43 protein-coding genes and 2 pseudogenes (1 of these 45 cut by a window edge) are annotated in these 49725 nt (G+C 64.9%); 19 read left to right on the top strand and 26 right to left on the bottom strand.

What is annotated here, in order from left to right; translation table 11 throughout:
• Positions 1-250: 250 nt before the first annotated feature.
• The 10 genes from PUN71_RS11190 to PUN71_RS11145 all read right to left on the bottom strand — a co-directional run bounded on the left by PUN71_RS11190 (position 251) and on the right by PUN71_RS11145 (position 10325).
• Positions 251-1093, bottom strand: a complete 843-nt coding sequence (locus PUN71_RS11190; RefSeq protein ID WP_277798464.1) for an esterase/lipase family protein — start codon at positions 1091-1093, stop codon at positions 251-253.
• A gap of 295 nt (positions 1094-1388) precedes the next feature.
• The gene (locus tag PUN71_RS11185) at positions 1389-2063 is read right to left on the bottom strand and encodes an SDR family NAD(P)-dependent oxidoreductase (RefSeq protein WP_277798463.1); all 675 of its coding nucleotides are present in this window, start codon (positions 2061-2063) and stop codon (positions 1389-1391) included.
• Positions 2060-3295: a sialidase family protein gene (locus PUN71_RS11180; protein ID WP_277798462.1), complete on the bottom strand. Its 1236-nt coding sequence runs from the start codon at positions 3293-3295 to the stop codon at positions 2060-2062. The genes PUN71_RS11185 and PUN71_RS11180 overlap by 4 nt, the downstream gene beginning before the upstream one ends.
• A gap of 2 nt (positions 3296-3297) precedes the next feature.
• Entirely contained in the window at positions 3298-4092 is a 795-nt protein-coding gene (locus PUN71_RS11175; protein ID WP_277798461.1) for an HpcH/HpaI aldolase family protein, read from the bottom strand.
• 41 nt (positions 4093-4133) lie between these two features.
• Positions 4134-5123 carry an aldo/keto reductase gene (locus PUN71_RS11170; RefSeq protein ID WP_277798460.1) on the bottom strand — a complete coding sequence of 330 codons (990 nt, stop codon included), beginning with the start codon at positions 5121-5123 and terminating at the stop codon, positions 4134-4136.
• A 43-nt stretch (positions 5124-5166) separates the two neighbouring features.
• Positions 5167-5994, bottom strand: a complete 828-nt coding sequence (locus PUN71_RS11165; RefSeq protein ID WP_277798459.1) for an ATP-binding cassette domain-containing protein — start codon at positions 5992-5994, stop codon at positions 5167-5169.
• Entirely contained in the window at positions 5991-6884 is an 894-nt protein-coding gene (locus PUN71_RS11160; RefSeq protein ID WP_277798458.1) for an ABC transporter ATP-binding protein, read from the bottom strand. Before PUN71_RS11160 ends, PUN71_RS11165 begins: the two co-directional genes overlap by 4 nt.
• A gap of 1 nt (position 6885) precedes the next feature.
• The gene (locus tag PUN71_RS11155) at positions 6886-7815 is read right to left on the bottom strand and encodes an ABC transporter permease (protein ID WP_277798457.1); all 930 of its coding nucleotides are present in this window, start codon (positions 7813-7815) and stop codon (positions 6886-6888) included.
• Entirely contained in the window at positions 7812-8747 is a 936-nt protein-coding gene (locus PUN71_RS11150; RefSeq protein WP_043454155.1) for an ABC transporter permease, read from the bottom strand. Before PUN71_RS11150 ends, PUN71_RS11155 begins: the two co-directional genes overlap by 4 nt.
• Before the next feature lie 3 nt (positions 8748-8750).
• Positions 8751-10325 carry an ABC transporter substrate-binding protein gene (locus PUN71_RS11145; protein ID WP_277798456.1) on the bottom strand — a complete coding sequence of 525 codons (1575 nt, stop codon included), beginning with the start codon at positions 10323-10325 and terminating at the stop codon, positions 8751-8753.
• A 212-nt stretch (positions 10326-10537) separates the two neighbouring features.
• Between PUN71_RS11145 and pdxA the strand changes: the two genes are divergently transcribed.
• The 4 genes from pdxA to PUN71_RS11125 all read left to right on the top strand — a co-directional run bounded on the left by pdxA (position 10538) and on the right by PUN71_RS11125 (position 16087).
• Positions 10538-12907: a 4-hydroxythreonine-4-phosphate dehydrogenase PdxA gene (gene pdxA, locus PUN71_RS11140; RefSeq protein WP_277798455.1), complete on the top strand. Its 2370-nt coding sequence runs from the start codon at positions 10538-10540 to the stop codon at positions 12905-12907.
• Positions 12908-12983: 76 nt separating this feature from the next.
• Positions 12984-13757 (top strand): DeoR/GlpR family DNA-binding transcription regulator, encoded by a 774-nt coding sequence (locus tag PUN71_RS11135; protein ID WP_043454159.1) that lies wholly within the window; start codon positions 12984-12986, stop codon positions 13755-13757.
• A gap of 107 nt (positions 13758-13864) precedes the next feature.
• A complete protein-coding gene (locus PUN71_RS11130; protein ID WP_277798469.1) occupies positions 13865-14647 on the top strand; it encodes a GntR family transcriptional regulator in 783 nt (260 codons plus the stop codon).
• Between the two features lie 219 nt (positions 14648-14866).
• The gene (locus PUN71_RS11125; RefSeq protein WP_277798454.1) at positions 14867-16087 is read left to right on the top strand and encodes an MFS transporter; all 1221 of its coding nucleotides are present in this window, start codon (positions 14867-14869) and stop codon (positions 16085-16087) included.
• Positions 16088-16154: 67 nt separating this feature from the next.
• Here the strand turns inward: PUN71_RS11125 and PUN71_RS11120 are convergent, their stop codons facing one another.
• Together PUN71_RS11120 and PUN71_RS11115 are read right to left on the bottom strand one after the other, a co-directional pair.
• Complete coding sequence (locus PUN71_RS11120; RefSeq protein ID WP_277798453.1) at positions 16155-17165, bottom strand: nucleoside hydrolase; 1011 nt, start codon at positions 17163-17165, stop codon at positions 16155-16157.
• A gap of 30 nt (positions 17166-17195) precedes the next feature.
• Positions 17196-18638: an MFS transporter gene (locus tag PUN71_RS11115; protein ID WP_277798452.1), complete on the bottom strand. Its 1443-nt coding sequence runs from the start codon at positions 18636-18638 to the stop codon at positions 17196-17198.
• A 160-nt stretch (positions 18639-18798) separates the two neighbouring features.
• On the opposite strand from PUN71_RS11115, the gene PUN71_RS11110 reads away from it, so the two are divergent.
• Together PUN71_RS11110 and PUN71_RS11105 are read left to right on the top strand one after the other, a co-directional pair.
• Positions 18799-19665 (top strand): ribokinase, encoded by an 867-nt coding sequence (locus PUN71_RS11110; protein ID WP_277798451.1) that lies wholly within the window; start codon positions 18799-18801, stop codon positions 19663-19665.
• Positions 19662-20156, top strand: a complete 495-nt coding sequence (locus PUN71_RS11105; RefSeq protein ID WP_277798450.1) for a GNAT family N-acetyltransferase — start codon at positions 19662-19664, stop codon at positions 20154-20156. Before PUN71_RS11110 ends, PUN71_RS11105 begins: the two co-directional genes overlap by 4 nt.
• A 40-nt stretch (positions 20157-20196) precedes the next feature.
• On the opposite strand, the gene PUN71_RS11100 is transcribed toward PUN71_RS11105, so the two are convergent.
• Both PUN71_RS11100 and PUN71_RS11095 read right to left on the bottom strand, forming a co-directional pair.
• Positions 20197-21087, bottom strand: coding sequence for an SDR family oxidoreductase (locus PUN71_RS11100; RefSeq protein WP_277798449.1), 891 nt, complete (start codon positions 21085-21087; stop codon positions 20197-20199).
• Positions 21084-21533 carry a nuclear transport factor 2 family protein gene (locus tag PUN71_RS11095; protein WP_277798448.1) on the bottom strand — a complete coding sequence of 150 codons (450 nt, stop codon included), beginning with the start codon at positions 21531-21533 and terminating at the stop codon, positions 21084-21086. The genes PUN71_RS11100 and PUN71_RS11095 overlap by 4 nt, the downstream gene beginning before the upstream one ends.
• 98 nt (positions 21534-21631) lie before the next feature.
• Between PUN71_RS11095 and PUN71_RS11090 the strand changes: the two genes are divergently transcribed.
• Positions 21632-22294, top strand: a complete 663-nt coding sequence (locus PUN71_RS11090) for a TetR/AcrR family transcriptional regulator (protein ID WP_277798447.1) — start codon at positions 21632-21634, stop codon at positions 22292-22294.
• 82 nt (positions 22295-22376) lie between these two features.
• A complete protein-coding gene (locus PUN71_RS11085) occupies positions 22377-22679 on the top strand; it encodes a YciI-like protein (protein ID WP_043454182.1) in 303 nt (100 codons plus the stop codon).
• A 12-nt stretch (positions 22680-22691) separates the two neighbouring features.
• Here the strand turns inward: PUN71_RS11085 and PUN71_RS11080 are convergent, their stop codons facing one another.
• From PUN71_RS11080 to PUN71_RS11060, 5 genes are all read right to left on the bottom strand, one after another.
• The gene (locus PUN71_RS11080; RefSeq protein ID WP_277798446.1) at positions 22692-23456 is read right to left on the bottom strand and encodes an ABC transporter permease; all 765 of its coding nucleotides are present in this window, start codon (positions 23454-23456) and stop codon (positions 22692-22694) included.
• Entirely contained in the window at positions 23453-24226 is a 774-nt protein-coding gene (locus PUN71_RS11075) for an ABC transporter ATP-binding protein (protein ID WP_277798445.1), read from the bottom strand. Before PUN71_RS11075 ends, PUN71_RS11080 begins: the two co-directional genes overlap by 4 nt.
• Positions 24227-24229: 3 nt before the next feature.
• Positions 24230-24604 (bottom strand): DUF1048 domain-containing protein, encoded by a 375-nt coding sequence (locus tag PUN71_RS11070; RefSeq protein ID WP_277798444.1) that lies wholly within the window; start codon positions 24602-24604, stop codon positions 24230-24232.
• A 2-nt stretch (positions 24605-24606) separates the two neighbouring features.
• Positions 24607-24957: a PadR family transcriptional regulator gene (locus PUN71_RS11065; protein WP_277798443.1), complete on the bottom strand. Its 351-nt coding sequence runs from the start codon at positions 24955-24957 to the stop codon at positions 24607-24609.
• Between the two features lie 150 nt (positions 24958-25107).
• A complete protein-coding gene (locus PUN71_RS11060) occupies positions 25108-25398 on the bottom strand; it encodes an antibiotic biosynthesis monooxygenase family protein (RefSeq protein ID WP_277798442.1) in 291 nt (96 codons plus the stop codon).
• Positions 25399-25659: 261 nt separating this feature from the next.
• Between PUN71_RS11060 and PUN71_RS11055 the strand changes: the two genes are divergently transcribed.
• Positions 25660-26235 (top strand): HNH endonuclease, encoded by a 576-nt coding sequence (locus PUN71_RS11055; RefSeq protein ID WP_277798441.1) that lies wholly within the window; start codon positions 25660-25662, stop codon positions 26233-26235.
• A gap of 35 nt (positions 26236-26270) precedes the next feature.
• Here the strand turns inward: PUN71_RS11055 and PUN71_RS11050 are convergent, their stop codons facing one another.
• The 4 genes from PUN71_RS11050 to PUN71_RS11035 all read right to left on the bottom strand — a co-directional run bounded on the left by PUN71_RS11050 (position 26271) and on the right by PUN71_RS11035 (position 32179).
• Positions 26271-27524, bottom strand: a complete 1254-nt coding sequence (locus PUN71_RS11050) for a S8 family serine peptidase (RefSeq protein ID WP_277798440.1) — start codon at positions 27522-27524, stop codon at positions 26271-26273.
• 167 nt (positions 27525-27691) lie between these two features.
• Positions 27692-28852: a beta-propeller fold lactonase family protein gene (locus PUN71_RS11045; RefSeq protein WP_277798439.1), complete on the bottom strand. Its 1161-nt coding sequence runs from the start codon at positions 28850-28852 to the stop codon at positions 27692-27694.
• Between the two features lie 457 nt (positions 28853-29309).
• Positions 29310-30365 carry a 2,3-butanediol dehydrogenase gene (locus PUN71_RS11040; protein WP_277798438.1) on the bottom strand — a complete coding sequence of 352 codons (1056 nt, stop codon included), beginning with the start codon at positions 30363-30365 and terminating at the stop codon, positions 29310-29312.
• Between the two features lie 14 nt (positions 30366-30379).
• Complete coding sequence (locus tag PUN71_RS11035; RefSeq protein ID WP_277798437.1) at positions 30380-32179, bottom strand: NAD(P)/FAD-dependent oxidoreductase; 1800 nt, start codon at positions 32177-32179, stop codon at positions 30380-30382.
• Between the two features lie 171 nt (positions 32180-32350).
• On the opposite strand from PUN71_RS11035, the gene PUN71_RS11030 reads away from it, so the two are divergent.
• Positions 32351-33631 (top strand): GAF domain-containing protein, encoded by a 1281-nt coding sequence (locus PUN71_RS11030; RefSeq protein ID WP_277798436.1) that lies wholly within the window; start codon positions 32351-32353, stop codon positions 33629-33631.
• Positions 33632-33973: 342 nt separating this feature from the next.
• Here PUN71_RS11030 and PUN71_RS11025 read toward each other — a convergent pair.
• Positions 33974-34648 (bottom strand): annotated as a pseudogene (locus PUN71_RS11025) (MFS transporter); the annotation flags it as partial.
• Positions 34649-34804: 156 nt separating this feature from the next.
• On the opposite strand from PUN71_RS11025, the pseudogene PUN71_RS11020 reads away from it, so the two are divergent.
• From PUN71_RS11020 to PUN71_RS11010, 3 genes and pseudogenes are all read left to right on the top strand, one after another.
• A pseudogene (locus PUN71_RS11020) lies at positions 34805-35660 on the top strand (ribokinase); the annotation flags it as partial.
• 5 nt (positions 35661-35665) lie between these two features.
• Complete coding sequence (locus PUN71_RS11015; protein ID WP_349361809.1) at positions 35666-36232, top strand: GNAT family N-acetyltransferase; 567 nt, start codon at positions 35666-35668, stop codon at positions 36230-36232.
• Between the two features lie 233 nt (positions 36233-36465).
• Positions 36466-37182, top strand: a complete 717-nt coding sequence (locus PUN71_RS11010; RefSeq protein ID WP_277798435.1) for a hypothetical protein — start codon at positions 36466-36468, stop codon at positions 37180-37182.
• A gap of 435 nt (positions 37183-37617) precedes the next feature.
• Here the strand turns inward: PUN71_RS11010 and PUN71_RS11005 are convergent, their stop codons facing one another.
• Both PUN71_RS11005 and PUN71_RS11000 read right to left on the bottom strand, forming a co-directional pair.
• Positions 37618-38235: a DUF4230 domain-containing protein gene (locus tag PUN71_RS11005; RefSeq protein WP_277798434.1), complete on the bottom strand. Its 618-nt coding sequence runs from the start codon at positions 38233-38235 to the stop codon at positions 37618-37620.
• 173 nt (positions 38236-38408) lie between these two features.
• The gene (locus PUN71_RS11000; RefSeq protein ID WP_277798433.1) at positions 38409-39191 is read right to left on the bottom strand and encodes an EcsC family protein; all 783 of its coding nucleotides are present in this window, start codon (positions 39189-39191) and stop codon (positions 38409-38411) included.
• A 197-nt stretch (positions 39192-39388) separates the two neighbouring features.
• Here PUN71_RS11000 and PUN71_RS10995 point away from each other — a divergent pair, with 197 nt between their 5' ends.
• The 6 genes from PUN71_RS10995 to PUN71_RS10970 form a co-directional block, all read left to right on the top strand.
• The gene (locus PUN71_RS10995; RefSeq protein WP_277798432.1) at positions 39389-39736 is read left to right on the top strand and encodes a DUF6221 family protein; all 348 of its coding nucleotides are present in this window, start codon (positions 39389-39391) and stop codon (positions 39734-39736) included.
• A gap of 36 nt (positions 39737-39772) precedes the next feature.
• Positions 39773-40288 carry a hypothetical protein gene (locus tag PUN71_RS10990; protein ID WP_277798431.1) on the top strand — a complete coding sequence of 172 codons (516 nt, stop codon included), beginning with the start codon at positions 39773-39775 and terminating at the stop codon, positions 40286-40288.
• 345 nt (positions 40289-40633) lie between these two features.
• The gene (locus PUN71_RS10985) at positions 40634-41734 is read left to right on the top strand and encodes a DNA cytosine methyltransferase (protein WP_277798430.1); all 1101 of its coding nucleotides are present in this window, start codon (positions 40634-40636) and stop codon (positions 41732-41734) included.
• A gap of 111 nt (positions 41735-41845) precedes the next feature.
• Entirely contained in the window at positions 41846-46495 is a 4650-nt protein-coding gene (locus PUN71_RS10980) for a sacsin N-terminal ATP-binding-like domain-containing protein (RefSeq protein WP_277798429.1), read from the top strand.
• On the top strand, positions 46485-48290 hold the full coding sequence (locus tag PUN71_RS10975) for a UvrD-helicase domain-containing protein (protein ID WP_277798428.1): 1806 nt from the start codon (positions 46485-46487) through the stop codon (positions 48288-48290). The genes PUN71_RS10980 and PUN71_RS10975 overlap by 11 nt, the downstream gene beginning before the upstream one ends.
• A 9-nt stretch (positions 48291-48299) precedes the next feature.
• Positions 48300-49725, top strand: the beginning of a protein-coding gene (locus PUN71_RS10970; protein WP_277798427.1) for a helicase-related protein. The gene runs 1775 nt beyond the window's last position; only the first 1426 of its 3201 coding nucleotides appear in the window; it begins with the start codon at positions 48300-48302; its stop codon lies beyond the right edge, outside the window.

Genomic DNA, 49725 nt, shown 5'->3' with positions numbered 1-49725 from the left:
CAAAGTGCCAGCTGGGCCCTATTCTGACGCAAATCTCACCCCAAGATGACGTCAGGTTGGGGTGTGCCTGGGGTGGCTCGCGGTCCATGGTTTTTCATGGTTGCGAAGTTAGAAGTTGAACTCTTCGTGATGGAGTTGTCGGCGCGGCAGCCCGGCGTGTGCAAGGGCCGTTGGGGCGGTGGGCGGGGAACGGGGGGGGGGGGGCGGAGGAGAGCGCGGGCCGCCCGCCGTCGGACCTCCGAGGGCGCCGCTAGAGGCAGACGGGCTGGAAGGCGGGGTCCGCGGGGCCCGAGGCCTGGCCCAGGGCGTTCGCCACGAATTGGTGCACCACCGGGTCATTCGGCGTCTGGTCGTGTTCGAAGACGTCCGCAGGGCACTTGTCCTGGATGGTGATGTTGGTGACCTGCCGTGCGGATCCGTTCAGAAACTGGCTGTTGTACGGGATGACCACCTCGTCATGGATGGTGGAGATGACGGTGTAGGAGGGTCCTGCGACGGTGTCGCCGATCGAATTCAGTTCCTGCATGAACGGCGAGCCGGCCTGCTGGTCGGCGCAGGCGGCACAGCCGGCGGCGGTGTAGTCGGGCGTGGGCACCAGGTCCGGCGGCGGGAGGATCACGCCTTCGGTGCCATGGTTGGACGGGGCGATGCCGACGAGCTGATGGACGTACTTGGCGCCGCCCAGGAAGCCCATGTAGTACCGGGGCATCATGCCGCCCTGGCTGTGGCCCACCAGGTCCACCTGCTTGGCGCCGGTGGCGGAACGGACGGCGTCAACGAACGGGGCGAGTTCCTTGGCGGAATCCTTGACCGGCGCCGTTGCGTAGACGCCGTTGGTCTGGCCGTAGTTGAGGGCGTAGACGCAGTACCCGGCGCTCTTGAGGTAGGGCGAGAGGGTGGACCAGTTCTTCTCCATACTCTCGAACGTGCCCGGCACCAGGACCACGGGGTAGGGATGTTCTGCCGACGGTTTGCAGGACCAGTCATTGGCCCCCGGCGGGGCGATATCTACGGCCTGGGCGGGAGCCGAGACCAGGGATGAGGCAAGGACGGCGGCTGCCGCAACGGACAGGGCCCGGGAAAGGAAGGACATGGAAACCTCTTTGTTCGTCTGTCAGCGGGGCGGCCGGCCCCGATGGTTTTGGGGGATCCATCGGGGCGGCCCGGGGTTTCCATGCTTGCAGCGCCGCCGCTTCACCGCAGCAGAACTGCACAGACGTGCGGCCAAAAACCAGGTTCAGCAGGACCGCCTTCGCCGCGGCATGTGATCCGCAACACACATATTGTTACTGGTGAGTAGCCTTTTTGGGCCTGTCCGCCGCCTGGACGCACGCCCATCCGGTTCTGCACAAACGTGCATTCCTCCGGTGCGCGACCACCGCAGGGCGTCAGAGGGAGGCGCCGCCGCAGATGACGTAGTTCTGCCCGGTGATCGACTTGCCGTGCGGGCCCAGCAGGAACGCGACCAGGGCGGCCACGTCTTCCGGGTCCACCAGCGCTCCGAGGGCCGGCAGCTTCACCGGGGTGGCGGCGCGGCCGGGGTCGTTCAGCATCGGGGTGTCGGTGGGCCCGGGTGAGAGCACGTTCACGGTGATGCCCCGGGGCGCGAGCTCCTGCGCCCATGTGCGTCCCAGCCCCATCAGGGCGGCCTTGGTGGCGGCGTAGTGGCTTTTTCCCGGCATCCCCGTGGAGGTGCGGCTGCCCAGCAGGACGATCCGGCCGCCGTCGGGCATGGTGGGCACCAGCGCGTTGGCCAGCACGGACGCCGCCGCCACGTGGACCGTGAACATGCCCGCCAGCGCCTCCGGGTCCAGGGAGCCCAGGTGCGCGGTCCGCTGGAACCCGGCGGCGTGCACCAGGGCATCGGCGGGCTCCAGCGAAGAGACCAGGGCAGCCAGGGACTCCGGCTGGGCGAGATCAGCCTGCAGCCACTCGAACTTTCCATCCAGAGCGGACGCGGTCCGGCTCAGCCCGGTGACCTTCCACCCGTCGGCCAGCAGTCGCTGAGCGATGGCCCTGCCGATCCCCGAGCTGGTACCGGTGACCACCGCGTGCTGTGTCATGCGTCCCCGCCGGGAGTGGTGCTGCCCTCGTACGCCCACTGCGGGTCCACCCGGACGTACTTGATGGCCTGCCGGAAGTACGTGTACGCGATGTTCAGCGCCCCGTCCGGGCCCTGGTGGATGGACGGGTAGGAGTATTCGCGGTTCAGCCCGTCGCGGGAGTTGTTGGACAGGCAGTACCCGTCCCCCACGTCCAGGTTCCGGCGGATGGGCCACGTCCGGCCCGAGTCCTCGGAGATGGCCAGCGTCATCGGCGAGCGCGGCGTGCCCCAGAAGGCCCGCTTCACGCCGTCATCGTGGGCAGCAGCATCGGGTTCGGTGACCTGCCCCTGTTCCTCGGCCAGGCCGTCGTCGTCAATCTCGTCGTACAGCGAGAGGCGGCGTTCGGTGGACGCCTCCGCCCGGCTGTGGTTGTAGACCAGGGCCAGGCGGCCGTCGGTCAGAGCAACAAACTGGATGGAGGAGTTGTTGTTGGGCAGTTCGGTGGGGACGGGTTCGCTCCAGGTGGAGCCGTCGTCGGTGGAGCGGGATGCGTAGATGGAGTCGGCCCAGCGGCTGCGGAACAGGGCCAGCAGCGAGCCGTCCGCCACGCGCTGGATGTTCATGTGGACGCAGCCCAGGCTGCCGGGCAGGACGTGCTGCGTCCAGGTGGCGCCGGCGTCGTCGGAGATCATCACGGCGCTGTCGTCGCTGTTGCCCACCCACTTCTCCCCCGGCGTGGTGATGCAGCGGAAGATCGGGATGATGAGCCGGCCGGAGGGCAGCACCACGGGCAGTTGGCGGACGAACACGCCGCCGGTTTCGTTGGCGGGGAAGAGGGTTTCGACGTCGCCCCAGGTGCGGCCGCTGTCCAGGGAAATACGACGGCGGACCTCGGCCGTGTCCTGGTTGCCCGCCTTCTGCGCGGTGTACAGCAGCCAGAGCGCCTTGTCCGGGGCCACGAACAGGATGGGGTTCTGCTCAGAGCGGGTGGAATCGTCGGAGAGCTGCGCGGGCTCGGACCACTGGGAACTGCCGGGCTCGAGGGTGGAGAACCAGATGGAGATGTCCGGCACGCCTTCCTGGGTGCCGCCGAACCAGACGCAGCCCAGCCGGCCGTCCGGGAGGGTGAGCAGGTTGGCGGCGTGGCTCTGCACGGTGGGGGCCGGCAGGTAGGCGAAGTCGGCGCCGTCGGCCCGCTTCACCCGGCCGTCCGGGGTGATGGTGCTGTATGCGTCGGTGGTGGTGGTCATGGTTACTGGCCTTCCTTGGTTCCGGCAGCGGAGCGGGCGGCGTCGAGGTGGGACTTGGCGATCTGTTCCAGGTGCGTCAGGTCCGAGGCGATGGTAGTGAAGGTGTAACCCTGCCGCAGCCGCTGGTTGGCCACCGTGCCGGCGGGGGTGTGGATGCCGGCGGCGATGCCAGCGGATGCGGCGGCCTCGGCAATGGTTTCCAGCGCAGCATTGAATTCGGCGTCGACGGCGGGATCCCCGGGGAACGCGCCGCCCACCGCGATGGCGAGGTCGGACGGTCCCACATAGATTCCGTCCAGGCCTGGGGTGGCGCAGATTTCCTTGACGTTGGCCAGGCCCTCGGGCGTCTCGATCATGGCGAACACCAGCGTGGCGGCGTTGGCGTCGGCAGGCTTCGGGCCGATCCGCAGGGCCGAGCGCATGGGTCCGTAGGAGCGTCCGCCCAGCGGCGGGTACTTGGCGGCGGCAACGGCCGCGGCGGCGTCCTGCGCATTGTTGATGAGCGGGACGATGACGCCCACGGCGCCGGCATCCAGTGCCTTGCCGATCGCGGTGAAGTCATTGGCTTCCACGCGGACCATGCCGGCGGCGGTGTGCCCGGCGTCGATGGCCATCAGCCCGTTGAGCACGCCCGAGTAGCCGAGCAGGCCGTGCTGCGCGTCCAGGGCCACGTAGTCGTAGCCCAGCCGGCCGATGCGTTCGGTGGCCACGGGCGCGTCCAGCACCGCCCAGTAGCCCACCGCCTGCTCACGGGCGCGGATCTTGCGGGCGAATTCGAGGGCCAGTTCGGAAGTCATCAGGGTCCTTCAGTGTCGTAAGCGGTTCGGTCGGTACAGGGTCAGCGGTTGTAGGCGGGCATCGGGCCGCGCAGCGCGGTGCCCACGGCGTCGCAGGCGTCCACGACGTCGGCCGGCAGCGGACCATTCGCGACGGCGGCGATGTTGGCGCGCAGCTGTTCCACCTTGGATCCGCCCAGCAGCATGGAGCCGACGCCGGAGCGGTAGGCGAGCCAGCGCAGGGACAGCTCCGCGAGGGTCACCCCGGCATCGGCGGCGATCCGGGACAGCTCGCCGATGGCGTCGAACAGCTGCCTGTCCCAGTACCGCTGGGTGTACATGGCGGCGAGCTTGGAGTCGCCGTAGCGGCCTTCCGTGGGCTTGGCGTCGAAGCTGTGCTTGCCGGTAAGCAGGCCGCCGCCCAGCGGGTTGTAGACCATGGTGTGCACGTTGTGGATGGCGGCGAACTCGAGGTATTCCTCCTCCAGCCGGCGGGCCACCAGGTTGTAGAGCTGCTGCGCGACGACGGGCCGCGGCGCCCCCACTTCCCGCGCGGTGTGGATGACGTCGGCGATCTGCCAGGCGGCGAAGTTGGACACGCCCAGCGCCCCGATCTTCCCTTCATCAACCAGCGAGGCCACGGTGGACAGGGTCTCCGTCAGCGGCGTGGCCCGGTCCGGCTGGTGCAGGTAGAACAGGTCGATGCTGTCCACGCCGAGCCGCCGCAGGCTGCCCTCGACGCTGGCGCGCAGGCCGGCGGCGGAGAGCGGTGCGTTGGAGCCGTGGTCCGCGTGGGGCATGCCGGCCTTGGACGCCAGGATGACGCCGTCGCGCTTTCCCTTCAACAGCCGGGAGAGCATCTCCTCGGTGACTCCCCCGACGTAGGCGTTGGCGGTGTCGATGGTGGTGATGCCGGCGGCGAGCGCCTCCTCCACCATCCGGCCAGCGGTGGCCTCGTCCGCGGTGTCGCCGAAGGTCATGGTTCCCAGGACCAGCCGGGAGATGGGGAGTTTCAGGCCGTCCACCTGGGTGCCTTGGGTCTGGGTGCTCATGCGTTGATTCCTCGTGGTTGCGTTCGTCAGTGCTTCGAAAGTGTCAGGAGTTGGCCAGTGCCAGGGAGCGGACCACGTGCCGGGGCTTGAGGCCGGTCATGGTGGTGGGGTCAAGGGCGGCGCGGCGGAGTTTGCGGGTGTAGTCCTCCTTGGGTGAGGTCAGGACGGACTCGGTGGTGCCGAGTTCCACCAGCTTGCCGCGCTGCATCACCATGACGGTATCGCTGATCTCCTGCACCACGCCAAGGTTGTGCGAAATGAACACGTAGGTGATGCCGGTTTCGTCCTGGATGGACTTCAGCAGCCGAAGCACCTGGGCCTGCACGGAGACGTCCAGGGCGCTGGTGGCCTCGTCGCAGACCAGGAGTTCCGGCTTGGACGCGAGGGCCCGGGCTATGCCGATGCGCTGGCGTTGTCCGCCGGAGAACTCGGAGGGCCGCTTCTCCAGGGAGCGGACCGGCAGGCCCACCTGGTCGATCAGTGTGGCGGCCGCCTTGTGCCGTTCGGCCTTGGAGCGGATGCCCTGCAGCTTCAGCGGCTCGGCCACGATCTCCTGGGCAGTCATGTGCGGGTCAAGGGAGCCGTAGGGGTCCTGGAACACCATCTGGAACTTGGACCGCAGCGGCCGCAGTTTGGCTTCGCTCATGGCGGCGATGTCCGTGCCGTCCAGGGTGATGCTGCCGCTCGTGGGGGTGATGAGCCGCATGAGCGCTTTGGCCACCGTGGACTTGCCGCAGCCCGATTCACCCACGACGGCGATCGTCCTGCCTTTGTCCACGGAGAAGGAGACGTCGTCCACGGCACGGAAGGTGCCGCCGGGGACGTGGTAGTCCACCACCAGGTTGTCGACGGCGAGGAACGGCTTCGTCATGGCTTTGCTCCGGTCTGGGTGAGGGCTGGGTCGGTGGTGGCAGCGTGCGTTCCGCGGGCGGGCGTTTCGTCCCACGGCCCGAGCACCGGCACGGCGGCCAGCAGGGCCCGGGTGTACTCGGTGGCGGGGTGGTCCACGATCTGCTGGACTTCGCCGGATTCCACGAAGGAGCCGTCCTTCATCACATGGATCCTGTCCGAGATGAGCCTGGCCACGCCGAGGTCGTGGGTGATCATCAGGATGCCGATGCCGCGCTGTTCCTGCAGTTCCAGCAGCAGGTCCAGGATGCCGCCCTGCACGGTGACGTCCAGGGCCGACGTCGGCTCATCCGCCACCAGCAGCTGCGGCTCGGACGCCAGCGCAATGGCGATCAGCACGCGCTGGAGCATGCCGCCGGAGAGCTGGTGCGGGTACTTCTTCAGCTGCTTCTCCGGCGTCGGAATGTGCACCTGTTCCAGCAGGCGCACGGCCCGGGCCTGCAGCGCACCCTTGTCCCTTGCGGAGGCGGCGCCGGCGATCCGGATGGCCTCGAACAGCTGGCTGCCGATCGAATGCACCGGGCTCAGGGCGGTCATGGGGTCCTGCGGGATGAGCGCCAGGGTCTTGCCGCGCACCTTGTTGATGGCCTTGGGGTCGGCGGAAATGTCGACGCCGTCAATCACCACGGTGCCGGACAGGACGGCCAGGTCTTCAGGCAGCAGGCGCAGGATGCCCATCGCCGTCGTCGATTTTCCGGAACCGGACTCGCCGATGATGGTGACCGTCTCGCCGCGGTGGATGCTGAAGCTGACGGAGTCCACTGCCCGGATGATGCCGGCGTCGGTGATCAGCTCCACCTGGAAGTCACGGACCTCCAGCAGCGGCTGCTCGGTGAAGGTTGAAGCGTTCATGTCAGGCACCCTTCTTCTTGCGGCGGGGACGGTCGCGGAGGCCGTCGCCCAGCAGGTTGACGCCCACCACCATGAGCACGATCACCAGGCCGGGCAGGGTGACCATCCACCAGGAGGTGGTGATGTAGGCCTGGCCGTCGGAGATGATGCGGCCCCAGGTGGCGAAGGGCCGCTGCGGGCCGGCGCCCAGGAAGGACAGCGCCGATTCGAGCAGCACGGCCTGGGCCAGCAGGAGCAGCACCACCAGGGTTGCCTGCTTGATGACGTTGGGGATGATGTGCTGGACCAGGATCTGGATGCGGTGCAGGCCCAGGATCCGGGCGGCGGAGACGTACGGCTTTTCACGTTCCACCAGCACCATGGAGCGGGTCAGGCGGGCCACTTCGGGCCACTGCGCGATGGCGATGACGAAAGTGATCACCGGGATGGAGGGGCCGAAGAGGGCCACCACCAGCAGCAGCATCATCAGCAGCGGCAGGGACATCTGCGCTTCGAGGAGCCGGGAGACGATGGTGTCCACCCAGCCGCCGAAGTAGCCGGCGGCGGACCCGAGGATCACGCCGATGGCGCCGGAGACCAGGACGGCCAGCAGGCCGATGGTCAGCGAGACCTGGCCGCCGTGCAGTACCCGGGAGAGCAGGTCGCGGCCCAGCTGGTCGGTGCCGAACAGGTGCCCGTCGGTCAGCGGCGGCAGGCGCCGGGCGGCGAGGTCCTGGAAGTTGGCGTCCGGCAGCGGGAGCACGTTGGCCAGGATGATCGGGATGATCACCAGCAGGGTGCAGACGGTGCCGACGATGAGCTTCCACTGGGCGGCTTTGCGCCGGCGGGTGGCGCCGGCCCGGGCCAGGTCCGCCTTGGTGACGGCGCTGGGGCTTGGCTGCCGGGCGGGGGTCCCGGGAGACGTGGCGGGGGTTGCGGTGTCGAGGCTCATGCTGTGGCCGCCTTTCCAAGACGAACGCGGGGATCAAGGAGCGGGTAGGCGAGGTCGATCAGGAGCTGGACGGCCACGGCCAGCAGGGCCGTGATGAGGACCGTCGCCTGGATCAGGGGGTAGTCGCGGGTTTCGAGTGCCCGGACGATCAGTGAGCCTACGCCGGGCCAGGCGAACACCACTTCCACCACCACCACGCCGTTGAGCATGGCGGCGAACCGGGTGCCCAGCGCGGTGAAGACCGGGATGGCGGAGTTGCCCATGGCGTAGCGCCAGGTGAGCACGGAGTTCTTCACGCCGCGCGACCGGGCCACCGTGAGGTACGGGGCGGCGAAGTTCGCGGTCATCTCGCGGCGGACCATGCGGGAAATCAGGGCGATCTGCAGGATGGCGATGGTGACCGTGGGCAGCACCAGCCCGCCCCAGGTGGCGAAGCCGGACGCCGGGAAGATCGGAATCAGCACGGCGAAGACGGTGAGGAGCATGATGCCGGTCCAGAAGTCGGGCATGGACTGCCCGGCGATGGTGAGGACGTTGACGCCGAACTCGCGGCCGGTGTCCGGGCGGCGGGCCATCCACACGCCGAGCGGGATGGCGACGACGGCGGTCAGCAGGATTGCCGACGTCGCCAGGGTCAGGGTGTAGGGCAGCCGTTCGAAGACCACCTGCATGGCCGGGGCCTGGAAGGAGTAGGACTGGCCCAGGTTGCCGGTGAACAGCTGCTGGAGGAAGATCCAGTACTGCTCCAGCACCGGCTTGTCCAGGCCGAACTGTTCGCGCACCTTGGCGAGCTGTTCGGTGGTGGCCAGGGGCCCGGCGTAGGAGACGGCCGGGTCGCCGGGCGCCAGGCGGATCAGGACAAAGACGGTGGACACCGTGAGGAACACGGTCAGCAATCCCTGTCCCAGGCGTTTGAGGACGTAGTTCGTCATGGCTTAGGCCTCCAGCCGGACATCAACGAGGGGGTAGGAGTTGGTGGGGGCCAGGTTGATGCCGGACACCCGCTCCCGGTGGGCGAGGACGGACTTGGGGACGAAGGCCCAGGCGCAGGGCCAGGTGTCCCAGACGGCCTGCTGGGCGTCGTTGAGCAGCTGCGTCCTGCGGGCCGGGTCCGCTTCGGCGGAGGCTGCCTGGATTTTGGCGGCGACTTCGGGGATCACGTAGCCCTGGTAGGTGTCGCGGGTGGCTTCCTTTTCGGGGGTGCCCGCGTACATGCCCTGCAGCATGGTGATGGCCAGGCCGGTGGGGCTTGGGTAGCCGTTTGCCAGCAGGTCCCAGTCGCCCTGCTTGCCCTGGCGCCAGGCCATGATGTTGCCGCCGGGTTCGAACTGCTGCAGCTCGGCCTTGACGCCGATCTTGCCGAACATCTCCACCAGGGCTTCCATCACTGAGGTATCGGAGGCGAACTCGCCGGTTTCCCAGATGATCTTGATGGTGAGGTCCTTGACGCCGAGCTCGGCCAGCATGGCTTTGGCCCTGTCGGGGTCGTACACGTATTCGCCGGTCTTGTGGTAGCCGGTGAGGCTGGAGGGGGTGACCCCTTCGGCCTGCGTGACGGAGTCCACCAGGACGTCCTTCACCAGCGACTTGCCGTCGATGGCCATGCTGAGGGCCTGGCGGACGCGGGGGTCGGCGATCGGGTGGCCGGCGGGCTTGCGGAAGTTGAAGAAGATCTGGTTCAGGCGCAGGCTTGAGGATTCCTGGAGCGTGACGCCTGGGAGGCCGGCGAGCTGCTGGCGGGAATCCGGGGTGATGGTGTCGATGACGTCCACCTCGCCGCTACGCAGGGCGATGACTCGGCTGGATTCCTCGGGGAGGAAGCGGACCTCCACGTTGTCGATATGCGGTGCCGGTCCCCAATAGTTCTTGTTGCGTTCCAGGCTGTAGGTGCCGGCGCCGCGGTTGAACTTGGTGACCACGTAGGGGCCGGTGCCAAGGCCTTCCTGCAGTTCCTCCGGCTTGTTCTGCGCAGCCGGGGTAATCAGGATCATGCTCATGAGCGAGTCCAGGATGGGGACGGGCTTCTTGGTGACCATTGTGAAAGTGCGCTCGTCCACGGGGACAACCTCGGGGAATTCGGGGAAGAAGCCGGCCACGAACGAGCCCTGCACCTGCTTGTACATCTTCAGGGCGGTGGCCACGTCCTCGATCTTCACGGGGCTGTTGTCCGAGTAGCGGACGCCCTCGCGGAGGCGGACCGTCCATTCGGTGGGGCCGGTCATCTCGAAGCGTTCGGCCAGGACCAGGACGGGCTTGGTTTCGGGCCCGATGGCGGTGAGGCCCTGGCGGACCGAGCGCTGCACGGTGACGGCGGCGTCGAACTGGTTGAGCTTGTTGTCCAGGCTGACCAGGGAACGGTTGAGGGCCAGGGTCAGGGTGCTGGGGCCCGGGAGGCCGGTGGGACCGGCGCAGCCGGCCAGGCTGCCGGTGCCCAGCAGAAACCCTGCGGCCGCGCCGAACTGCAGCAGGCGGCGGCGGGAAATCTCACTTCCTTGAGGAAGAACGGTCATCGTTGACCTCTCGGTAGGTTCGGGGGTGGCGGGCTGCCGGAGTGGCTGCGCCGGAATGTTGTGTCCATCACTTTGCCACTCCTGCGCAATTCGCGCAACCCCCCTAGCGTGATTCGCGCAGCCGTGTCATGATGATGGGGAACTTCCTGTTCTATACGGGCCAGAAAACCCTGTATGGAACTCCAGCCGACAATCCGACCGAGAGGAGCACCGTGGCTTCCGTATTTGTCCAGGCGGACGATTTCTCCGGCGCCGCCGAGGTTGGCTGCTGGTTTGTGGAGCATGGCCTGTCCGCGCAGCTCCTGCTGGGTGCGGGTACTTTATTGGCACCGCACGACGCCGGCACCTCCTTGGTCCCGGCCCCCACCGACGTGGTGGTCGCCGATACACATTCCCGCGGACTGTCCGCTGCCGAAGCCGGGGTGCGGGTGTTGGAGGCCTTCTCCACCCCCGGGGCCTCCGCCGCGCAGGTGCTGTTCAAGAAGATCGACTCCTTGTGGCGCGGCAACATCAGCGCCGAGACCGCCGCACTGGAAGGGCTCGGCCACCACGTTGTGGTTGTGGGGGCACTCCCCCAGCTGCAGCGCACGGTGCGCGCCGGCCGCCCCTTTGTTGCCGGCTCCCCCCTGGCAAAGACGGACCTGTGGCAGGCGGAGCTTTCGGCCCCGCCGGCGGACATCCCGTCGCTGCTCCGCCCAGAGGAGCCGTACTCGGTGCAGTCCCTGGACCTGGAAACGGTGCGGTCAAGCACAGTGCCGTCCCGCCTGGCCGGACTGCTGGACGGCCGGCCCGCGCTGGTGGTGGCCGATGGTGAAACCACAGCTGACCTGGAACACGTGGTGGACGCCCTGCTGGAGCTGGGTTTCCGTGCGGGCGGACGCCGCATCGTGCTGGTGGGAACCGGCGGCGCGGCAGCTGTCCTCGCGCAGCGGCTTGGCGCACAAACTGCGCGGAATGCGCAAACTGTGCCCACAACGGACCCCGCCGCCGCGGAACCGCAGGCGGCCGCGCTGCCGGTGCTCGCCGTCGTCGGCTCCGCTTCCGGGACCGCGCAGGCGCAGCTGGCCCGGCTCGAAGAGCACGGCTTCACGGTTATCCGGCTGCACCCGCTCTATGCGGGGGCAGCCGGCGCCTATGCAACGCAGCTTGGGGAAGCCCGGCAGGCGCTCCGGGACGGCAGGAACCTGGCCGTCACCCTGGCCGCCGGCAAGGTGGACCCGGCAAGAGCCCAAGCCATTGTCCAGGCCCTCTCGAAGTTTGCCGCCGAAGCTGCGAAGGCTGCCCCTGCCGACCTGATCCTCACGGGCGGCGAGACGGCGCGGGAAGTGCTGGACGCCGTCGGGCATTCCAGCCTGGTGCCGCTCGCGGCGGTGCAGCACGGAGCCGTGCTGAGCCGCGCTGCCGACGGGACGCTGGTGGGCACCAAGCCCGGCAGCTTCGGTGATGATCTGGCCCTCCTGCAGCTGTATGACGACATCCGGGAGCGCCGCGGCCGGCCCGCGCAGGCTCCCGCCCACATCCTTCCCCGCACGACTTCCGAACAATCTGGAGCAACAATGACTGACGAATCAAAGAACCAGCCACTCCCCTACGTGGCCGTGACCATGGGCGACGGTGCCGGCATCGGCCCGGAGGTGGTCGTCCCGGCGGTGCTGGATGCCGGCATCCTGGCCGAGTGCCGGCCCGTGGTGGTGGGCGATGCGCTGCGGCTGCGCCAGGCCGCGGAGATCGTGGGCGTCCAGGCAGACATCGCCGTGATCGAGAACGTCGAGGACGCGGTGTTCACGCCGGGCCGGGTGAACGTGATCGACCTGAACCTGCTGCCCGAGGACCTGCCGTGGGGCCAGCTCTCCCCAGTGGCGGGACATGCCGCCTACGAGTACATCCGGGTGGCCAGCGAACTGGCGATGGCCGGGAAGGTGCAGGCCATCTGCACCGCGCCGCTGAACAAGGAGGCGCTGCACGCAGCCGGGCACATCTTCCCCGGGCACACCGAGCTGCTGGCGTCGCTGACGGGCACCGAGGAAGTGTCCATGATGCTCTCCACGCCCAAGATCAAGGTGATCCACGTGACCACCCACATCGGGCTGATGGACGCGATCCGGAAGATCAACCCGGACCTGGTGGAGCGCACCATCCGCCGCGGCCATGAGGCCCTGGTGCGGGCGGGCATCCCCAACCCGAAGATCGGCGTCTGCGCCATTAACCCGCACGCCGGCGAGAACGGCCTGTTCGGCCAGGGCGAGGAAGCGGAGAAGATCGAGCCGGGCGTGAAGGCGGCGCAGGCGGACGGGATCAACGCGGTGGGCCCGCTGCCCGCTGACACGCTGTTCTTCCTGGCCGGCCGCGGCGACTACGACCTGGTGGTGGCCATGTACCACGACCAGGGGCACGGGCCGGTGAAGGTGCTGGGCATCGAGGCCGGCGTGAACATCACGGTGGGCCTGCCGGTGATCCGCACGTCCGTGGACCACGGCACCGCGTTCGACATCGCCGGGAAGAACATCGCCGATTCCCGGTCCATGGTGGAGGCGCTGCACCAGGCCGCCGAGATGGCCACCCGGCCCGCCGTCGCCGTGTAGTTCTCCGGTTTGATTGGGGGCCGGAACTAGCATGGGAACCACTGCCACCGCCATGCCCACGGGAAGGAGACCGGGAATGCTCAGCGCAAACGCGCGGCGCGAGGAGATCTACCACCTTGCCGTGACCACCGGCCTCGCCTCCGTGGAGGAACTCTCGGCCAAGTTCGAGGTGACGGCGTCCACCATCCGCCGCGACCTGGCGCTGCTGCATTCGCAGGGCCGGCTGGCCCGCACCTACGGCGGGGCGATGGCCATGGGGGCGCACCCGGAGGCGTCGCTGCGGCAGCGCACCGGGGAGGCGTACGAACAAAAGCATGCCATTGCCCGGTGGGCGGCGGCCGTGATCCAGCCCGGGGAGAACATCCTGCTCGACGCCGGCTCCACCGCGGGTGCCCTGGCGCACGAACTGCGCGGGTTCGAGAAGCTGTCCGTCACCACGCCGGGCATCAACACGTTGCAGGAGCTGGCGGATTCGGACGGCGTCGTGGTGGACTGCCTGGGCGGCCGGCTGCGCAGTGTGTCCCAGAGTTTCGTGGGGCCGCTGGCCGAGGCGGCGCTGGAGCGGATGAGTTTTGACCGGGTATTCCTGGGCGCCGACGCCGTCACCGCCGAGGACGGCATCTGCGAAGCCGACCACGCCCAGACCCGGCTCAAGGAGCTCATGGCCCGGCGCGGCCGTTCCGTGTATGTCCTGGCCGACTCGTCCAAGTTGGGGCTGCGGCCGTTCCACGCGTGGGCCCGGCTGGCGCTGCCCTGGACCTTGGTGACGGACGACGGCGCCGACCCCGCCCAGGTGCAGAAGTTCCGCGACGCGGGGGTACAGGTCGAGGTGGCGCAGGTGACTGCGTAGGAGCCGGTGCTGCGGACGCCATGACAGCCTCAGCTTGTCCAACAAACACGTGCAACCTGTTCTAGGCTGGGATTCCACCAAGAAACCACCAAGTGAGCGAGGCAAACGTGCACCAGGATGCCGCCCGGTTCCTGTCCCAGCCAGTGACGGCGCAGCCCGGCTCACCGCTGCGGGTGGCGGTCTACTCCCGGATCGCGGAGGCCGTCCGCAACGGCCTGCTCACCCCCGGGTCCATGATCCCCACCGAGACAGAACTCGGCGCCGACATGAAGGTCAGCCGCACCGTGGTCCGCGAAGCCCTCATGCTCCTTGAGGAAGACGGGCTCATCCGGGCCCGGCGCGGCGTGGGCCGGTTCGTTTCGGATACCCTCCCGCGCATCGGCATCGAGCGGATCCGCCCGTTCGAGGAGGTCCTCGGCGGACCCGGCCAGACGCTGGAGGTCAAGCGCACCCAGGTGGTGCGGCAGGCCGCTTCCGAGTTCGTGGCGCCAGGCATCGGCGTCGCCCCCGGCACCGACTGCTGGCTCTGGGAATCCGTCCTGATCCGCGACGGTGAGGCCATCGCCCACCTGCAGGAAAACGTCACCGCCCAGCCGGTCAGCCCCGGCCGGAGTGCCGCGGCGCCCCTTGAGATCAAGGACGACGGCGGCGCCACCCTGCTGGCCACGCTCAACAACCAGCTCGGCCGGCTGGCCGGGCCCGGCGAGTGCCAGATCAGCCTCAGCCAGGTGGGCCCCAGCCGCGCCAAGCTGCTGGACCTGCGCCCATCGGACCCGGTCCTGGTGCTGACGCAGTTCGTCCGGCACGCCAACCGGCCGTTCTACCTGGCCAAGTGCCTGGTGTCGGCCCGCGCAGGCCACCTTTCGGTGATGCAGCAGTTCCAGTCCTAGGACGTCCACGGCCACACCCCACGGCCCAGCCTCAACCCGCCGCAGCCGGGCAACCCTTCGTGGCACCACCGCAGCCCCGTTTACGTTCGTATTGCGAACATTTGTACGTTCAATGAACTTAATTGTAGCCTCGTGTCATAACCCGTGCGGTAGATCACTCCGTTGCGAGACGTAGCTCGCAGGCGGCGTGCTCTCACTCTGCTGATCAATGAGGATTACATGACAACTCTTCCCTCCACCCGTGCGTCGCGATGGCCTGTCTGGCTGTGCTGGCTCGCCATGGTCCTGGACGGCTTCGACCTGGTGGTGCTTGGCACCGTCATCCCCACGCTTATCAAGACCGGCGAGCTCGGCTTCGACGCCGTCGGCGCCACGCTCGCGGCCACCATTTCCCTGGTGGGCGTGGGCCTCGGCGCCCTCTTCATCGCACCGTTGTCGGACCGCTTCGGACACCGCAGGCTGCTGGTCGTCTGCGTGCTCTGGTTCTCGGTCTTCACCATCTCCGTAATTTGGGCTCCGAACGTGGCGGTGTTCAGCGCCTTCCGCCTGCTGGCCGGACTGGGGCTCGGGGCGTGCCTCCCGGTGGCACTGGCCTACATGAACGACTACGCACCCGCCGGTTCGGCAGGTAAATCAACCACGCGGACCATGACCGGCTACCACGCAGGGGCTGTGGCAACGGCCTTCCTGGCGCTCATGGTGATCCCCGACTGGCGCACCATGTTCGTGGTGGGCGGCCTCGCGGGCTTCGCGCTCGTGCCCTTCCTGTGGTTCAAGCTTCCGGAGACGGCCGCCACGGCGCAGACCGGCCAGAAGCTGGAGCAGACCCGGTTCCGCGACCTGGCCAGGAAGCCGTACCCGCTGGTGGCCGCGGCGATTGCCGCCGCCTCCTTCATGGGCCTCCTGCTGGTCTACGGCCTGAACACCTGGCTGCCGCAGCTCATGGCATCCGCCGGTTATCCCGTAAGCGCGGGCATTTCCCTGCTCCTGGTGCTGAACCTGGGCGCCGTGGCAGGCCTCATCATCGCCGGCATCCTGGCGGACCGGCACGGGACCAAACCCATCGTGCTGCTGTGGTTCGGCCTGTCCGCCGCCTGCCTGGCACTGCTGAGCATCAAGGTGGGCAACGAGATCCTGCTCAACGCCCTCGTTTTCGTCACCGGCGTGTTTGTCTTCAGCTCCCAGGTGCTTGTCTACGCCTGGGTGAGCCAGCTGTTCCCGGCCCGGCTGCGCGCCACCGCCCTTGGTTTCGCTGCCGGTGTGGGCCGCGTCGGCGCAATCGCCGGGCCCGCGGTGACGGGCGGCCTGGTTGCCGCAGGCATCGCCTACCCCTGGGGCTTCTACGTGTTCGCTGCAGCGGGCGCCCTGGCTGTCGTGGCACTCGTGGCGGTGCCGCACGCCATCGCCGCGAAGACAGCGGCTGTAGAGCACGCCGGCTGAACCGGCCTTGCCCGGCACGCATGGCGTGCCGGGCAAGGACCGGCAGCGCGCTGGGGCGTGCCGGTGCTCAGGCCGCCGAACCCGCCGGGGTGAGCGCCGCCGTCGTGGTTTCCATGCCCGCAAAGTGGTCCAGCAGCGTCCCCACCAGGTGCGGGGCAAACTCCTCCTCGAGCGAGAGCACCACCCGGCACCGTGCGCCCTTCACGGGCGGGAACCCCGCGTACAGGCCGCGCATGTCGCACACCGTCTGCCCGCGGCCGGGCCCGTCGGAGGTGTCGACGGCGGCCCGCACCACCGGCGCCAGGGCCGGCTTCACGGCCCCGACGGCGAGCGCCGCCGCCAGCGGGTCGTGCATGGCGGAGCAGGGCCGGCCGTAAATGCCCTCATAGAACCGGAAGTAGTAGCCCAGCATCTCCCCGAGTGCCTGTGCCACGGGCGAGGAGGACGCGAGCAGCTCCTGCCGGTGCGTTTCCTCCAGCACGGACGCCATGGTCACGTCCAGCGGCACCAGGGTCACGTCCCAGTCGGCGGCCAGCACCAGGGCGGCGGCCTCGGGGTCGTTGTGGATGTTGGCCTCGGCCAGCGGAGTGATGTTTCCCGGGGCCAGCGCGGCCCCACCCATGACCGTCACGGACTGCACCAGCGACGTCAGCGCGGGCTCCAGCCGCAGCGCCTCGGCGATGTTGGTCAGCGGGCCGATCGCCACCACGCGCAGCTCCCCCGGGTACAGCCGGGCCAGCCGCACCAGCATTTCCGCGGCGGACTCCCCGGCCAGGGACGCCTCGGCAGGCGCCAGTGAGACCTCGCCAATCCCGTTGTCGCCGTGCACCCACGGGGCGCCGCCGCCAAAGGATCCGGCCAGGGGATGGTGCGCGCCCAGGGCCACGGGGATGTGCGCGGAGCCGGCGAGCTCAAGCAGGTCCAGGGTGTTCCGGGCGCCGACGGCGGCACTGACGTTGCCGCTGACCGTCCCGATCCCCACCACATCGGCAAGAGGCGAGGCGAGCAGGTAGGCCAGGGCGAGGGCGTCGTCGATTCCTGTATCGCAGTCCAGGTAGATCGGGAAGGGCGTGGTCATAGCGGTACTTCTTTCAGGTAGTGGCAACAGTTAGACGGTCTCGCCCTTGGGGGCGGCGACGAAGAGGCTGACGATGAACGCGGCGGCGGTGATGCCCACGGAAATCCAGAGGGCGGTGGCGTACCCGGCGGCCGTGGCCTGGGCGGCGAACGGTGCCACGAGGACGACGCCGAGGCTCGCCCCGATGCCGAAGGAGGCGCCGTTGATGCCCGGCAGCGCCGCCGGGGCTTCCTTGGGTGAGAGCAGCACCGAGAGCCCGTTGATGGCGGTGAGGAACAGGCCGTTGTAGAAGATGCCCAGCGCTGCAACAGCGATCAGCACCGCCACCTGGTGGGTGGAGAAGGCCGCGGCAGCCGCCGCGCAGGCGAGGCTCATTCCCGTGCCGATCCGGAGGGTCTTGATCCAGCCGCGGCGGTCCGCCAGCCAGCCGGCCAGTGGTGCGGCAAAGACGCCGATGAGCGCGGCGGGGGTGAGGAACAGCAACGCCGAGACCGAGGCACTCAGGCCGAAGCCGCCGTCGTGGTCCTGGCTGAGCAGCACCACGGTGAAGTTAATGACGGCGAAGATGCCGGCGAGGGTGAGGACCGTGGTGAGGATGACCGGCCAGACCTGCCGGGAGCGCAGGTGGTGGACGGCGATGAGCGGGTGGCTGCGGCGTTTCTCGATGATCCAGAACGCGGCGAAGGAGGCGGCGGTACCGGCCAGCAGGGCCACGGCGGTAGGTGAGGTCCACCCGGCGGCGGACCCGTCGGAGACGAAGTAGGTGATGAACACCAGGAACACCGAGAGGGAGCCGGCGCCCCACCAGTCCATGGCGCCGCGGACACCCGCGGGACGCCCGGCGGGCACGGTGCGGATGATGCAGACCGCGGCGATCACCGTCAGGACGAGCACCACGACGAAGATGGACCGGAAACCGAGGGTTTCCGCCATCAGGCCCCCCACCCAGCCGTCCACTCCCCCGATGCCGCCGTTGATGGCGGCGATGATGCCCACGGAGGTGCCGAAGACCTTGGCCTGCAGGTTCTCGCTGAGGACGATGTAGGCGAGCGCGAAGACGGCGCTGGAGACGCCCTGCAGGAACCGGCCGGTGACCAGCAGTTCCAGCGTCGGCGCGGTGATGCAGAGGATGGTGCCGGCGCCCATGATGCCCAGGACCAGCAGCAGCGCGGCGCGGCGGCCGATGAAGTCGCTCCACCGGCCGATGACGGGTCCGGAGATGGCGCCGGCGAGGAAGAACATGGACTGGACGGGGGCGGTGCTGTCGGCGCCCCGGCCGAAGTCGGCGGCGATCTGCGGCAGCGCCGGGGTGACCATGCTGGCGTTCAGCTGGAAGGACAGCACGCCCAGCAGCAGGGTGAAAATCAGCAGGGCGGCGCGGCGGCCGGAGAGCTTGGCGGCATCGGCGGGAGGTACGACGGCGGCAGCGGAGTCCGCGGGCGGCGCGGCCGTTGCGGGGGTTGGGGCGTTCACATCAAACTCCTTTGTTCGTGCAGGTTGGGTGATGAAGACCACCTCCTCGGCGGCGATTCGAGTTGTTATACAACCACGTATGATGTGCAAGTACAACCCTTGCCGTACACTGTTTCATCATCCGGCCGGTTCCGGCATCCCCGTTCAGAGAGTTCCCCCAATGCACAATCGACTTCCTGCCGTCACCGTCGTCGGCAGCATCAATGTGGACCTGATCGCCACCGCCGAGCGGCTTCCGACGGCGGGCGAAACCATCGGTGACGCCGTGCTGTCCCGGCAGCCGGGCGGCAAGGGCGCCAACCAGGCGGCGGCCCTCGCGCGGCTCGGCGGCAATGCCCGGATGGTGGGCGCGGTGGGCGACGACGATTCCGGCCGGCAGATGCTGGATGCCCTGACCACTGCAGGTGTCAGCACCACCGGCGTTAGCGTCCTGCCGCACACCACCGGGACCGCGCTGATCTCCGTGGACCGCGACGGCGAGAACCAGATCGTGGTGTGCCCGGGCGCCAACTCGCACCTCTCGCTCGACGGCGTGGAGTTCGGCCCGGACGAGACGGTGCTGTGCCAGCTGGAGGTCGGCGTGCCGGTGGTGCTGGAAGCGGCCCGGAAGGCGGAGGGCTTCTTTGTGCTGAACGCCGCCCCGGCCATGGACCTGCCCGCGGAGCTGCTGGAGCGCTGCGACCTGGTGATCGTGAACGAGAGTGAGTACGCACTGATCCCGGCCCTCGCATCGGCGAAGCTCGTGGCGGTGACGTACGGCGGCGAAGGGTCCGCCATGTTCGAGCACGGCCGGAAGGTTGCGGAAGTCCCCGCCCCTGCCGTCAGCGTGGTGAACACCATCGGCGCCGGCGACGCGTTCTGCGCGGCCCTGGTCCTGGCGCTGGAGGCGGGCATGGACTACGCCCCGGCCCTGGCTGTGGCCAACGCGGTGGGCGCCCACGCCGTGGGCGATCCGTCCTCCCAGCCGGATTTGGCACGGCTAGGCCACTACGTGGGCCCGACTCCGGCAACCGCAGGCGCTCGGTGAGCGTCACCCTGAGGCGCGCGGCGCCGCCGGACTTTCCGGACGTCCGGCGCATCACCCGGGACGCCTACCTCAAGGCCGGACACTTCGAAGCGGACCATCCGTACATGGGGGTGCTGGAGGATGTGGAGCACCGTGCCCAGCACGCGCAGGTGTGGCTGGCCGAGGCCGGCGGACGTCCAGTGGCGGCGGTGACGCTGACGTTCGCCGGCCAGCCGTACACCGAGATCGCGCGGGAAGGCGAGCTGGAATTTAGGATGCTGGCCGTGGACCCAGCGTGCCAGGGGTCCGGAGTGGGCCGCACCGTGGTGCGCGCAATTGTGGAGCACGCCCGGCAACTGCCCGGGATCGAGGGAATCAGCATCACGAGCGCGACCTTCATGGAGCGCGCTCATGCCCTCTACCAGTCCCTGGGCTTCCGCCGCACGCCGGAACGGGACTGGTACGTACCGGGCGAGGACGTGCTGCTGTGGGTGTTCACGCTGGAGCTGTAGCCGGGCGGGCCCACTTCCGGGCCCCATTCCCCCGACGCGGCTATGCCGGACGCCCGCTCCCGCCCGCACCCTCAAGGACCTGCTGCAGCCCGGTGACCGGGATGTCCGGGAACTCGTCCCGCGGCGCCCCGAACTGGAACGCGGCTGCCCCGGAGTCTTCCCAGACCGCCGCCCCTGCAATCCTGGCGAAGAATGGTGAGAACGGGCGCGCGGCAGCCGAAAGCACCCGGATGGCGGCGGCCGGAATCCGTTGCACGGATCCATGGCCGGCCCGGCCAAGCACCGCTTCCGCGATCTGGTTCGCCGTCAGCGTCTGCGAGCCCCAGTCGATGACGCGGTTGCGCAGCGCGGGGTCGCCGATGGCCCGGACCACGACGGCGGCCGCGTCCCGGACCGAGGTATACGTCACCGGAGCGGTCCCCGAGCCGAACACCGGCACCTTGCCCTTGCTCTCGAGCGGGCCCCTCATGATCTCCAGCCGCTGCTCCAGGAGTGCGCCCAGCCTGATGATGGTCCAGTCCATGCCGGACGAGCGGAGCGCATCCTCGGCAGCAGCCTTGCAGCGCAAGTACTCGATGGGCCCATCGGGGGCAGCGCCGTGCATGGACATCATCACCATGTGCCGCACCCCGGCTGCGGCCGCCGCATGGACCAGGCGGATGGCGCCGTCGCGGTCAACCGTGCGTGGGTCGGTGTCCTTGGCGCCGAAGCCGGAGGCCGCGAACACCACGTCCGTGCAGCCAGCCACGGCTGCCTGGCAGTCGGTGTCTGAGGTGAGGTCGCCACGGAAGAGTTCGACGCCGTCGCCCGCCGACTGCGGGAAGGGCTGGGACGCGCCGCGGGCCATGATGCGGACCTGGTGCGCGGCGGCACGGAGCAGGGGCACCATGGCGCGGCCCAGGCGGCCGGTGCCGCCGACGACGAGGATCACGGCCTGTCACCTCCAGCCGTTCCGTGGAGCGCCTCGCTGATGGCGTCGTCCACGTCGCCGGAATCGCGGTCCACCGGTTCAAGGTAGAACTGGGCCGCGGCGATCCGGTTATCGCGCACGGTGAGGATGGAGACCCCGGCGGCGCGCTGCACGGATCCGTCCGGGCGCGTGCCGCGGTTGCTCCACTCAACCCAGATTTTGCCGTCCGGGCCGGTGGCTGCGTCGTGGACGGTGAGGGCGAGGTCCGGCAGGCCGGCGAAGAGTGCCGTCCAGTTCTTCCGGACCTGCGCGGAGCCTGTGAAACTGCGGGCGGGGTGGACGGGGGTGGTGTTCCGGTAGTCCTCGGCGAACTCGGACACCATGGCTTCGAGGTCGTGGCGGTTGGCTGCCGCCAGCATGCGCCGGACCGGGCCTTCGGGGACGCGGTGGAGTCCTGATGCGTCCATGATCTGCTCCTTGGTTACGTCGCGGGAGGCGGAGAGGCTGGTACGCTGGAATTTGATACAGTCAGCTGTATTCAACTGATACGAGGAGCTTAAGCCCGATGGGACCCGCGGTCAATGGTTCGCCGGCCCGCTCCCGCAGGTACGACGCACGGCGCCGCCAGGAAGCGGCCGGTCAGTCGAGGAAGCGGGTGCTCGCCGAGTCCCGCACGTTGTTCCTGGCCCACGGATACGGCCGGACCACTATCGCCGCTATCGCCCACGCCGCCGACGTCTCCAAGGAGTCCGTCTACAAGGGTTTCGGCGGCAAGCCGGGGCTTGTGCGGGCCATCTACGAACAGAGCCTGCTTGGTGCCGGCGGCCCACCGGCGGAGGAACGGTCGGACCGCGCCCAGGCGACGGCCACTGACCCCCGCGAACTCATGGAGCAGTTCGGGCAGTTTGTGACCGAGATCAGCCCGCTCGGTTCTCCGGTCTACCTCCTCATCCGGGACGCCGCGGCGAGCGGGGACCAGGACATGGCCGGGCTGCTGCGCGATGTGGACGAGGAGCGCTACCGGCGTATGCTGCACAACGCGCACCAGGTGCTCGGGCGGGGATTCCTGAGGCCGGGCCTGACGGCGGAGGAGGTGGCCGACGTCTTCTTCATGAGCACCTCGGCCGAACTTTACGAGACCATGGTCATCAAGCGCGGATGGACGGCTGAGCGGTTCGGCCGTCTCGTTGCCCGCACGCTGGCCGCCAACTTGCTGCCGGAGGGTTGACGCTGCCGTCTCGGGCTGCATTCGAGTGGGTAACCTACTTCTATCAGCCGGCACTACCCCTATAGGAAAGGGACGGTCACGCATGCACGCTGTACTGGAGTACACCTACGAGGACAACTACCTTGAAACCCGCGAAAAGTACCGCGCAGACCACCTTCGGGCGGGTTGGGAAGCAGTCGAACGTGGGGAGCTTCTGCTGGGCGGGGCCGCCGGCGAAGGACCGTTCAAAGGACTGCTGATCTTCACCGGCGACAACGCACTCGATGCGGCGAAGGCCTTTGCAGCCGCAGACCCTTACGTCATCAACGGCGTGGTGACGTCGTGGACCGCCAGCAAGTGGACAACCGTGCTCGGAAACGACGCGGCGACGCCTGTCCGTCCCTGAGCCCAGGGAACCTCAGCTGATCTTGCGGCGGTAGATGACCGTCGCGAGGGCGTAGCCGACCGCGAGTATGCCGAGGAGCCATACCAGTGCCGTCCAGATGTCAGCGCCAACCGGCTGCTGTGTGAACAGGGCCCGGATGGTGTTCACGATGGAGGTGACCGGCTGGTTGCGGGCGAACCAGGCGACCGGGCCTGGCATCGAGTCGGTGGGCACGAAGGCCGAGCTGATGAAGGGCAGGAAGATGAGCGGGTAGCTGAAGGCGCTGGCCCCGTCCACGGTCTTCGCGGAGAGGCCGGCGATCACGGCGATCCAGGTCAGGGCGAGGGTAAACAGGGTCAGGAGGCCCGCGACGCCCAGCCATGCCGCCACCGACGCTCCGGTACGGAACCCCATGGTCAGCGCCACGCCGATGACGACCACCCCCGAGACGATATTCGCGGCCAGGCTGGTGAGCACATGCGCCCAGAGCACGCTGGACCTCGCGATTGGCATGGACTGGAAGCGCTCGAAGATTCCGCCCTGCAGATCCAGGAACAGCCTGTACGCGGTGTAGGCAATGCCGGATGCGATCGTGATGAGCAGGATGCCGGGAAGCATGTAGTTGACGTAGGACCCGCCGGATCCGGTATTGATTGCGCCGCCAAACACGTACACGAACAGCATCATCAGCGCGATCGGGGTGATGGCAGTAGTGATGATCGTGTCGGGGCTGCGAAGGATGTGGCGAAGCGAGCGGACAGTCAGTACGCCGGTGTCACCGAGAGCATGGGCGGTCATCGGGATTCCTTTCCTACAAGGGCCAGGAACACGTCCTCGAGGGAGGGCTGTTTCTCGATGTACTCGACCTTGGCCGGCGGGAGGAGCTGCTTGAGCTCGGCGAGGGTGCCGTTCTGGATGATCCGGCCCTGGTGGAGGATCGCGATCCGGTCGGCGAGCTGCTCCGCCTCGTCGAGGTATTGCGTGGTCAGGAGGACCGTGGTGCCGCTGGTGGCGAGTTGTTTGACCGTCTGCCACACCTCGATCCGCGCCTGCGGGTCCAGGCCGGTGGTTGGTTCGTCGAGAAAGATGACCGGAGGGTCTCCGATCAGGCTCATGGCAATGTCGAGCCGGCGGCGCATGCCGCCAGAGTACGTTGACGCCTTGCGGTCCCCCGCCTCGCCGAGCGAGAATCGGGCGAGCAGGCCAGCGACGATGGTGGCGGGGTCGTTCAGGTGGCGGAGCTTTGCGATGAGCACCAGGTTTTCCCGGCCGGTCAGCACCTCATCCACGGCGGCGAACTGGCCGGTAAGGCTGATCGATTCACGCACTTCGCCGGGATTGGCTGTGACGTCGAAACCGTGCACGGTGGCACTGCCGGCGTCCGCTGTCAGCAGCGTCGAAAGGATCCGCACCAGCGTCGTCTTGCCCGCTCCGTTTGAGCCGAGCAGCGCGAAGATGCTCCCGGCGGCGACCTCGAAATCGACTCCCGTGAGGACCTGCACGTCCTTGAACGATTTCTCGATGCCCTGAACCCGGATGGCCGGCCCGGGGGCCTGGACAGGGACCATGGGTCAGCTCCCGTTCCCGCTGACACCGTCGGCTGTGTTGATTGCCTGGCGGAGACGTTCGCGCTCTTTGTCGATCCACTGTTTGCCGGAGTAGGCCTGCGCGAACGTTTCCGCGAATTCCACCGGGTCCTCGCCGACGATCGCGCGCACCGGCGTCCCGTCGATGGCGGCCCGTTCCCACAGGTCGGCCAGGTCGCCGAACATGGTCATGAGCGTGTCCCCATCGGTGACGCCGCCGTAATACATGAGGTACCGGTGCATTGCCGTTGCCGCCGTGGCGTACGGTTCGGGGAGGGCCTCGATGCGGGCCTTGTCCTGCTTGTACTGCTTCTTCTGTTCCAGCGAGCCCGTAACGGCCTCGATCCATTTTGCAGCCACGATTAGGCTCCTTTTTCCTGCTGGGATTCGGTGTGGTGGTGAAGGTGTTCGATCCGTTCCGCGAGGAAGCTCCACGCCCTCCAGAACTCCTCGAGGTACTCACGGCCCTGCGCATTCAGCGAATACACCTTGCGTGGGGGGCCCTTCTCTGACGGGACCTTCTCCACGTCGACGAGGCCGCGCTGCTCTATCCGGACCAGCAGGGCGTAAATGGTGCCCTCGACGATGTCGGAGAAGCCCTGGTCACGGAGCCGGGCCGTAATCTCGTAGCCATATGCAGGCTGGGTGGCCAAGATTGCCAGGACAACACCCTCCAGCGTGCCCTTGAGCATTTCTGTCATCTGCTTGCCCATCGGAACCCTCTTTAGCTACTCCGCGTTACTGACTACCGGTACATAGTAAGCATGAGTACCGGTAGTCAGCAATACTGAATAGTGGTGACCGAGGAGAGGGGCTCATGGGCGGCTTCGAGTGCGGGAAGATCGGCCAATTTGTCGGCCGGCTCAGTCTTTGAGGCTGCTGGCCGTAACTTCGAATTCTTCCACGGAGACGATCTGGGTCCTGTCCGCCTGGCTGCTCTCTTCCCGGATCCGGCTGGCCGCCTGCCGGCTGGCCTCCATCGCTTCTTTCGTTTCCCAGAGCGTGATGGAGAGGGCGTTGTCCGTGCCCGTTCCGTTCAGGTAGTAGACGCCCTTGCATCCCGGAAGCTGGAGCACGCTGTTCACGACCTCGTCGGTGGGATTGTCCCTGCGGGTATCGGGGCCGGTCTTGTAGGTACTGATCCTGGCGAACATGGTTTTCCTCCCTTGGGATGTGACCGGAGCGGCAAGAGCCCAACTCCTCCCTTTAGTCAGGTCCCGGAAGACCACCGAAAACAAGGGTCTAAAGTCAGGGCTTGGTTCCAGCGCGGCATCCCGGCTGCCGATGCTGTTGCCCGCTGGAGCCTGCGCTGGCGAGGCCAGCGCAGGCTGGCGCTTCACTGGGGGCCGGAGGTTTACGATTCCCCTAGGCAACCGGGAGAATTGTGCTTCCGGTGGATCGGAATGGGGGAATCGATGCCAGAACTCGGACGCATCTACTGGACCCGGCAGGGACTTCGTTTGGCGTACTCAGTGGTGCTGGTGTGGCTCGCCATCTCTGTGATGACGGCTCTGATGGCAAAGGCAAAACCACTTCCCGGAGCCGGGCCGTCCTCCCCCGCGGACCTGTTGCGGGGTTTGTTTGACGGGGTCGTCGCCGCAGCTGTCCTGCCGGGTGTGGCCGCCGTCGTGCTGGGCATCACCGCAGCCGTCGTCACCAGCCGGGATGTCAGGCGCCGCGATCCCGTGCGCCGTTTCACCCGCCAGCAACGTCGCGAAGGAATGGCCCGCGCAGGTGGGCTGTGTGAGCTGGAAGCGGGGTTCGGTCGTCGCTGTGGCCGTCCCGCCGAGCATGGCGACCATTTCTATCCCTGGTCCAAGGGTGGGTCCACCAGCCTGCAGAACTTCGTGGCTGCCTGCGCCAGGTGCAACCGCGCAAAACGTGCCCGGGTCCCGTCTCCCGGTCAGCAGCGCAGGATGGAACGACGACGGCGGGAGTACCTGCCGCCGTCGTCGTCGGTCAGCGTGGGCGAACGCCAGCCTCTTCCGTGACAGGGCCGGCGACGGCCCGACCTGGTGAACGGTTGTCAGCAACCCTGCGCCACGACCACTTTGCAGGCGTTCACCCTGCCGTGCGCCCAGTCGCTGCCGATAACACCGACGGGATCGGTGGTGGACTCGACCTTGGCGCGGATGTCTGCGTTGGTGGCACCGGGGTTGGCACTTCGGGCGAGCGCGGCGACGGCAGCAACAATCGGTGAGGCCATCGATGTGCCGCTGCCGATGTCGTACCCCTGGGACCGGTTGTATTCCCTCGCCAGAGTGAACCGGTGGTTGGGGAAGGTCGAGTAGACGCTGACTCCGGGTGCAGCCACATCCACCCATGCACCGTAGGTGGAGAACGATGCCTTCTTGTCATTGTTGTCCGTTGCCCCTACGGCAATCACGTTGGGGTATGCGGCCGGGTACATCATGGTGGTGTTGCTCCCGTTCCCGGCCGCGGCAACGAGCACTACGCCCGCGTTCCAGGCGTTGTTGACCGCGGTTTCCAGCGTCGTTGACGTGCCGACCGCCAGGCTCATGTTGATGACCTTCGCACCGTTGTTGACCGCCCAGTTGATGCCGTTGGCGAGGCCCGAGCTGGATCCCGCTCCGGTGTCGCTGAGGATCTTTCCGGCGAGGATGGTGCATCCAGGGCACACGCCGGCGACTCCGATGCCATTGTTGGCAGTCGCGGCGACGATCCCGGCGACGTGCGTTCCGTGGCCGTAGTTATCGTCGTTGCTTCTGGACGTGGTGAAGTTGGTCCGCGCCACCACCTTCGGGTTGATGTCGGGGTTGTCGGTGGCGACGCCGGAATCGAGCACGGCCACCTTGATGCCCGTGCCGGTGGTGACGGTCCAGGCCTCGACGGCGTCCACGTCGGCGTCGTCTTTGCCTGCGGCGACAGTCACCGTTCCGGCGGTGTTCGTGAACGACTGGCCCGTGTTTTGCAGGGCGTACTGCCGGGAGAAGTAGGTGTCGTCCGAGGCCGGGGTGACCACAAAGTCCGGTTCTGCATATTCGACCATCGGGTTCCGGCCCAGGGCATCGACGAGCTGCAGCTCCTTCCCGTCCGGCACCGTGATCAGGTGGGCCCCCGTGCTGCCGACGCCGGGCCCATCAGTCAGCCCGAAAGCCCGGAGGATGCCAGCGGCCGCGGTGTTGTCCCGGAACTTTACGAGGATCTGGCCCGCCGTGATGGACGGGTCGGCCGCGGCGTTGCCAGGGGCGACAGCGCCCAGCAGGGTGCCAATGACCATGAGAAGGGCGGCGAAGCCCGCCAGCACAAGCTTTTTCATGGGGTTATCTTCCGCGCGCGCAGCCCCGCTGGATAGGGGGAAAGGCCCCTTGAAATCCTTTCGGACCAACGCTTGGCCGGCCAGGCACGCACGGAAGGACGACGGCGGCACCCGCCTCCCGTCGTCGTCCTCCTATATGTGGGTCAGGCCCTGGCGCCGTGGTTCGCTCAGCGGGCCTTCGCCTTGGTCACGGTGATGGTGATGCGGTCCGTGACCGCGTCGGGGCTGACGCCGTTGCTGGCGGTCACCCTGAAGGTGAACTTGCCGGCCCTGGTGGGGGTGCCGGACAGGATTCCCGTGGCGCCGTCCAGGCTGAGGCCTGCCGGCAGAGCACCGGAGGAAACATGGAAGGTAGGGGAACCTGTGGCGGCGAACGTGTAGGTATAGGCCGTGCGGGTGTTCGCCTTAGTGGGCGGTGTGGCCGCGGTGAAGACGAGTGGTGCCGCGTCCACGGTGAGGACGGACACCGTGTTGGAAAAGGTATTGACCACGTAGACAGCGGACCCGTCCGGAGAGACCGCAATACCTTCCGGATGCGACCCGACCTGGACCGTGGAGGTCACCGCGCCCGACGCGACATCGATGACCGACACCGTGTCGGCCCCGGAGTTGGTGACATAGGCTGTGGACCCGTCCGGGGACACCGCAATGCCGTCCGGGGCCCACCCGACCGGGATGGTGGAGGTGGCCGCACCGGCGGCCACATCGATGACCGACACAGAGTCGCCCTCGTTGTTGGCGGTGTAGGCCGTGGATCCGTCCGGGGTGAAGGCAACGTCCGTGGGAGAAGACCCGACCGGGATGGTGGACGTCATCCTGCCCGCAGCGACATCGATGACCGACACTTGGTTGGAATCCTGCCCATTGGTGACGTAGGCCGTCAACCCGTCGGGCGCGAACGCGACGGCGTTCGGAAGCGGTCCCACCGGGATCGTGGAGCTCACCGCGCCCGAGGCCACATCAATGACCGACACCGTGCCGGAACGGCCGTCGCCGCTGGTGGCGTAGGCTGTCGACCCGTCCGGGGCAAACGCAACGCCGATCGGACCCGACCCGACCGGGATCGTGGAAGTGACCGTGCCTGAGCCGACATCAATAACGGAGACCTTGTCGGAATCGCCGCTGGTGACATAGGCAACCGACCCGTCCGGGGCCACAGCCACACCGAGTGGAGACGACCCAACCAGGATGGCGGACGTCACCGTGCCCGAAGCCACGTCGATGACGGACACCGTGCCGGACTCCCAGTTGGTGACGTAGGCCTTCGACCCGTCCGGGGCGAACGCCACCTCCCTGGGGCTTGGACCGACCGGGATCGTTGAGGTCACCGTGGCCGCAGCGTATGCAGGGAAAGGGCCGACCAGCGCGATGGCCGCCAGAATGATACCGAGGACGCCCAGGCCCCGGCCGCGACGGCGCGCAGCTGATGAAGGTGGACCCTGGTATCGCCAGCCCGTATGGAGTAGCTGCATCGCGTTTCCCCCTGTTTGAAGTGCAAATTCTGTTGTGGAGCGTGCGGACTTCGGAAGCCCCTTTGAAGGCTGGCTGAAAAACGGCGGGAGCGGAGTCTATTAACCAGCTGAGAGTGCGGCGGGACTGGCGGGCACGAGGTTCTTCATGGGGGCAATCTTCCGCAGGCGAGGCCGGGCCAGGTAGGGGGAAATGTCCCTTGCTATTTTTCCGGCTGCCCGGGCATTGGACAGCAGGCAGGGTAGGCGGGACGACGACGGCACGGGCGTCCCGCCGTCGTCCTTCCTTCCCTGCCGGGCGTCCGCCCACCGCTCTCTACGGGTGCACCAGCACCTTCACCGCCGTGTCCTTGTGGTTGATGAGGGTGTCGAAGCCCTGCTCCACCAGGTCCTCCAGCGCGATCCGGCCGGTGATGAACGGCTTGAGGTCCACCTTGCCCTCCTGCACCATTTTGATGACGGCGGGGTGGTCGCGGACGTAGGCGATGGTGCCGCGCAGGTCGATCTCCTTCAGCACCAGCTTCTGCATGTCCACGGTGGCGGGCGCGCCCCAGATGGACACGTTGACCACCGCGGCACCGGGCCGGACGGCGTCGAGCATGGTGTCCAGCACCGCGTTCACTCCGGCGCATTCGAACGCGACGTCGGCGCCCGCACCCCCGGTGAGCTCCCGCACGCGGGCCGGGACGTCCTCCTGGCTGGGGTCCAGGACGTGGTCGGCCACGCCGCTGGAGGTGGCCTTCTCCTTGCGCGCCGCGGTGAGCTCGCTGATGATCGTGGTCACCCCCATGCCCTTGAGGACGGCGGCGGTGAGCAGCCCGATGGGCCCGGAACCGCCCACCAGCGCGGTGTCGCCGGTCTTCACGCCGCTGCGCGCCACCGCGTGGTGCGCCACGGACAGCGGCTCGATCAGCGCCGCCTCGTCCAGCGGAATGTCCCCGATAGGGTGCACCCACCGGGCGTCCACCACGATCTTCTCGCTCAGCCCTCCCCCGCCGCCGGACAGCCCGATGAAGCCCATCTGCCGGCACAGGTGGTAGCTGCCCGCCTGGCACATGTCGCAGCTCCCGTCCACAAAATAGGGTTCGACGACGACGTTGTCCCCCTTCGCCAGGCCCGTCACCCCTTCGCCGACTTCGGAGACAGTCCCGGAGAATTCGTGCCCCAGGGTCACCGGGGATTCTTCGTGGGACAGTGGGTGCGGATGGCCGGGCGCCGGGCAGAAGATGGGCCCTTCCAGGAACTCGTGCAGGTCGGTGCCGCAGATGCCGCACCACGCGACGTCGATCTTCACCGCCCCTGCACGGAGGTCCGGTTCCGGGACGTCCTCGATGCGAATGTCCTTGCGGGCGTGGAATCGTGCTGCCTTCATGATGGGCTCTTCCTTTAGCGGGTGTGGTGGCTGGGCTGCAGTTCGTACACCGGCGTCTCCAGCCCCTCCATCCGGGCCTTGAGCTGCAGCGCCAGGTAGGAGGAGTAGTGCCGGCTCTGGTGCAGGTTGCCGCCGTGAATCCAGAGGTTGGGGACGTTGGTTGGTTTCCACATGTTGCGCAGCTCCCCCTCCCACGGGCCAGGGTCTTTTGGCGTGTCCGAGCCGTAGCCCCAGCATTTGCCCACCCGGTCCGCGATCTCGGGCGAGACCAGGTCCGCGAGCCAGCCGTTCATGGACCCGTAGCCGGTGGCGTAGACGATCAGGTCGGCCTCCAGTTCGGTGCCGTCGTCCATCACCACGGCGTTGCCGGTGATCTTGGCGACCTGCCCGTTCTTCAGCTTCACCCGGCCGTCGATGATCAGCTGGGAGGCGCCGACGTCGATGTAGTAGCCGGAGCCGCGCCGCAGGTACTTCAGGAACAGGCCGGAGCTGTCCACGCCGAAGTCCAGTTCGAACCCGGCGGCCTCCAGCTGGGAGTAGAACTCGGCGTCCCGCTTGGCCATCTCCCGGTACACGGGCACCTGGGCCCCGGGCAGGATGCGCATGGGCAGGGACGCGAACAGCAGGTCGGCCTTCTCCGTGGTCACCCCGTTGGCCAGGGCCTTCTCCGAGTACAGGTCCCCCAGCGCCAGGTCCATCAGGGATTCACTGCGGGCGATGTGGGTGGAGGAGCGCTGGACCATGGTGACGTCGGCGCCGTGCTCCCAGAGGTCGGCGCAGATATCGTGCGCGGAGTTGTTGGAGCCGATCACCACGGCCTTCTTCCCGGTCCAGTCCCCGCCGCCGGGGTGCTGGGAGGAGTGCCGCTGCTCGCCCAGGAAGGACTGCGCGCCGTCGAACGCGGGGATGTTCGGGTAGCCGGAGACGCCCAGGGCGAAGACCAGCTGCTTGGGCCGCAGCGTCACAGGCGACCCGTTGCGGAGGACGCTAACCGCCCATTCCTGCGTGCCGTCGTCGTACTCCGCGCCCACGCACTCGGTGCCGGACCAGTAGTTCAGCTCCATGATGCGGGTGTAGTGCTCCAGCCAGTCGCCGATCTTGTCCTTGGCGGCGAAGACGGGCCAGTCGTCCGGGAATTTCAGGTAGGGCAGGTGGTCGTACCAGACGGGGTCGTGCAGGTGCAGGGACTTGTAGCGGTTGCGCCAGGAGTCGCCCGGGTTCTGGTTCTTCTCGATCACGATGGTGGGCACGCCCAGCCGCCGCAGCCGCGCCGCGAGGCCGATGCCGCCCTGCCCACCGCCGATGATCACGCAGTAGGGCTGCTCGTCGTAGCCGAGCCGCGCCTCCTGCTCCTCCTTGAGCTCCTTCCAGGAGCGGCGGCCGCGGATGATCTCGTGGGCCACGCCCTGCTCGCGGCGCGCGCCCTTCTTCTCCTCGAAGCCCTTCAGCTCCTGCATGGTGGTGAGCAGCGTCCAGCATTTGCCGTTCCGCAGCCGGAGATGGCCATAGCCGCGGGCGGCGCCGGTTTCGAACGTGATCCAGGCTTCCACGGTCCCGTCGGCGGCGGCGCTGCCGGTGGCGTCCTCCGCGAGCGCCCAGTTGGCGGGGTGCACGTGGTCTAGCGTGGCGTCGAGCATCCGGCGGATGTCCGCCTTGCCTTCCAGCGTCTTCAGGTTCCAGGTGAAGGCCACGAAGTCGCGCCAGTAGCTCTCGTCCTCGAAGAGGTCCAGCGCGGCGTCCACGTCGCGGCGCTGCAGCGCGCCGTCCAGGCTGGCCAGCCAGGCCTGCGCGGCGGCGGTGGGTGTTTCGGTCATCTCCACTCCTTTGTGTGCGGTCCCTCAGGTGGTCCGGGCCGCCCCCGCCCGCCGGGGTCCCTGCGGTATGCTGGGGCGGGCGTGAGCTGCATCACTATTGGAACGCGGCGGGGGTAACAAGCGCGTTACACGGGCACTGCCGGCAAGGACGCCGGCGGTGAGGAGGAGACGGTGGACTACGGCCTGAGGTTCTCGGACCCGGCGAAGTACGCGCGTGCCCTGCGCCGCGCGCACGAGCTGGTCATCTCCGGTGTCCCCCGCCCGGAGATCCCTGTGCCGCTGGCGGAGTCGTGGCGCCGGTCCATGGCGCTGGGCATCAGCCCGGACCAGCACAGCCCCCGGCACCTGCACGATCCGGCCGAGGTGCTGCAGCTGCGGCGGGAGCACCGGCTGCAGCAGGTGATGCCGGCGCTGCAGGACCTGCTGGCCGACGATTCGAGTTCCGGCCGGCACCTGCTGGTGCTCACCGACGCCACCGGTGAGATCCTGTGGCGGGTGGGCAGCCGGGAGGCGCTGCGGCGGGCGGACCGGCTGGAGTTCTCGGAGGGGGCGGACTGGTCCGAGGCGGGGATCGGCACCAACGCGATCAGCGAGGCGCTGGTCACCGGCGGGCCGGTGCAGCTGTTCTCCGCCGAGCATCTGGTCCGCACCCACCACGACTGGGCCTGCACGGCGGCGCCCATCACGGACCCTTTGACGGGTGCGCTGCTGGGTGTACTGGACGTCTCCGGACCGCTGAACAGCATCAACGCGGACACGCTGCGGATGGTGCGGTGCGCGGTCCGCGTGGCGGAGTCGCTGCTGGGAACGTCCGACGGCGGCGCCTCCTTGGGTACCTTACCTTCCGGGCTTGGGGCGCGGCGGGGTGTGCGTCTGCCTGGTGCTGCGGTTTCGTCGCTGGAACTGCTTGGGGACCGACCTGCCGCGGTGCTTGCCGATGGGAGCCGGATGCCGCTGACGCTGCGCCGGGCGGAGATCCTTGCGCTGCTGGATTCCCGGTCGCAGGGATGGAGCGCCGACGAATTGGCGTACGAACTCCACGGTGATGCGGGAACGCCGCAGGCCATCCGGACCGAGATGTTCCGGGTCCGGTCGCTGCTGGGCGACGCTGTGGAGTCGAACCCATACCGCCTTGCTGCCGGTTTGGCCGGGTGTTCGGATTCGGGGCGTGTGCTGGGTCTGCTGCGGGAGGGCCTCATGGCTGAGGCCCTTGAGGCGTACACGGCTCCCCTGCTTAGCCGGTCTGGGGTTCTGGCCGTGCAGCTACTACGGGACCAGCTGGATTTGGCTGTTGGAGCGGCTGTGCGCTCCAGCGGGGATGCAAGGCTGCTGGTGCGGTGGCTTTCCACGGACATGGGCTCCCGCGATCCCCGCGCGGTGGAAGCCCTCGGCCAGCTTGTGGGACGCGCCGATGCCCGGTACCTCGCGTTTCGCGCATCCTCCGGTAGTTGAACTGACGGCCCCTGGGTCAGTAGAAGACTGCTGATGGAAGGAGCCGGTGGCCGAACCGCGGTCACCGCTGCGAACGGCGGTGTACTCGCGGATTGCCGAAGACACCCGCAACGGCTCCTCACTCCCGGCTCCATGCTCCCGCCGAGACCGAACTTGGCGCCGACGTGACGGTCAGCCGCACCATGCCCCCGAGGCCCTCATGCTGCTCGAGGAGGACTGCCTCATCAGGGAGCGCCGCGGCGTCGGACGCTTCATCTCGAACACACTTCCCCTGCATCGGCATCCAACGCATCCGCCCCTCGAGGAGGTTCTCGCCGGTGCCGGCCAGACGCTCGAGGTGAAGCCCCACCAGTCCATCGCGCCGCGGATGCCGGAAGGCCGGCCGGCGGGGACCAGGCGGAGGATGCACAGGGCGGCCACCGCCGTCAGAACCAGCACCACCACGAAGATGGACCGGAAGCCCAGGGTCTCGGCCGTGAGGCCGCCCACCCAGCCGTCCACGCCGCCGATTCCGCCGTTGATGGCGGCGATGATGCCCACGGACGTGCCGAAGACCTTGGCCTGCAGGTTCTCGCTGAGCACGATGTAGGCCAGGGCGAAGACGGCGCTGGAGACGCCCTGCAGGAACCGGCCGGTGACCAGCAGCGGCAGCGTGGGGGCGGTCATGCAGAGGATGGTGCCGGCGCCCATGATGCCGAGGACCAGGAGCAGCGCGGCGCGGCGGCCGATGAAGTCGCTCCACCGGCCGATGACGGGCCCGGCAATGGCGCCGGCGAGGAAGAACATGGACTGTACGGGGGCGGCGCTGTCGGCGCCCTGGCCGAACTCGGCGGCGATCTGCGGCAGTGCAGGGGTGACCATGCTGGCGTTGAGCTGGAAGGACAGCACGCCCAGCAGCAGGGTGGAAATCAGCAGGGCGGCGCGGCGGCCGGAGAGCTTGGCGGCCTCGCCGGGAAGTACGACGGCGGCAGCGGCCTCCGCGGGCGGGGCGGCCGGGGCGGGGGTTGGGGTGTTCACATCAAACTCCTTTGTTCGAGCAGGTTGGGGGTGGCGACCGTGTCGCGGGGTAAGCGTCGAGTTGTTATACAACCAGGTATAATTTGCGTGTACAACCATGAGCTGCCTTTCTTCTCTAACCGGCCGCTTCGCCGGCACCCCGCAGAGAGACTTCCCATGAGTAATGCACTTCCTGTCGCCGTGGTCGGCAGCATCAACTCGGACCTGATCGCCACCGCAGAGCGGCTTCCGACCGCGGGCGAAACCATCGGCGGAGCAGTGCTGTCCGAGCAGCCCGGCGGCAAGGGCGTCAACCAGGCCGCGGCCGCAGCCCGTCTGGGCGGTTCCGCAAGGATGGTGGGCGCGGTGGGTGACGATGCGCAGGGGCGCACGATGCTGGAGGCCCTGGCGGCTGCCGGAGTGAACATCGCCGGCGTTGCCGTCCTGCCGGAGCCGACCGGGACCGCGCTGATCGTGGTGGACCGCGAGGGCGAGAACCAGATCGTCGTGTGCCCGGGCGCCAACTCGCACCTGTCGCTGGACGGTGTGGAGTTCGGCCCGGACGAGGCGGTGCTGTGCCAGCTGGAGGTCGGTATACCCGTCGTGCTGGAGGCGGCGCGGAAGGCGCCCGGGTTCTTTGTGCTGAACGCGGCGCCGGCCATGGACTTGCTGGCGGATCTACTGGAGCGGTGCGACCTGGTGATCGTCAACGAGAGCGAGTATGCCCTGATTCCCGCCCTCGCGGAAGCGAACCTGGTGGCGGTGACGTACGGCATGGACGGCTCGGCGATGTTCGAGCACGGCCGGAAGGTGGCCGAATCCCCTTCTGTTGCGGTGACGTGGCGAACACCGTGGGCGCGGGTGACGCGTTCTGCGCCGCCCTGGTCCTTGCGCTGCAGAGCGGGCTGGACTACACGCGGGCCTGGCCGTGGAGAATGCCGTGGGTGCTGACGCATTGGGTGATCCGTCCTCGCAGCCGGATTTGGCACAGCTGGGCCACTACGTGGAGCGGACGGCTGCCGCTTCGGGCGCTTTCTCGTGTTCCGGCAGGCGGTTCCGGCGGACTTCCCGGAGGTCCGGCGGATCACCCGCGAGGCCTACGTCCGCGCCGGGCACTTCGCCGCCGACCACCCCTACATGAGCGTGCTGGAGGACGGCGAACACCGTGCCGAGCACGCGCAGGTGTGGGTGGCGGAGGCCCCCGGGAAGGTGGTGGCGGCGGTGATGCTGACGTTCTTCGGGGAGCCGTATAGCGAGGTCGCCCGGGACGGGGAGCTGGAGTTCCGGATGCTGGCGGTGGACCCTGACCACCAGGGCAGCGGCGTGGGCCGGGCCGAGGTGCGCGAGGTGGTGGAGCACGCCCGGCGGCTGCCCGGGATCGAGGCGATCAGCATCGCCAGCGCCACGTTTATGACTCGGGCCCACAGCCTTTACCGGTCGCTGGGCTCCGCCGCGCTCCAGAGCGGGACTGGTACGTGCCGGGCGAGGACGTGCTGCTGTGGGTGTTCACGGTGGGCCTGTAGGCGACAGAGGGCTGAGCCGTCCGAATCTGCCGGCGCGGGCCGCGCTAAGGCCAGGCGGCGAAGCGAATCTGTTCAGACGTAGAACCGGAATGACACAGCTAATTTGCCAGGCAGAAAGGACAAGGCATAGGTTCTAAGCCATCACACCGGGCTTAGCAGTTTTAACTGCCAGATGTGCCCATAAGGGAAACCCGAGACGGGCAGGTACTTGCTTTTAGGATGAACAAGTACTGAATACTGGGGAAATAATGACGTAGGATTTGTAGCCTTGCCTGGTAGAGCGATCGCAGATTCAGGTTTGCCACGAGGACGGTTATGGCTTCACGTAACAGAGGCCGGTCGCACCGACATAGCGGATCCCGGACTTCAAAAGTCCCCACCCAAAAAATAGATACGCTTGCTGCTCTGGCGCAAGCGGACCCGATATTCAGCCACGTGCTAGATGGTATTTCTCTATTTACTTCCCATGCGCCCTCCACTCGTGACCGCCTACCCGCGATCATCAGCGCGGAAATCCAGTGGCTTTGTAAGACAAGGCACTACGCCAGCAACGATGCGCGAAGATGTCTTGACTTTTGGGCAGCTTTAGACAAAACCTACGGCCGGGAGGGAAGGATAGTCCCCGAAAGTATTGCAGCCCTGCTAGATGCCTGGCAGCTATGGTTGAGAGGAACCAGTGAGCTCGCAGAAGCGGAACTGTCAGCAATGAGCCTTCGATGGCTTGAGGAGTTTGCTAGTTCGGGAATCGGCTGGAGGCCAGCAAGAGAAGAATTGTTTAGTTTTCGTATGGAGCGTATCCGAAATGCCGCACAACATTTCCTTCGCACACACCAGCGGAAATTCCCGAACATCGTCCATATTGCCGATATTCGCCCGCTGCAGGAAGGGCAAAAGAGGATGCAAAAGCGCCCCAAGCAGATTCCGCGAATATGCGGGCAACCCGTTGCACATGTAGGACGGGAGTTCGTTTCTGTCGCAGACGAATTCATGGGAAACAGGGAGGACTATTGGCCCTATCCGATAAACCGCTAGCGGCTCGCCGTGAGAAGAAGCGGATGTCGGGGAGGAGGACAGAAGATTTTGGCCCTTCCCGTGTCAGTGTGCGTTGTCGCTTGAACAGTCTGCAATTCTTCGAGACAAGCCGCCTGCGCATCCTGTACGAGATCAGGCCGCAGCCAAGTTGACAGATCACCCGCGCCCGGCACCAATGACATCGGGAACAACGTGCTGGTCGAGCTGTAGCGGGCTCTCCAGCAGGCCCCGAGGGGTTCACTGCAGAGAGTTACGTGGCGGCACGTTCAGTACCAGCCGGACCCGAACCGGAAGGAGCTGCGATCGCAGCGCGGCTTTTGATGTCGAAACCACGAGGTGGCAATATGTGGTCGGATAGCGCCCTACGCGACGGCGAGACACCCAGCGCCTGCTGACCACTGCAGCGATAGCAGTCGCTTTCTTAAAAGAACGCGACTACACGAAGGTTGCTCGGATTCCCATCCCGTCGAACATGCCAGTCAACATGGCTTTAGTATTCTCGGCAGCACGCTTCCGAAGCTCCGACTCCTCTGCGGCGGCAGTCATCTTCGCTTCGGCCTCTTGGAAAAACTTCTCCTGCTGAGGCGTCTCGATAGAATCGACGACCCGGTTAACAAGACCGCGCTCCTGAGCGTAGATGTAGGACCGATCGAAGTTGAGGTTGGGCTTGTCTAGTGCCGGCTCAGGCAGCTTGATCGTCACAGATTTTCCATCCTGCGACAGCGTCAGATCTTGGCCAGCAAAACCTGAAAAATCAACGTAAGCATTGACGGTGCCAGCCGCGACAAACAACGTCCGCTGGCCAGCAATGAATCCGGGCAACCAGTCGACGTCCTCCTCGACGTCGAGCACCACCTCAAAGTTCCCCACGGCAGAGTGGAACTGACTTATATCCTGCACAGACTTCAGGAGTACAGGCTGGCTCCGGTCGACCTGGCTCACCTTGAACGGATTGGACGCGAAGATGTTCATAACATTAAGCCCAGTCAACGTCAGCGCCACAAAAGCACCAATCACAAGCAAGGCAACATTCTTTAAAAGCCTGGCGATCATCGGGCCCGTTCTCCCCCTTGAAACGCCCTGGGGCCGTTCCTATACCCCTGCTCTCCTGCGAGTGCCGGACGCGTTTACTCAGCCTTAGTGTAATGCCCGCTCGATCGCGTTCCGCACAGAACGCGGCAGCAAATCTACGTGCGCCAATTCCAGTTGGCAGCCAGAAAGGCCAATCAGTCGGCTGGGAACATCGATCGTGACGTGCGCCCGATAACGCTCGTCATGGACGCGTCCACCGCGCCGCCGACTACCCCTCCGACAAACGGAATGCCTTTCGCCAAGGTCACCAGCGCACGCTTGGAGCCATACTTTGCCAGCAGCATAAAGCCGGCTTTCTTGTTGATCTCACGAATTATCGCGATCGGGAGTTTCTTGATCGCCTCTATTGCCATCTTCTGGCCAACCTTAACCCCAACGGCTTTCGCGATCTGCTGTGCGTTCGAGCCGACGGCGATGAGGGTCACTACCGTCCGGACATGCGGATCCTTCGGGTCATAGCCTCGGAGATAAGCGATTGCAGCGGCGAGCCGTGCATTGATAACAAGGGCGCCCGCCATATTCGCCGGAATGGTAACCGGCAATGTGATGAACCCGCCGAGGCCGGTGACGAAGCCGTTCACGCCTGCGGCTTGGACCGATTCGACGACCAACCTGGCGATCGCCTTATCGATGTCCTCGCGCTCTTCCAGACTAATTTTCCGCGTCGACTCCTCGTTGGATTTGTACCGGTCTCCTTGAACGCGGGCCAACCGATCCTCTGCCCATGCAATCGACCCCGTAAGTGGCCCAACACCTGTGTCGATTACAGTGCCGACCAACTTCAAGAGCTGTTTGGACGTCTTCTCGGCGGTAGTCGTCGGCGTTTCCTCAGCCTCGGGTTCTGAAGCCGTAGCAGATTCCTCGGCTTCAGGATCAACGACCTTTTCCTCAGCTTCAACTGCGCTCGTGCTGGTCATACCGGTTCCTCTCTTAGTTATTGCGTGAGTGTACCTAACGGAAGCGGCACTCCCTTGGATTCAGCCTCAAACTACAAGTCGTTAGCGAGGTAAGTGGAATGGGCTGCTCTCGAGTTCATGGGCTGAAATCACGCGAGCGGAGCGATTAGGTATTTTCAGTCGTCGGGTGAACAACTCACAGTGCAAGACTGGTTCGCATGGACATGGACGTTGACATCAGAGAATTCATACTTGCCCGCATTAGGGAAGAAGAGGACAGAGCACGCTATGCTGCCGAAGCACACCCCACAGACGCTAGCTGGTGGGCTTTTACGGAACAGTTGTCGTCAGGTCGTGACCCTGCAATACGGCGAGTATTCAGGCACATTGACAAACACAGCCCGCGGCAGGTGCTCATCGACTGCGCGGCAAAAGGGCAGATTCTCAAAGCCGCTGCAAAACACGACGACGAGCTGGCCCCTTTCAGCGCGTACATTCTCCGATGTCTCGCCGCATCATACAGAGACCATCCTGACTTCAAGAAAGAATGGGCAGCATATGTTTAGTCACGGCGAGCAGCCGCCTCACAAAGAAGTGCAACGATGACATTCGATTGGCTTGAACCCCTTGCACACGCCGCCACGGTGGTGGCCGTACTATTTTTGGTTCCGCAACTGATCGGAGCCCGAGCCGCAAAACACCGCGACTTCGAGAACCTATACGTTCAGCGATATTGGAATTTGATGGACAACTTCGAAGGTGACGCCTGGACCGAGGCTTTAGGTGATGATCAGCAATCAGCAGATAAAGCAAGGGTCAATGCGTACCTTCACCTTTGCGAGGATGAGCTGGATCTTCGTCGCAATGGCTTTGTTTCTACCAAGACGTGGGACATCTGGGCAGACGGCATAGGCTCCCAATGCCGACTCGCGCCATACACGCGCGCGCTGGACGCTATGAACCCCAATGAACTGCCTACACTGCGCCATTTCTTGGCAACAGGTGAAGATCCACTCAAGATGTTCTGGTGGCGGAAATGGTGGACAGGACTTGGCCTTCTCGGTCGTAAGAAAGCTCCGAAGGCGAAACCAACTAGCGGCAGGAAAACCGCGCATTGACCCACCCGAATTGCCACCATGCCGGAAACAAGAATCCTGGGTCTGATGGGTCGTGCAGGGCAACTGGACCAAAAGGGCTAGGAATCCACCGCGATGTGGCCCCCTCGTGCTCCTGAGCAATTCCACAGATGCGCGCCTGAGTGCCTGGTCCAGGTCAATCCGCCTGGCTGCGCACCTAATGGGCCGCGACGTCACGTCCTATACTCCATGGCGTCAGGCGTCGTGGTCCCGGTGTCGCAAGGGGCAGTCTCAGGTCGAGATGGAAGCTCAGGGCTTCCACCGCTTGCAAGAGACACGAGGCGAAGGCACGGGACGTTGCTCCGGGACAGATATTCTTAGTCCACCATGAGTACAGCCGTCACCGCCCCCTACGAGCGCAAGAAGTCCGCCAAATCCATTACAGTTTTGGATCTCTTCGCCGGGGCTGGCGGGTTGACCCAAGGCTTTTATGCAGCTTCCCCTCGGTTCGTTACTGAGCGGGCGGTGGAGTTTGAGCCGGCTGCTGCTGCATCGTTCGCTGCAACGTTCGGTGACAAGGTCTACGCCGGCCCAATCCAAGACTGGTTGGTCAAAGAGATTGTTCCTGAAGTCGACATCGTCATAGGTGGCCCGCCCTGCCAAGGGTTTTCCCAACTCGGGAAGCAAGACCCCGACGATGTCCGAAATCAGCTGTGGCGCCCATACGCAGAAGCCCTCAAACGGGCGAAACCCAAGTACTTCATCGTCGAGAACGTCCCTGCGTTTGGCAAGTCTCAGCAGCTTCAAGACTTTCGAGATGCGACGGCTGATGAAGGCATCATCGGAGAGTACTCGTTCCAATGGCACGTCCTCAACGCTGCAGATTATGGAGCGCCTCAGTCGCGAAAGCGGGCCATACTTATCGGCCACCATAGAGACTTGCCCTTCCCGGGCTTTCCGATGCCGACCCACATTGGACATCACCGTACTGTCAGGCAAGCGCTCAAGGGCCTGCCGTCCCAGGTGTCCGAAACTAAGCTCCCGGAGCGGACAACTCTTTACGCTGGCAAGACATTTTCCGGATCCTTCCGCACTTCAGAGCTTCACCTCAGCCGAGATTACGCTGAGCTGTCGTTGAACAGATTCGTTAACATCCCGGAGGGCGGGAACCGGTTCGATCTTCCAAAGAACCTCAAGGCTCCTTGTTGGTTGAACCACAACTCCGGGTCCGGCGACGTTATGGGACGTCTGCACTGGGACAAACCTTCGGTCACCGTTAGAACCGAGTTTTTTAAGCCCGAAAAAGGTCGCTATCTGCACCCCGTTGAGCACCGCGCTATCACTCATCTTGAGGCTGCGAAGCTCCAGGGGTTCCCCGATGACCGACTATGGGTTGGATCAAAAACTGCCATAGCCAAGCAGATTGGCAATGCAGTGCCCACCGCTCTCGGTCGGGCTATAGCCGCCCAACTAATACAGCACTTCTAGGACGCTCTTGACGAAAACTTGAGCAAAGAATCGCATATGAATGGTAGATATAAATCAGAAGACTTCGGCAGGGGCCGCAAGCACTGATTTTTGATGTGGGGGACAGAACCAATGATGGTTCGGGATTCATGGGCGGGTATCACTTCACCCCTCAGTAAGTTCGTCGCGGCTGAAACCCAGAGTGCCCTCGATGCGTATAGGGCGCGTCCCCAGCTCATCCGTGAACACAGCAACATCGAAGCTGCAATCTCCCAGAGCGGTTATGGTCGCAAACAACTAAACGAGCTCATCCAAAATGCGGCTGACGCAATCAAAGAGCCAGGTGGCCGAATAAAAGTTGTACTCACCCCAGAGGCTCTCTACTGCGCTAATGAGGGTCGGCCGTTCACCGAGGCTGGCTTCCGAACCCTCATGCTTTCCCATTCTTCAGAGAAACGCGACGATGAAATCGGGCGCTTCGGCTTGGGCTTCAAGTCCGTAATCCAAGTAACTTCCGAACCAACGATCTATAGCCGCAGCGGCTCGGTTACTTGGAGCCAGAACCAAAGTCGCGGGCTGCTCAAGGATCTGTTCCCCGAGCTGACCGATTACCCGATACTTCGGTTGGCCATGCCAGTGGATCCAGACAAGGCCGCAGCCAAGGACAGTGTTCTTAGAGAACTGTTCCCATGGGCTTCGACGGTCGTAAAACTTCCACTGAAGGGGAGCGTCGCCTGGCTATCAGACGAGATGAAAGCCTTCCCTGGGGAGTTCCTACTCTTTTCTGACAAGATCGGCTCCCTGGACTTTGAGGACCGCGTCGAAGGGACTTCAATCACTTGGGCAGCTGACCGGAACGAGAATAAGGTCAGGCTCACAGATGGTTCCACGAACTCCGAATGGATGATTTTCCGGCACCAACACGATGTCAGCGCTGATGCTGCCAAAGAAGCCGGAAGCATTGTTGCTCGAAAACACGTTGATGTCACATGGGCCGTGCCTGTAACCGGCAACCCCCGCGTCAAGCTTGGCAGGTTTTGGAATTACTTTCCAACACAGCACGAGACTTCATTACGGGGCATCGTGAATGCTGCCTTCAAGATGAACGAAGACCGCATCAGCATGCTCGAGACGAAGTACAACGAAGAAATTTTGACCCAAACGATTCCTCGTATGGTTGCTTCGGCTCTCGCAAGTCTTACTAAGCCAGCAGACCCTGCGTGGTTCCTCGATCTTCTGCCGTCCAGGGCAAAAGAAACGGAATCGTGGGCAGATGGGGTAATGAACGAGCCAATCTACAAAATTTTGCCTTTCGCTCCTTGCCTACCAGACCGTTCGGGAGTCCTAGGTCTGCCTAGTGAAATTAAGGTGCCGCCAGTTTTGGAAGAGGCAACACGACTTATCGCCCTATGGGAATCCTGGATCCCAATGGGCCGCCGTTGGCTGCATGCAGCCGCGTTGCGAGGTCGAGAATCGCAAGTTGTTCGCATTCTGAAGGAAGCAAACCTTAGTCGTGCATCGATCGAGGAATGGCTCGAGGAGGTAGTTGCAGGAGGAGAGCTTCAAGACTACGAAAATGCATTGCAGCTAGCTGCCATGATCGACAAGTCTTACCCCGACTATCAACCGGCGATGCGGCGCAGCCGTATCGTGCTGATGTCGGATGGCAGTGTCGAGCCGCCAAACACGTCAAAGGTCTTCCTTCCTATGAAGGCTGACGATGTGTCAGCCAACGTTGTCTCATACGATCTGATGCACCATGGGAATGCCAACAGCTATCTGCGGGCTCTGGACCTCCAAGCCCAGGATGGTCGGGGAATCGTCAGTCGAATGGCTACAGACGTCGCGCATGACTACAGCGACACGGAGTTAGCCAAAACGCTGTGGAAACTCACTCGGTCGCTACCCGTTCCCGAAAGCCTCTCCATAATCAATGAGCGGACCGAACCCGCTAATATCCTTGTTTGCTGCCGCGACGGAAGATGGCGACCGCTAGGAAATGTCTGGATCCCCGGGTCCTTTATTCCACAAGCGAGTATCGGTGATGAACATCTGCTAGTTGATGAGCAGATCCACGCGCACGACATTGCCTTGATGAAAAACCTGGGAGCTAGGACGTCCCTCTCGGACGCCAAAATGGCCCGGGGTGGTGGAACTTACGACCTGTGGAAATCCCATCAGGTCAGCCGCCTCACAGGGTCGATTGGACTAGCGGGGACGGGAATCCGCTTCAATCAAGCCCTGACGACAGATGGGCTCCATCTCCTAACTGAAGCGTCGGCACGCACGCGTGCCAGGGTGACGCAAGTTCTTATGGGCAGGACTCATTACCCGACGAGAATTGATTTCACAAGCGGTTTCCGCGGCTCTGAAAATATCGAGGGACCCGATTTATGGTGGGTAAGGAGCTATGGGGCTCTCGAAACCCCGCTTGGATTAGTCGACACCAGACATTGCGTAGGAAGAATTGACGGAATACCTAGCGACTACCTGCCGTTTCCCGGTGATGAAATAGAGAAAGCTCTAAGTTTGTGCGCCGACGTCAGAAAAATTCAGTGGAGTTTTATTCTTACCCTTGCTGAGCAGCGGCTTCCGATGCAACAGCTGCATGAGCTCTATGGGGCCCTGGCTGCACAAGATGTTGCAGCCCCAAGAGAACTTCTGACGCCCCTCAGCGGAGGGCGGAACTCACGATATCGCACGAGCGACCTGATACTTGCAAGAGATATCGCTTCTCGAGACTACCTTGTCGAAACCGCGGATGTACCGGTTGTCTTCACCGGTCATCCAGACTTTGACGCTGCCCTTGCGGAGAACTGGGGACTCAAACCTATTACCGTTGAGTTCTACACGTCGGTTCGTGCCACTCCTTTGGAGGGTGAACCGCAAGAGAGCATCAGGACGCGATTCCCTTTTCTTAAGCGGGCGGCGAGTGAAGTTGCGGTTCAGACACTATGTATTCCTTGTTCCTCTGTTGAGGTAGTCCGTACGAATAGCTTCGACTCACGCTCAGAAGCTACGCCAAGAGCCTTCTGTCTTGAAGACGGCGCGCTTTATTACCGTGCACCCCAGGGAGATCAAGCGTTGCTCACAACAATTCTTGGTGCCTTCGGCAGCCAGCGGGCAACTGCACAAGTCCAGCAAGCCATGCGTCAGCTCAAAAAGGACAAGGCAGCTCAGGACCTACGCGATCGCGTCAATAGGCGGACCACTGATGCTGGCAAGATAGCCGAACTCGTCGGAAGGGACACGCTTCTGGAGCTTATCCCAGACGCTGTCGTATCGATGCTCGAATCGAGGGGCCTCGAAGTGACAGATGAGCGTCTCTTCGACATCGTCAGCAACCTTCACGGCAGCAGCCTTCTCAAGGTCTTAAAGCCTGCGCTTGCCGACGCTGGTATTGACGCGCCAGATCAGTTCCGGGGTGGTCGCACCGCCCAAGAGTTCGTAAAAGAGCTCGGGTTCTCCCCCGCTATGGCTGGCGAGTCCATAAAAAAGAAACCGGAGCGCGAAGAGTTTGTTGGACCGGTCGGTTTGAACCCTCTTCACCAATACCAGGAGACAACCAGCAAAAAGATTGTCGATCTCCTGGCCGGAAACACCGAGCACAGCCGCGGCCTAGTTCAGTTGCCTACCGGTGCGGGCAAGACTCGCGTAGCTGTTGAATCGGTGATCCGGGATATAAAAGCAGCGCCAAACGGGGAGCGCCGTTTAGTCGTTTGGATTGCCCAGTCGGAAGAATTGTGCGAGCAGGCAATCGAAACATGGACTTACGTGTGGCAAGCGGCGGGAGTGCCTGGCGAGCGCATGGCAGTTAGTAGGCTTTGGGGCGGTAACAGCGCCGTCCGCGAGGAAACCAAACTTCACTTGGTCGTAGCAACCATTCAAACACTGGCCAGCATCCAACAGACCCGTAGGGCCATGTACGAATGGATGGCTAATCCTTATCTCGTAATCATTGATGAAGCGCACGGCGCGACTTCAACCTCGTACACTCCCGTGCTCTCGTGGTTCGGCCGGTCATTTACCGAGAGGTCCCGCTCGCTGCTTGGCCTTTCCGCCACGCCCTATCGGGGCACGAACGAGAAGGAGACCGAGCGACTCGTCGCGCGATTCGGGCGCAATCTCATTGAGCCGGATGAGTTCAGCGCGGAAAATGCCCACGAGTATCTCCAGGGGATGGGGGTTCTGGCCCGGGTGAGGCATCGGGAGCTGAAAGGCATCGAGCTCAAACTCAAAGATATGCGCTCAGCTAGGGACCAGGATTCGCAGAGTGCGATGCTCGAGGCCCGTATCGACCTCCAACACGTAGCGGACAACACCCAACGTAATGAGGTCATTTTGGACCACATCAAGGCATCGGACACCAAAGGACCAACTCTCGTGTTTGCAGCCTCCGTGGAACACGCTGAAGCCCTCGCCGCAGTTTTGACGGTGGAAGGTGTCCCGGCGGCAGCAATCTCTGGCAAGACCGACCTTGGCCACCGACGATCAATTATTGAAGACTTCCGCAGCGGGAAGATTCGGGTTCTCACAAACTTCGATGTGCTCACGCAGGGATTTGACGCGCCTAAGGTCGACGCGGTTTACGTCTGCCGCCCGACCTTCTCACCGAACAAATACATACAGATGATTGGGCGGGGCCTTCGTGGTCCTCTGAACGGCGGCAGCGAAGAAGTTTTGATTGTGAATGTCAAGGACAACTTGGATCAGTACGGGGACCAGCTCGCTTTCACGCAATTGGACTACCTCTGGAGGAACGAGGCAATGAGTGCTCGCTGACATTGAGCTGGACGAAAGCCAGAGGGCGGTGGCAGAAGCGGGACCAGAGGACAGGCTGTTTGTCACCGCCGCGGCCGGGCAAGGCAAGACCGAAGTGCTTCTTGCCCGAGTGCAAACACTTGTAGAAGACGGTCTAAATCCAGCAGACGAGATTCTAGTGCTGAGTTTCTCACGTGCCGCCGTAGAAGCAGTGCGTAAACGTGCTCGCGTGCATGATCTGGATGGCATGCAGATCAGGACCTTTGACTCCTTTGCCGCACAAATACTGATCGACATGGACGAAGACACTCTTGGTGACAGCTTCGATGCACGGATCAGGAAAGCGACGGAATACATTGCTGGCGACGAGACACCCGACCGAATCTTCCACCTGAAGCACATTCTGATTGATGAAGCCCAAGACCTCGTCGGCGATCGTGCTGAGCTTGTTCTGGCATTGCTGTCCGCCCTCGGAGACGACCTTGGCTTTACCGTTCTTGGTGATCCCCTTCAGGGCATCTACGACTTCCAGCTGGATGAATCGAAGTCCAAACTAACGTCGGCGGAACTTATCGACAGACTCGTCAGCGATTTCGGCGCCGACCACTACGCGCTGGCGAAACACTACAGGGCGGTCACTGACCGCACCCGCGAGCTTATTGCTGTCGGCGACGAAATCCGAAACCTCGGTGAGCTCGATGATTCAGGTTCAGAGACAGCACATGGACTTCTTGACGACTTCCGAAGGCAAGTGTCGAGCACCTCCGTATTGAATGAGTGCGGGGCGCTGAGCCCGAATGCCGGCGAGACGACAGCCCTCCTCTGTTCGACAAACTACGAGGTGCTTATCGCGAGCGAACTTCTGTGGCAGAACGGTTATCCGCATCTGGTTCGCCGCAAAGCTCAGGACATGAGTGTGGCGCCTTGGGTACACCAGGTCTTCAAAGACCTCGAAGACCGAACGTACGATGCGGACGACATCAAGTCACGACTTACCGGACTCTTCGGCGACTCAGCAGCTGACCTGTGGCTTGCGCTCAAGACAGCCGAAGGGAATTTCACGGCTTACAACTCCTTGAATGTCCCCCAGCTGAGTCAGCGACTCCGCAGCAGGTCCATTCCGTTAACTCTTACGGTGGAGGATACCGCGAGCCTCATACTTTCGACTGTTCACCGGGCCAAGGGTCTTGAGTTCACGAACGTCCTCTATCTGCAGCCCGAGTTTGGATCGCCGGCGGCTGAGCAGAATGAGGCGACGCTCAAGCAGAAGTACGTTGCACTGACCCGGGCACGGGAAGAGGTAATCTCCACAAAACTGCCCAAGAAGCTGCTCAAGCATGCTGATGGCTCAACCGGGCGGTGGTTGGAGAAAGCCTACGGAAAGTACGGCCAGTACACAGCCCGGATGGAGTTTCTCAACTCGGATATCGATGACGTCTCGCCGTACTACCCGGAAGACGGCGACGCCCAGGCAATCCAGGACAACCTCGTATTGGAGCACCTATTGGGCCAGGTAGTGTCTGGCTCCTTACAAGCCGAACCGGAGCCCGGAGAAGTGCCCCGCTATGTATTGACTACCAGTGACGGCAAGGTTATCGGGCGAACGAGTCCAGCCTTCGCATATGCCCTCAAGAAGAACTTTGGGTTCAAAACCCACCGGAGCTACGAGTGGCCTGCAGGGTTCACCGGCGCCCGCGTCACGTCCATCGAATGCGCTACCGGCCACCCTGAAGAGACGAAGCTGACAGAGCTGGGCTCTTCGGGCATGTGGTTGGTCCCTCGCCTGACCGGTTTGATAACGCGGACGAAGAACTAGGAGCAATAAGTGTCGAAACTCGATGCCAAGTACGCCTTCCGCCGTGAAATGGTGGACCGCCTTGAAACAGATCTTTATGGACCTGGCAATGCCGACGAACTCATCACGGAGCGTCCGCTGGAGCGCTATGTGACGGGCGTACTTTGGCCCGCTGCCGACGATACCTACGTCGAAGCCCCGGATGAACCGGAGTCGGTTGCTGCAGCGTCAGGCGAGGCCTCCGTGGACAGCTCCGTAGCGAACGCCCGCTTGACTTATCCCAGCAGCGTGGGCGTGACCGTCTCCGTGGATACAAACCGTTCCACGTCCCTGGCTGTGACCCCAAGGGCCGCGCGCTACACGCCAATAGCCACCGTCAGGGAGAGCGGCAGCAAGAAGCGTGACACTTACGATTGGCAGCGAACTGCCGCTGATCTGCCGGAGATCGAAGTAGATCTTGCTGCATCCGGACCTCAGCGTCACCTGCTTGAGGGCGGCGCCCTGGAGCTGTATGCATTGGTGCGTGCCCCGGAAGAAGCTGTTGTTACTGTCACCGTTGTTCTCCGAAACACGCAACCCAAGCCGGACCCGGCCTCCGACAAGGATGTGGCGTGCTGGTTCCAGGCCGGCATTTCAGTCCACACGCCAGTCCCGGCGCTGGTAGACCGTTCCAAGCTCCGCACCAGCGTCCCGTCCGACCCCGACTTGGCGTCCTCGGAGCTTCTCTACCGCAACCACATGGTCTTCGGGGCAGGCCACGGGTGCGCAATCGAAGTACAAGAGTCCGACGTCGACGGGCGGCTTTGTCAACGAGTCTCGTCAACGTTTGTCCCCCGGCAAGACGTCCACAGATCCATGGCTGGAGGCAGTGCCGCCAATCTGTCGCTGCCCTTCATGGCAACAGCACCACGTGAAGAAGTCGTTGCCGAACTCAGCCGCCTCGCAGAGGACTACTCGACCTGGATCGCGGCATCCACTGCATCTGCAACACAGGACGGGCCAGCGTACGTGCCACCCCACCTGCGCGGGGTCGCGGACGAACACATGAAGCAGGCGGGGATCGCCCACACTCGCATCAAGGCTGGAATCCGATTGCTCGCCGATGATGCAAAAGCCTTTGAGGCGTTTCAGTTGGCGAACAAAGCAATGCACATGCAGCGTTCCCGCCAGGACTGGGTACGAAAAGGAGCCAAGGGCGATTTCGAACTTGGCGAGCAGAGCTGGCGCCCCTTCCAGATCGCTTTCATCCTCATCAATCTGCCGTCTTTAACGGACGACCTGCACGAGGAAAGGGACCTAGCCGATCTTCTTTGGTTTCCCACCGGTGGTGGAAAAACCGAAGCATACCTCGGGCTTATCGCCTATCTTCTGCTGCTTCGGCGACTTCGCGATACCAGTGTTCGCGGCGTCGCCGTTATCATGCGCTACACGCTGCGACTTCTGACCATCCAACAGT

The organism is Arthrobacter sp. NQ7 (genome assembly GCF_029581595.2).
Classification (GTDB): Bacteria; Actinomycetota; Actinomycetes; order Actinomycetales; family Micrococcaceae; genus Arthrobacter; species Arthrobacter phenanthrenivorans_B.
Note: the sequence above shows the minus strand (reverse complement) of the source record. Positions and strands in the feature narration are given on the sequence as shown.

Bases quoted from the DNA above. Each gene is read 5' to 3' on its own strand.
- PUN71_RS11190 (WP_277798464.1), bottom strand. From the start codon at position 1,093: ATGTCCTTCCTTTCCCGGGCCCTGTCCGTTGCGGCAGCCGCCGTCCTT.
- PUN71_RS11185 (WP_277798463.1), bottom strand. From the start codon at position 2,063: ATGACACAGCACGCGGTGGTCACCGGTACCAGCTCGGGGATCGGCAGG.
- PUN71_RS11180 (WP_277798462.1), bottom strand. From the start codon at position 3,295: ATGACCACCACCACCGACGCATACAGCACCATCACCCCGGACGGCCGG.
- PUN71_RS11175 (WP_277798461.1), bottom strand. From the start codon at position 4,092: ATGACTTCCGAACTGGCCCTCGAATTCGCCCGCAAGATCCGCGCCCGT.
- PUN71_RS11170 (WP_277798460.1), bottom strand. From the start codon at position 5,123: ATGAGCACCCAGACCCAAGGCACCCAGGTGGACGGCCTGAAACTCCCC.
- PUN71_RS11165 (WP_277798459.1), bottom strand. From the start codon at position 5,994: ATGACGAAGCCGTTCCTCGCCGTCGACAACCTGGTGGTGGACTACCAC.
- PUN71_RS11160 (WP_277798458.1), bottom strand. From the start codon at position 6,884: ATGAACGCTTCAACCTTCACCGAGCAGCCGCTGCTGGAGGTCCGTGAC.
- PUN71_RS11155 (WP_277798457.1), bottom strand. From the start codon at position 7,815: ATGAGCCTCGACACCGCAACCCCCGCCACGTCTCCCGGGACCCCCGCC.
- PUN71_RS11150 (WP_043454155.1), bottom strand. From the start codon at position 8,747: ATGACGAACTACGTCCTCAAACGCCTGGGACAGGGATTGCTGACCGTG.
- PUN71_RS11145 (WP_277798456.1), bottom strand. From the start codon at position 10,325: ATGACCGTTCTTCCTCAAGGAAGTGAGATTTCCCGCCGCCGCCTGCTG.
- PUN71_RS11135 (WP_043454159.1), top strand. From the start codon at position 12,984: ATGCTCAGCGCAAACGCGCGGCGCGAGGAGATCTACCACCTTGCCGTG.
- PUN71_RS11125 (WP_277798454.1), top strand. From the start codon at position 14,867: ATGACAACTCTTCCCTCCACCCGTGCGTCGCGATGGCCTGTCTGGCTG.
- PUN71_RS11120 (WP_277798453.1), bottom strand. From the start codon at position 17,165: ATGACCACGCCCTTCCCGATCTACCTGGACTGCGATACAGGAATCGAC.
- PUN71_RS11110 (WP_277798451.1), top strand. From the start codon at position 18,799: ATGCACAATCGACTTCCTGCCGTCACCGTCGTCGGCAGCATCAATGTG.
- PUN71_RS11095 (WP_277798448.1), bottom strand. From the start codon at position 21,533: ATGGACGCATCAGGACTCCACCGCGTCCCCGAAGGCCCGGTCCGGCGC.
- PUN71_RS11090 (WP_277798447.1), top strand. From the start codon at position 21,632: ATGGGACCCGCGGTCAATGGTTCGCCGGCCCGCTCCCGCAGGTACGAC.
- PUN71_RS11085 (WP_043454182.1), top strand. From the start codon at position 22,377: ATGCACGCTGTACTGGAGTACACCTACGAGGACAACTACCTTGAAACC.
- PUN71_RS11080 (WP_277798446.1), bottom strand. From the start codon at position 23,456: ATGACCGCCCATGCTCTCGGTGACACCGGCGTACTGACTGTCCGCTCG.
- PUN71_RS11075 (WP_277798445.1), bottom strand. From the start codon at position 24,226: ATGGTCCCTGTCCAGGCCCCCGGGCCGGCCATCCGGGTTCAGGGCATC.
- PUN71_RS11065 (WP_277798443.1), bottom strand. From the start codon at position 24,957: ATGGGCAAGCAGATGACAGAAATGCTCAAGGGCACGCTGGAGGGTGTT.
- PUN71_RS11060 (WP_277798442.1), bottom strand. From the start codon at position 25,398: ATGTTCGCCAGGATCAGTACCTACAAGACCGGCCCCGATACCCGCAGG.
- PUN71_RS11055 (WP_277798441.1), top strand. From the start codon at position 25,660: ATGCCAGAACTCGGACGCATCTACTGGACCCGGCAGGGACTTCGTTTG.
- PUN71_RS11050 (WP_277798440.1), bottom strand. From the start codon at position 27,524: ATGAAAAAGCTTGTGCTGGCGGGCTTCGCCGCCCTTCTCATGGTCATT.
- PUN71_RS11040 (WP_277798438.1), bottom strand. From the start codon at position 30,365: ATGAAGGCAGCACGATTCCACGCCCGCAAGGACATTCGCATCGAGGAC.
- PUN71_RS11035 (WP_277798437.1), bottom strand. From the start codon at position 32,179: ATGACCGAAACACCCACCGCCGCCGCGCAGGCCTGGCTGGCCAGCCTG.
- PUN71_RS11010 (WP_277798435.1), top strand. From the start codon at position 36,466: ATGGCTTCACGTAACAGAGGCCGGTCGCACCGACATAGCGGATCCCGG.
- PUN71_RS11005 (WP_277798434.1), bottom strand. From the start codon at position 38,235: ATGATCGCCAGGCTTTTAAAGAATGTTGCCTTGCTTGTGATTGGTGCT.
- PUN71_RS11000 (WP_277798433.1), bottom strand. From the start codon at position 39,191: ATGACCAGCACGAGCGCAGTTGAAGCTGAGGAAAAGGTCGTTGATCCT.
- PUN71_RS10995 (WP_277798432.1), top strand. From the start codon at position 39,389: ATGGACATGGACGTTGACATCAGAGAATTCATACTTGCCCGCATTAGG.
- PUN71_RS10990 (WP_277798431.1), top strand. From the start codon at position 39,773: ATGACATTCGATTGGCTTGAACCCCTTGCACACGCCGCCACGGTGGTG.
- PUN71_RS10985 (WP_277798430.1), top strand. From the start codon at position 40,634: ATGAGTACAGCCGTCACCGCCCCCTACGAGCGCAAGAAGTCCGCCAAA.
- PUN71_RS10980 (WP_277798429.1), top strand. From the start codon at position 41,846: ATGATGGTTCGGGATTCATGGGCGGGTATCACTTCACCCCTCAGTAAG.